The sequence below is a fragment of the Paucibacter sp. JuS9 genome, from assembly GCF_044043925.2.
Classification (GTDB): Bacteria; Pseudomonadota; Gammaproteobacteria; order Burkholderiales; family Burkholderiaceae_C; genus JAUASW01.
The window spans coordinates 3,000,480-3,056,851 of record NZ_CP194172.1; the positions used below are offsets into that span (position 1 = coordinate 3,000,480).

The window sequence follows — 56,372 nt, forward strand, 5'->3', positions numbered from 1 at the left end:
CAGCAGCTTGAGCAGCAGTTCGTTCAGGTAGTAGCCGCTGAACAGCGCAGCGCCCGCTGGCAAGGTATTGCCACCAGCCCATTCGGCGGTGCGCAGCGTCAGCACCTCAGGCGCGCCCTCTTCCGTCGTCTTGCCTGGTTTGGACAGTCCAACCAGGATGCGCTGAAACGGCAGGAGCACCGCGCGCAATTGCGAGTACGGGCGCTTGGCACCCTTGGCTACAACCGCAAGCCGCCCCTGCTCACGCGTGAACAGGTCCAGGATCAGGCTGGACTCGCTCCAGTCGTAGTGGTGCAGGACGAAGGCCTGCTGGACGCTCGGTACGCGGGCACCTCGCGCCATGCTCACTCGTATCCGTAGCTGCGCAGATGCTCTTCGGTATCGGCCCAGCCCGAGCGCACCTTGACCCACAGCTCCAGGAACACGCGGCCATCCATCAGATGCTCCAGCTCCTGGCGTGACTCGGAACCGATGCGCTTGAGCAGCTCGCCGCCCTGCCCGATCACCATGCCCTTGTGGGCATCGCGCTCGACCACGATGGAAGCCGAGATGCGGCGCAGCTCGCCTTCGTCTTCCCACTTGTCAATGACGACGGTCGAGGTGTAGGGCAGTTCATCGCCGGTCAGGCGGAACAGCTTCTCGCGGATGATTTCGCTGGCCAGGAACTTCTCGCTGCGGTCGGTCAGCGCATCTTCGTCATAGAACCAGCCCTGCTCGGGCAGATACGGCTTCAGGATCTTGAACAGGCGCGCCACGTCGGCCGCCTTCTTGGCAGAGATGGGGATGAACTCTGAAAAGGAGCGGCGCTCCTGCATGCTCTTGAGCCAGGGCGCCAGCTCGGCGCGGCGGTGCACGGCATCGAGCTTGTTGGCGATCAGCACCACCGGCTTGTCTTCAGGCAGCAGCGACAGCACCTTGGCATCATCCAGCCCGAAGCGGCCGGCCTCGACCACGAAGAGCACCAGGTCCACGTCACCGAGCACGCCGTGCACGGTGCGGTTCAGGTTGCGGTTCAGCGCGGCGTTGTGCTTGGTCTGGAAGCCAGGCGTGTCGACGAAGACGAACTGCGCCTCTTCGACCGTGCGCACGCCAGTGATGCGGTGCCGCGTGGTCTGGGCCTTGGCCGAGGTGATGCTGACCTTCTGGCCCACCAGGGCGTTCAGGAGCGTCGACTTGCCAACATTGGGCCGGCCGACGATGGCGATAAGTCCGCAGCGCTGCGGCAATTCGTTGGAGCCCTCGGCAGTGGAAGACGACGGCGGGTTGGATTCGGTCATGGTGTGACGGCCGCGAGGCCGCTCGTTCAATCAGACGCTCAAGCCTTTTCAGGACTTGTCGCGGGCGATCAGGTCATCAAGCATACGCCGGGCGGCGTCTTGCTCGGCGGCGCGGCGCGATCGGCCCTCGCCACTGGAGGCCAGGGACAGCGCCGGCACGGCGCATTCGACCCGGAAAGTCTGGGCATGCGCCTGGCCACGGGTTTCGATGATCGTGTAGGTCGGCACGGACATCCTGCGGGCCTGCAACCACTCCTGCAGCGCCGTCTTGGCGTCCTTGCCCCAGTGTTCGCTGGCGCTGGCCGAGCCCTGGATCTGCTCGCCAAGAATGCGCTTCACCAGCTCACGCGCAGCCTCATAGCCGCCATCGATGAAGCTGGCGCCAATCACCGCTTCCATCGCGTCAGCGAGGATCGACGGCCGCTGCGCTCCGCCGCCCCGGGCTTCGCCCTCGGACATGCGCAGCACCTGCGGGAAGCCCAGGCCCAGGGCCAGCTTGTAGAGGCTGTCCTCGCGCACCAGATGGGCGCGGATACGAGTGAGGTCGCCCTCATCCGAGCCGGCAAAGCGCTCGAACAGCAGGCTCGACACCGCCAGGCTCAGCACTGCGTCGCCCAGGAACTCCAAGCGCTCGTTGTGGTCGGCGCCAAAGCTGCGGTGCGTCAAGGCCCGCTGCAGCAGGCCGGCATCAGAAAAACGATGGCCGAGGCGCTTCTGCAGCGCATCCAGCGAGGCAGCACTCATGGAAATGGCTTCAGCGGGAACGACCTTCGTACTTGATCAGCAGGAAGGCCGGACCGAACAGATCGATTTCGCGGTTGTAGGCGAAGCTGATGCGGACCTTTTCGTTTTCCTTGCTGATCTCGAGGTCGGCGCCGGTGACGCTGACGATCGAATACTCGACCGAGCGGATGCGGTCGAACTCGGCGCGCGCCGCCGGCACAGTGGCCGGATTGCCAGCCGCGATCTTGTCGACCGCTTTCTGGATCGTGTAGAACTCCATGATCGTCGGCACCACCTTGGCCGTGACCACGGCCCCGCAGGCCAGGAATACACCCCAGAACAGCAGTCCGATGAGGCTGATGCCTCGCTGATGACGACCGGTATGACGCTGCAGCATCGAGCGGGTTCCTTTCAAATGCATGGGCTTGGCGGGCGCCTTCAGTGGAAGGCGCCGATGCGCTTGAGATTACCGAAATTCATCCAGACGAAGAAGGCCTTGCCGACGATGTTCTCGTCCGGCACAAAACCCCAGAAGCGCGAGTCTTCCGAGTTGTCGCGGTTGTCGCCCATCATGAAATAGTGGCCGGCCGGCACCTTGCAGGTGACGCCTTGCATGCTGTAGCTGCAATTTTCCCGGAAGGCATAGGCGCTGCGCGCCGACGGCGGCAGCATGCGAGTCGGGTCGACCAGGATTTCATGATCCACCGCGCCCAGCTTCTCGGCGAAGTGCGGCCGGTATTGCATCGCATCGTCATCGTAGAAGTCGCCCTTGGGTTGGACTTCTGCCGGCTTGCCGTTGATGTAGAGCTTCTGGTTCAGGTACGCCACCTCATCGCCCGGCACACCCACCACACGCTTGATGTAGTCGACGCTCGGGTTGGGCGGGTAGCGGAACACCATCACGTCGCCGCGCTGGACCTCGTGATTGGAGATGACTTTCTTGTTCAGCACCGGCAGGCGGATGCCATAGTGAAACTTGTTCACCAGGATCAGGTCGCCGACGCGCAATGTCGGCACCATGGAGCCTGACGGAATCTTGAAGGGCTCGACCAGGAAGGAGCGCAGCAGGAACACGACGAGGATCACCGGGAACAAGCCGGCGGTCCAGTCCAGCCACCAGGGCTGGCGCAGGATTTCCTGGCGAGCAGACTCGACATCGCCATCGACCCGCTTGATCCCCTGGGCCGCCAGGGCTTCACGGCGCTGGGCGTCGCTGGCCAGCAGCTGCTGGGCCGCGCGCTCGCGCGTGGGCTTGAAGTAGAAGCGCTCTGCCAGCCAGTACAGGCCCGTGACCGAGGTCAGGAGGAACAGCAGGAGGGCGAAATTGGCGGTCCATTGACCTGCCAGCCAGCCGCCCACATAGGCGATGAGTACGACGTAGAGAAGTCCGGTCAGGGCTGTCATTGGTATTGATCAGTCGTCCACTTGGAGGATGGCCAGGAAAGCTTCTTGCGGCACCTCGACGGTGCCGATCTGCTTCATTCGCTTCTTGCCGGCCTTTTGCTTTTCGAGCAGCTTGCGCTTGCGCGTGATGTCGCCGCCGTAGCATTTTGCCAGCACGTTCTTGCGCATCGCCTTGATGTTCTCGCGGGCGATGATGTTGGCGCCGATGGCAGCCTGGATCGCCACGTCATACATCTGGCGCGGGATCTGTTCGCGCATCTTGGCGGCCACGGCACGCCCGCGGTACTGGCTCTGCGCCCGGTGCACGATGATGGACAGCGCATCGACCCGGTCACCGTTGATCAGGATATCGACCTTGACGACGTCCGAGGCGCGGTACTCCTTGAACTCGTAGTCCATCGAGGCATAGCCGCGCGAAACACTCTTAAGCTTGTCAAAGAAGTCCAGCACGATCTCGGCCAGCGGCATTTCGTAGGTCAGCATGACCTGGCGGCCGTGGTAAGCCATATTGATCTGCTGGCCGCGCTTCTGGTTGGCCAGCGTCATCACCGGGCCGACATAGTCTTGCGGCATGTAGAGATGCACGGTGACGATGGGCTCGCGGATTTCCTGGATCTGGCCGACCTCGGGCATCTTGCTCGGGTTCTCGACCTCGATCACGGTGCCGTCACCGATCACCACTTCGTACACGACGCTGGGCGCGGTGGTGATCAGGTCCTGGTCGAACTCGCGCTCCAGCCGCTCCTGCACGATTTCCATGTGCAAGAGGCCCAGGAAGCCGCAGCGGAAACCGAAGCCCAGCGCCTGCGACACCTCGGGCTCGTAGCGCAGCGAGGAGTCGTTCAGCTTGAGCTTCTCAAGCGCGTCACGCAGCGAGTCGTACTCGCTGGCCTCGGTCGGGTACAGGCCGGCAAAGACCTGCGGCTGGATTTCCTTGAAGCCGGGCAACGCCACTTCGGCGGGGCCGAGGTTGTTCGGCAGCTTCTTTTCCAGCGTGATGGTGTCGCCGACCTTGGCGGCCTGCAGCTCCTTGATGCCGGCGATGATGAAGCCCACCTCGCCAGCATTCAGCGCATCGCGGCTTTCCGACTTGGGCGAGAACACACCCAGGTTGTCGGCCGGATAGATGGCGCCGGAGGCCATCATGCGGATGCGCTCGCCCTTCTTGAGCGTGCCGTCGACCACGCGCACCAGCATCACCACGCCCACATAGGCGTCGTACCAGGAGTCGATGATCATGGCTCGCAGCGGTGCCTCGACCTCGCCCTTTGGAGGCGGCATCCTCGCGATCACGGCTTCCAGGATCTCGTCGATGCCCATGCCGGTCTTGGCGCTGCAGGGGATGGCGTCGTCGGCGTCGATGCCGATCACGTCTTCGATCTCGGCCTTGGCGTTGTCCGGATCGGCGTTGGGCAGATCCATCTTGTTCAAGACCGGCACGACCTCGACGCCGAGGTCCAGGGCGGTGTAGCAGTTGGCAACAGTCTGCGCCTCGACGCCTTGCGAGGCGTCCACCACCAGCAGCGCGCCCTCGCAGGCCGACAGCGAGCGGCTGACTTCATACGAGAAGTCCACATGTCCCGGCGTGTCGATCAGGTTGAGGTTGTAGGTCTTGCCGTCGCGGGCCTTGTACTGGAGCGCCGCGGTCTGCGCCTTGATCGTGATGCCGCGCTCGCGCTCGATATCCATCGAGTCCAGCACCTGCGCCTCCATCTCGCGGTCCGACAGGCCACCGCAACGCTGAATGATCCGGTCTGCCAGCGTGCTCTTGCCGTGGTCGATGTGGGCGATGATGGAGAAATTGCGGATGTGATTCATGCTGGATGCGCGCGTCGCTTCGCCGGGCTACAACGGCTTCAGCCGTTGCGTTGGAGGCTCATATCGCGAGGCGATGTGAAGGCCCTGAAAGGGCCGTGCCGGAAACAAAAAAAAGGCACGTCGAAACGGTGACGCGCCTTCCAACAAAACTAATGGCAACTGCTTGTTGGGCCTTCATTGTAGCCAAAAGGCCTGAACTGGAAACCGCGCCAAGGCCCGATTTCCCGCCGTTGCAGGCCGCCAACAGCAAAATTATCCACAGATTATTCACAAGCTGGTGCACAGGTCACCAATTGCGCAGGAACGTTCGCCGATTGCGACGAGAAGCCGCCATTGGAGGCTTCATTGGGTTCAATTCTAGCTGATCAAGCTAGGAATCAAGTTTGCGGGCTGGAGATGTGAGCGCCTGCAAACTTGGATCGGGATCCATTCGATCTCACGACGTGGAAAGACCCATCGCCCTGCTGGGTTGTAGGACGACGGGCCTGAACGGATCAGGGCTTGCCCGGCTTGACCAGGACGATGGTCACGGCATCGGCACGGCGCACCATCATGCTGATCACCTTGGCCTTGTCCGCCTTGGCAAGCTGGGCCTGGAACTGTTTGACGGTGCTCACCTCGACGTTGTCGACCGAGAGGATCAGGTCGCCAGCACGCAGACCGGCACGCGCGGCCGGGCCTTCGGCCGATTCCACGCGCACACCCGAGCGCAGCTTCAACTCTCGCTTCTGGCTCTCGCCGATTTCGCCGACGCTGAGTCCCAGGGCGTTGGCGCTGCTGACCGCTTCTGGTGCAGCATCGCGCTTGGCGGCCTCTTCGTCGTCCACTTCGCCGAGCACCACATGCACGTCCTTGTAGGCGCCACGGCGGAACAATTGCACCGTGACCTTGCTGCCTGGCTTGGTGGCCGCGGCAATGCGGCGCAGGTCAATGGCGCGCTCGATGCTCTTGCCATCGAACTTGGTAATCACGTCGCCGCCTTCGATGCCGGCCTTTTCAGCCGCGCTGCCAGCTTCGACATTGCGCACCAGCGCACCGTGCGCCTTGCTGCCCAGGCCGATCGCCTCGGCCTGCTCTTTCGTCAGGTCGTCAGGCAGCAGGCCCATGCGGCCGCGCTTGACCTTGCCACCGTTGCGAAGCTGATCGGCCACGCGCACCGCCTCGTCGATCGGGATCGAGAAGGAGATACCCATGAAGCCGCCGGATTGGCTGTAGATCTGAGAGTTGATGCCGACCACCTCCCCGCGCATGTTCAGGAGCGGGCCGCCCGAGTTGCCGGGGTTGATGGCCACGTCGGTCTGGATCAGCGGCAGCAGGTCGCCGGTGTCGCGCGACTTGGCGCTGACGATGCCGGCCGTCACCGTGTTCTCGAAGCCGAAGGGCGAGCCGATGGCCAGCACCCATTCGCCGACCTTGAGCCGGCCGACGTCGCCGATCTTCACGGTCGGCAGGCCGGTGGCATCGATCTTCAGCACGGCCACGTCGCTGCGACGATCGGCGCCGACGATCCTGGCCTTGAACTCGCGCTTGTCGGTCAGCGTGACCAGCACTTCGTCTGCGCCATCGACCACGTGGGCATTGGTCATCACAACGCCATCGGCGCTGAGGATGAAGCCCGAACCCACGCCGCGGCGCTGCGGCGCTTCCTCTTCACCACCACGCGGATTGCCACGGCGCTGATTGGGTGCCGGCATGCCGAAGCGACGCTGCAGCTCTTGCAGCAGGTCATTCATCTCGGCCGAATTGGCGGCCGGGCGGACCTTCTCGGTGGTGCGGATATTGACCACCGCCGGGCCCGTGTTCTCGACCAGCTCGGTGAAGTCGGGCAGGCTGCCGCGCTGGGCGTGACTCGTGATGGGCAAGGCCGTCAGCACGACGGTCAGGGTCGCGGCGGACAGCGCCATCGCCAGCGTCCAGGGCTTGGCGACGGTACGGAGGTGGGAGCGTGTCTTCAACATTCGAGATAGTTCCTGGGTCTTTCGTCACGGGGCAAGGCAGGCACGCGCGAAGCCTACTGCTTCGGCCGCTCCGCATACAAGGTGGCGCGCAGCAAACTCCATTGGCCAGCATGCTGCTTGCGGCTCAGCGCCAGATAGCGTGGCGCGACTACAGAGCACCAGTCGGGACTGCCCAGGCGCAAGAGCAACCACGCGTCGAAATCCAGAGCCGGGGCCACACGAACAGCGATCTCATCGTCCGACTGCGCCAGCAACTGCCAGGCCTGGCCGTCCCAGCGCAGGCGGCGCTCGTGCGGCGCTGACCATCGCCACCACAAGATCGCCATCAGCGGCACCAAAGGTGCAGCCCACCAGACGATCATGCCCCAGTGCAGCGCCAGGGCCAAAAGAAAAGCGGCCGCACCCAGCCCGGCGAGGCCCGCATTGAGCAGGCTCCACGCAGGGTCGCGACCGACCGTAAGGAGGAATGGAGGCGGATGGCGCAGCGAGGGCTGCATCGCCGTCAGGGCATCAGACCCGCTTGAAGATCAGCGTGCCGTTGGTGCCACCGAAACCGAAGTTGTTCTTGGCGGCGTACTCGATCTTCATCGGCCGCGCCTCGTTGGCGCAGTAGTCCAGGTCGCACTCGGGATCCTGGTTGAAGATGTTGATCGTCGGCGGAGCGATCTGGTTGTGCACCGCCAGCGCGGTGAACACCGACTCGATGCCGCCAGCGCCGCCCAGCAGGTGGCCGGTCATGGACTTGGTCGAGCTGACCACCATCTTCTTGGCGTGATCACCAAAGGCGAGCTTGATCGCGTTGGTCTCGTTCACGTCGCCCAGCGGCGTGGAGGTGCCATGCGCGTTCATGTACTGGATCTGGTCGGCATTGAGGCCAGCATTGCGCAGCGCAGCCTTCATGGAGCGCTTGGGGCCATCCACGTTGGGCGCAGTCATGTGATACGCATCGGCACCCATGCCGAAGCCCACCAGCTCGCAATAGATCTTGGCCCCGCGCTTCTTGGCGTGCTCGTACTCTTCAAGCACCAGCACACCGCTGCCCTCGCCCAGCACGAAGCCGTCGCGGTCCTTGTCCCAGGGACGGGACGCGGTCTTGGGGTCGTCGTTTCGGGTCGACAGAGCACGGGCGGCTGCAAAGCCACCCACGCCCAGCGGCGAGACGGTCGCCTCGGCACCGCCGGCAATCATCACGTCGGCGTCGCCGTATTCGATCAGCCGGCCGGCTTCGCCGATGGCGTGCAGGCCGGTGGTGCAGGCCGTCACGATCGCCAGATTCGGGCCTTGAAAGCCGTAGCGGATCGAGACATGGCCGGAAATCATGTTGATGATCGAGGCCGGCACGAAGAACGGCGAGACACGGCGCGGGCCGCGGTTTACCAGTTCGGTATGTGTTTCCTCGATCATCGGCAGGCCACCGATGCCGGAGCCCACCAGCACGCCGATGCGCTCGGCCTGCTCTTCCGTCAACTGATCATTCGTGGGCAGACCTGCGTCTTGCACCGCCTGAATGGACGCCGCCAATCCGTAATGGATGAAGGAGTCCATCGTCCGAGCTTCCTTGCTGGACATATAGGCAGCCACGTCGAAACCCTTGACCTCGCCTGCGAACTGGCAGGCGAAGTTGCTGGGATCGAAACGGGTGATGCGGTCAATGCCGGACTGGCCCGCCAGGATGTTGGCCCAGCCCTCGGCCACCGTGATACCCACGGGGCTGATAAGACCAAGTCCGGTAACGACAACGCGACGACGGCTCATGCGATACGGAAATAGTTGACAGTCGGCTGCGCTACCGCGCGAAGCGGTCTCGCGCGCAGCCACTCGGCGCTCATCAGGCCTTCTGGGCCTTTTGAGCGTAGTCGATCGCCAGCTGGACAGTGGTGATCTTCTCGGCTTCTTCGTCGGGGATCTCGATGCCGAACTCGTCTTCGAGTGCCATCACCAGTTCGACGGTGTCCAGGGAATCTGCGCCCAGATCTGCCACGAAGGCCTTCTCATTGGTCACATCGGCCTCAGGCACGCCGAGTTGCTCGGCAATGATTTTCTTGACGCGTGCTTCGATATCGCTCATGACTCCTCCAGGAGGGGTTTGCAAAGGAACAGCCCGGGATTCTAAGGCCTCTAGAGACATGCCCCTAGTTCAAGGGAAACGCGTGGCTCCAAGACCTTCACCGGCCGGGCAAAAACCGGCGGGCCTGCGCGGATGCGCCGACCTCAATTCATGAACATGCCTCCATTGACATGCAATTCGGTACCAGTGATGTAGGCCGCAGCCGGCGAAGCCAGGAAGGCGACTGCATCAGCAATTTCCTTAGGCTCGCCCAGGCGACCGACCGGGATCTGCGACAGCAGCGCGGCTTTCTGGGCCTCGGGCAGCACCTCGGTCATGTCAGTGGCAATGAAGCCAGGGGCGACGCAATTGACCGTGATGCCGCGGCTGCCCAGTTCGCGGGCCAGCGAACGGGTCATGCCGGCCACGCCAGCCTTGGCTGCTGCGTAGTTGGCCTGGCCGGCGTTGCCGGACGCGCCCACCACCGAAGTGATGCTGATGATGCGGCCATAACGCTGCTTCATCATCGTGCGCATCACAGCACGGCTCATGCGGAACACGGCCTTCAGATTGGTGTCCGTCACGGCGTCCCAATCGTCGTCCTTCATGCGCATGGCCAGGGTGTCTCGGGTAATGCCTGCGTTGTTGACCAGCACCTGCAGGCCGCCATGAGCCTTGACGATCTCGTCGATGGCGGCCTCGACGGCCGGGCCGTCGTTGACGTTCAGGGCGATGCCCCTGCCGCCGTGTGCAGCCAGCGCTTCGTTGATGGAAGCAGCGCCAGACTCGGTTGTGGCCGTGCCGACGACGATGTAGCCACGCTCAGCCAGCGTCATCGCGATGGCGCGGCCGATGCCTCGGCTGGCGCCCGTGACCAGCGCAACTTGTTTGGTATCTGTCATGTCTTGTTCAACCCAGCAGGTTCTTGGCCTCGACCAGCGAGGCGGGGTCCAGCACCGTGGTGCTGACGATCTCGGCGTCGATGCGCTTGGCCATGCCGGCCAGCACCTTGCCGGGGCCGCATTCGATGATGTGAGTCAGACCACGGGCCTTCAAGGCCTGGATCACTTCAACCCAACGCACCGGGCCGAAGGCTTGACGGTAGAGGGCGTCGCGCAAATCTTCAGCGCCGGCCGTGACGGCGACGTCGATGTTGTTGATGACCGGAAAGGCCTGCGCACCAAAGTTCGCAGCAGCCAGCTTCTCGCGCAGCCGCTCGGCGGCCGGCTTCATCAGGCTGGAATGGAAAGGAGCTGACACCGGCAGCGGCAGCGCGCGCTTGGCGCCCGCGGCCTTCAGCATCTCGGCGGCCTTCTCGACGCCGGCCTTGCTGCCGGCGATCACGGTCTGCTTGGGGTCATTGAAATTGACAGCCTCGACGACCTCACCGCTGGCGGCAGCGGCCTGCAGGCAAGTCTCGCGCACCACGGCACCGTCCAGGCCCAGGATTGCGTACATCGCACCCACACCCACCGGCACCGCCTCCTGCATCGCTTGAGCGCGGAAGCGCACCAGCGGCAGCGCGTCAGCCAGGCTCAGCGCGCCAGAAGCGACAAGCGCCGTGTACTCGCCGAGCGAGTGGCCAGCAGCAGCAGCGGGCACGAGGCCGGTTTCGGCAATCCAGGCGCGGTAGCAGGCGACGCCGGCCGTCAACATCACCGGCTGGGTGTTGGTGGTCAGGTCCAGCTGCTCCTTGGGACCGGTCTTGATCAGGGCAGCAATGTCTTCGCCAAGTGCAGCGGAAGCCTCGGCCAGCGTGCGTGCCACTTCCGGATGGTCGCCCCAGGCGTCCAGCATGCCCACAGCCTGCGAACCCTGGCCAGGGAAGACGAATGCGAATGCAGCAGCGCTCATGTCAGTATCTTCTCGAATCTTTATTACACGTCCAGCAGGACGGCGCCCCAGGTGAAGCCACCGCCCACGCCTTCCAGCATGACGGTGTCACCTGATTTGACCTTGCCGCTGCGCACCGCCACATCCAGCGCCAGGGGGATCGAAGCGGCCGAGGTGTTGCCATGCTCATCCACCGTGACGATCAGCTTGTCCAGCGACATCTTCAGCTTCTTGGCCGTGCCCTGCATGATGCGGATATTGGCTTGATGCGGAATCAGCCAGTCGATGTCGGCTTCGCTGCGGCCAGCCTTCTCGAGCACTGATCGCGCGACCTTTTCCAGCACGCCCACGGCCAGCTTGAACACACCCTGTCCGTCCATCTTCAGGAACGGATGGCCAGTCACCACGCCACCGGCCACCTGGCCGGGCACGCAGAGCAAGCCGACATGGCTGCCATCGGCATGCAGTTCGGCGGCCAGGATGCCAGGCGTTTCGCTGGCACCCAGCACCACGGCGCCCGCGCCGTCGCCGAACAGCACGCAGGTCGTGCGGTCCTTGAAATCGAGGATCGTGGAGAACACTTCAGCGCCGACCACCAAGGCCTTGCGCGCCGCGCCGGTCTTGATCATCGAATCGGCGACTGTCAGCGCATAGACGAAGCCGGAGCAGACGGCCTGCACATCAAATGCAGCGCAGCCGGCAATGCCCAGCTTGGCCTGCAGGAGGCAGGCGGTGGAGGGAAAGACCATGTCCGGCGTCGAGGTGGCGACGATGATCAGGTCGATATCGGCCGGCACCAGCCCCGCTGCCTCAATGGCCGCCAGCGAAGCAGGCAAGGCCAGTTCGCTCGAAGTGACACCCGTGTCCGCGAAATGGCGGGCCCGGATGCCGGTGCGTTCAATGATCCACTCGTCCGAGGTCTCGATGCCATCGGCCGCCAGGCGCTGGGCCAGATCGGCGTTGGTGACGCGTTGGGGAGGCAGGTAGCTGCCCGTGCCGAGGACACGGGAGTAGCGGGGAAGCGGTGATGTCATGCGGGGTTGGCGACTGATTGGGCCGCCTTGTCTCCAGCGCTGTCAGCGGCGGCCGCCGGCTTGGGGCAGGCCTGCATCGTCTCGACCACGCGATCGTGAACCCGGTCCAAAAGCCGGTTGCGGGCCGCATCATAAGCCCTGTTCAAGGCCGTTTCGAAGGCGAAGGCATCGGCCGAGCCATGACTCTTGAACACCAGGCCGCGCAAGCCAAGCAGCGCTGCACCGCTGTAGCGGCGGTGATCCACGCGGGCCTTCAGGCGATTCAGCACCGGCAAGGCGATAACTGCCGCCAACTTGCCGTAAATGCCGCGCTTGAACTCTTCCTTGATGAAGCCCACCAGCATCGCAGCCAGACCTTCGGCCGTCTTCAATGCGACGTTGCCGACAAAGCCATCGCAGACCACGATGTCGGCCGTGCCCTTGAAAATGTCATTGCCTTCCACGTTGCCGTAGAAGTTCAGATGACCAGCCGCCGCCACGGTTCGCAGCATTTCGCCGGTCCGCTTGATCGTCTCGCTGCCCTTGATCTGCTCTTCGCCGATGTTCAGGAGGCCGACGCTCGGGTTGGCCTTGCCGTCCACCGCCTGCACCAGAGCCGAGCCCATGATGGCGAACTGCAAGAGATGCTCGGCTTCGCAATCCACATTGGCGCCCAGGTCCAGCATGGTCGTGAAGCCGCCATGCTGGTTCGGGATGACCGAGGCCAGCGCCGGACGGTCGATACCGTCCATGGTCTTGAGCACGTAGCGCGACACGGCCATCAGGGCGCCGGTGTTGCCAGCGGAGACGCAGGCTTGCGCAGCACTCGCGCCATCGGGCCCGGCCTTGAGCTGGCTGATGGCCACACGCATCGATGAATCGCGCTTGCGGCGCAGGGCCACCTCGACCGGGTCATCCATCTCGACCACTTCGCTGGCGGTCACGATCCGGCAGCGCGGCCAATGGGCTGCCTCGGTCAAGGCCTCGGGCTTGCCGACCAGCAGCAACTCGGCCTGCGGATGACGCGCCAGGAAGGCCTTGCAGGCCGGCAGCGTGATCGAAGGGCCGTGGTCGCCGCCCATGCAGTCGACCGACAGGCGCACCACGCCGCCTGCACTTGAATCCACCATTGAGTTCATCGAAATCTTGTCAGCGCGGTTGCTGGACCGCGAAACCGCGGACCTTACGCGAGCGTCAGATCCACGGCAAGCGGGCGCACCCGCATGGGAAGAGCCCCCAGAAACACAAAAACCCAGCCCTGCTGTTGGCTAGCAGGCCGGGTCTTGTTGTTCGCCAGTGAACCGCTTCATGAGCCTCGACACCTTGTCGGCGCGAGGCAGATGGAAGTCAGATCAGGCGGCGTCAGCCTTGGTCTTCAGGACCTTGCGGCCGCGATAGAAGCCATTGGGGCTGATGTGGTGACGCAGATGCACTTCGCCGGTGGTCGGCTCGATCGCGGTGCCCGGGTTCACCAGGGCATTGTGCGAGCGGTGCATGCCACGCTTGGAAGGCGACTTCTTGTTTTGCTGAACGGCCATGATTTTCTCCTGCGGCTATACGGTTAAGGCTTGTACTGTTGGCAACACGATTGGATTGGCAACTCAGAACTCTGCCTGCCACCGTCGCCTGGGCAACCCCGTGTCGATGAGCGCGCCACCAAGACGCGAGCAATCCAACCCGGGAAAGCCCGCGATTCTAGCACGGCTTCTGAACTTCCCAAAGCTCCCAGCGTGCAAAGCTATTGCGAGCCACTGCCCTTCTTCAAAGCCGCCAGGGCGGCAAAGGGATTGGGGCGCTTTTCCTCGAAGACTTCGTCATCCTCCGCGGGCACCGGCAAGGGCTGGGGGCAGGTCTCGTGGCGCGGGACCAAGGGCAGCGCCAGCAGCAGCTCGTCTTCGATCAGCTCGGCCAGGTCCAGATGGCGCTGCAGCGCCAGGACATCTTCCTCGCTGTCGACATCGAGCTCGGCGGCCTCGTTCTCGTCCTTGACGAAGCGGATACTGCGCTCCAGTGCCAAGGTCTCGCCTACGGCCTTCAGGCAGCGCTGGCAGGTCAATTGAACGCTGGCGCCGATCTTCAGATGCAACCAGGCTTGGGCTTGGCCCCGCACTTCGCGCGTCTCACCTTCGACGGACCAGGTGACAGCAGGCCATTGGCTGGCCGGCGATTCTGCAGCCGCCGCCTCGGCCAGGCGCTGCAGGCTGGTCGCAGGCCATTCGCCGTGCAAGCTGGCAGCATCGCGCGCGAACGCGGCGACGTCGAGCTTGCGGGGGTCAAAAACTCGTTCTTTCATGCCGCAAGTGTAAGAGCGCCGACCCCGATGGGAGAATCTCCCCATGCTTCAAAGCCCCCCCGCCCTGATTCTTGGCTCGACCTCACGCTACCGGCGCGAACTGCTCGAGCGCCTGCGCATGCCCTTCACCGTCCAGTCGCCCGAGGTCGATGAAACACCGCGGCCGGGAGAGGCTCCCGCAGCCCTCGCCGTGCGTCTCGCCTTGGCCAAGGCACAAGCCGTTGCCTCACAGCATCCGGACGCCGTCGTGATCGGCTCCGACCAAGTAGCCGATCTGGAAGGCAAACCCATAGGCAAGCCGGGTACCCATGAGCGTGCCGTCGAGCAGTTGCGAGCGATGCGTGGCAAGCAGATCGTTTTCCAGACCGCCGTGGCGGTGGTCTGCCTGAGCCGAGGCTTTGCAGCGCAGTCACTGGCCCCGGTCGTGGTTCGTTTTCGCGATCTGTCGGATGTGGAAATAGAAACCTATCTGCGCGCCGAAACGCCGTACGACTGCGCCGGCAGCGCCAAGTCCGAGGGCCTGGGGATCAGCCTCCTGAGTGCGATCGAGTCCGACGACCCAACCGCCCTGATCGGCCTGCCACTGATCCGCACCTGCGAGCTGCTGCGCCAGGCAGGCATCAACCCGCTGGGCCGGTCATGAAGGGGCGGCTGGTCCTGATGCCCAACACGCTGGACTTTGGCGTGCCAGGGGCCGAGATGCCTCTGCAGGACGTGCTGCCGCATCTGGCACTGCAGCAGGCGGCGGGCATCAAACACTGGGCAGCCGAGAACGCCAAGACCACGCGGGCCTTCCTGAAGCGGGTCGACGCGATCTGTCCACTGAATCTGCCGTTGCAGGAGCTGCAGATTGCCGAGCTGCCCCGCCCACCCAAGGGCGGCGGCAAGCCACCGGCCGGCGACGACAGCAGCGCTGCCTGGCGGGCGCTTCTGGCGCCAGCCCTGCAAGGTCATGATGTGGGTTTGATTTCCGAAGCCGGCTTGCCCGCCGTGGCCGACCCCGGCGCGCGCCTGGTGGCCCAGGCACATGCGACCGGCATCGAGGTCTTGCCGCTGAGCGGGCCGAGCTCGCTCTTGATGGCGCTGTCGGCCAGCGGACTCAACGGGCAGAGCTTTGCCTTCGTCGGCTACCTGCCGGTAGACGCTGCGGCGCGAACGGCGCGGATCCGCGAGCTGGAGCAGCTCTCGCAGCGGCAGGCGCAGACGCAATTGATGATCGAGACGCCCTATCGTAACGAGGCGCTCTTGCAGGCCTTGCTGGCCAGCCTGAAGCCTCAGACGCAGCTCTCGGTCAGCTGTGGGCTGACGCTGCGTGAGGGCTGGACCCGCAGCACGACCGTGGCGCAGTGGCGCCAGCATCCCAGAGCCTTGCCGGACAAGATCCCGGCCGTCTTCGCCTTGCTGGCCGGCTGACCTATCAGGCTGTTTCCGGGGCCGGCTCGACCAGTGCGGGCCGCTTGGCGCCAAACAACGCAGCCACCTTCTTCTTGGGCTTGATATTGCTGGACACGCCCTTGACCGCAGGCTGGGCCGCGTTCTTTTCCCAGGCCGGCGGTTCGTTGCTGCCGCTGGCTTCGTAGGGCTTGTCGAAGAAGGCGTCGCGCGGCGCCGAGGGCGCGCGGTAGCTGCTGCGCGGGGCGGAAGCCACCGGCGCCGGCGCTGCCGCTGCCGCGACGTATGCACCTTCTTCAGCATCGCGCCTCGGCGCGCGGCGCGGACGCTCGCTCTCGATCTCCAGCGGATCGAGATCGATCTTGCGCTTGATCAGCTTCTCGATGTCGGCCACCAGGCGGGTGTCGTCACGCGCCACCAGGGTCACGGCCAGGCCGGAAGCGCCGGCGCGGCCCGTACGGCCGATGCGGTGGACATAGTCTTCCGCATTGAAGGGCACGTCGAAATTGAAGACTGCCGGCAGGTCGGCGATGTCCAGGCCGCGGGCCGCAACATCGGTGGCCACCAGCAGGTCGACTTCACCGCGCTTGAAGGCTTCCAGCGCCTTCAGGCGTTCGTCTTGCGACTTGTCGCCATGCAGGGCCGCAGTGCGCAGGCCATCGCGCTCGAACGAGCGGGCCAGGCGGGCCGCGCCCAGCTTGGAATTGACGAACACGATCGCCTGCGTCAGCGAGCGCTCCTTGATGATCTGGCGCACGGCCTGGCGCTTGTCGTCGTCGCTGACGCTGTAGAAGCGCTGCTCCACCGTGGTGGCCGTGGCATTGGGCCGCGCCACCTCGACCAGGATCGGGTCTTGCAGATAGCTCTGCGCCAGACGCTTGATCTCAGGCGAGAAGGTGGCCGAGAACAGCAGGGTCTGGCGGGTCTTGGGAAGGTAGCTCAGGATGCGCTGCAGGTCCGGCAGGAAGCCGATGTCCAGCATGCGGTCGGCCTCGTCGAGCACCACGTACTCGACCTGGTTGAGCACGCAGTTCTTTGCCTCGATATGGTCCAGCAGGCGGCCCGGGGTGGCGATCAGCACCTCGACGCCGGCCTTGAGCTGCAGGGTCTGCGGCTTCATGTCGATACCGCCGAACACGCAGGCCGAGCGCAGATTGGTGTGCTTGGCGTAAGCCTTGACGTTGTTGGCCACCTGGTCGGCCAGCTCGCGTGTCGGGGCGATCACCAGGGCGCGCACCGGATGGCGGGCCGGCGAAGCGCTGGCGTTTTCATGCTTGAGCATGCGCTGCAGCAGCGGGATCGAGAAGGCAGCGGTCTTGCCGGTGCCGGTCTGGGCCGCACCCATCACGTCACGCCCCTCCAGCACGATGGGAATCGCCTTGGCCTGGATCGGCGTCATCATCAGGTAGCCGGAGTCGGCCACCGCGCGAAGCAGCTTGGGGTCCAGGGGCAGCGTGTCGAAGCGCGCGGGCGCGACTTCTGGGAGGGTCGTTTCGGTCATAGCCCGCGATTATCGCTGTCTTCGTCGATAAACGCGGGTTTTCACCGGCGCAGCCTGGATTTAGCGCCGCAACACCAGCCATCGCGGTGTGCGAAAACGCACGATGCGCCAGTACATGGTGATGTAGCCGAGCGCAAAAACGCCCAGGGCAATGCCCAGCGCCGCATCGTCATCCCACCAGATCACGGCCGGGATCGAAGAGGCCGAGCACACCACCCAGAGGTAGGGCGCCGTGAGCGAATTGCGCCGGGTCAGCTCGCGAGCGTCCTGGCTGCCGATGGCCCAACGCATCAGGCGGCGGTACACCAGGCTGTGCAGATGCACGCCATCGGGCATGCCGACGGGGCGCCCGCGCACGACCTTGCGCCGGTACATCGAGAACACCGTCTCGATCACGGGATAGGCGCACAGCAGCAAGGGGAACAGCGGCGAGACATCCGGGTTGCGGTTGATCAGGAGGATGCTCAGCTCAGCCAGCAGGAAGCCCAGGAAATAGGCGCCGCCATCGCCCAGGAACACGAGGCCGGCCGGATAGTTCCAGACAAAGAAACCCAGCGTTGCCGCGGCTGCCATCAGGGCGCAGCCGGCCACCAGCTGATCGCCCACCGTCAGGGCCACGGCAGCGACGCCGCTGAGCATGATGATGCTGCACATCGAGGCCAGGCCATTGAAGCCATCGATGATATTGATCGAATTGGCCACGCCAGCGACCACGAAGATGGCCAGCAGCGCCCCGCCCACCGAGGTGGCGGCAATCAGGTCCAGGCCCGGAATGGCGGTGTGATCGATACGCGCGCCCAGCAGGAATACGCCCAGCAGTGCTGCGGCCATCAAGGCCAGCATGCGCCAGAGCGGGCTGATGCGCTTGGTTGCATCCTCCAGCAGCCCGATCAGGAAAGCCGGCATGGCGCAGAGCAGCAAGCCGCCGACCAGTGCTCGACCATCGGCCAGCTTGTACAAGGCCAAGCCAGTGCCGGCCAGCACGCCCAGAAAGATGCCCAAACCGCCAATGCGAGGCACGGCGCGCGAATGAAATTTCTGCGGGCCGGAAAAATCGTGATCGGCGGAGAGCTTGGAGTGCAGCCGCGCTGAACGGACGATCAGCAGGGTGGCCACAAAGGCGACGGCAAAACTCAGGGCGAGGGTGGAGAGCATCTAGCAGCGGCTGATCAAGAAAGGGCGGCCAGGCCTCAGGCCTTGCCGCGCAGCGCCAGGCCGAGACTGCCGAGCTTGCTGCGCGAAGCCTCGGAGGCGGTCAGGCGCCAGCGCCAGCGCAGCAATACAAAACCCAGCAGCCCCAGGCCGCACAGCACACTGGTGACCAAGCCGACGATGGAACGGCGCGGCTTGATCTTCTTCTCCGGAACAACAGCCGCATCGACGACCTGGATCAGACCACCTTCCCGGCTCTCATCGACACGCGCGAGTTCGAACTGGCGCGAGAACAGCTCGAACAGGGTCTCCTGGTACTTGAACTCGCGGTACTTGCTGATGTAGTCGCTGCCCTCGCCGCTGGTGCTGGCCTCAGCACGTGCCAGTTGCTGCCTCAGGGCGCTCGTCACCGCCTGCTGCTGCTGCACCTCAGGTGCATTGGCAGTCAGACTGCTGAGCAAGGCTTGCAGCTTCACTTGCGCCGCGGTGGCCTCGGCCTGCAACCTGGCATAGCCTTCCGCTGCGGCCTTGGGCTCTGCTTTCAAGCTGCCCGCACTGAGCCCGCTGTCCTGCAGCGTGCGCTGCGCAGCCGCCAGCCTGTCACGCGTATCGGCGAGGTGTTTCTCGAAGAAGACCTTGCGCTGCTGCGCCTCGGTGATCGCAATCTCGGAGGTGATGCGGCGAAATTCTTCGACCATCGCGGCCGCCATTTCCGCAGCCCGCTTGGGCTCGTGATCATCGACCTCAATGGTGATGAGGCCATCACGCCGCCCGGCTGTCACGCGCAGCTTGGTCCAGAAGACCCTGCGCACATCCATCAGCAGCGGTTCTTCATAAACCGCCGAGAGCTGGAAGCGCTCGATCATGCGATCAGCCACGGTCCGGCTGAGCAGGATGGACACGTACTGGTCGAGCTGCGTTCTGACCCCGGCCGCGCCGCCCGCCAGGCCAGCCAGCGCCCCCAGCGAGGAGAGTGCCGAGGCCGCCGCCGACTGTTGCTGCTGTGGCGGCAACAACACCGTGCTCGCACTGAAGGTCGGGCGAACCAGATAGCTCAAACCGACCGCCAGCACGCCGGCCGCGAGGCCGCCAACGACGATCAGACGCGCATGACGGGCGACTTCAAGAAGCATGTCCAGCCCACCCATTTCGGCGGACTGCGGGGCGGCAGCCTTGGTTTGTTCGCTCATCATTTCAGGTTCTTGAGGGCCACGGCGCCGAGGCCGAACTGCGACAGGATGGAGGCCCAGTCCTTGGCCTCCTGTGTCCAGCTGACCTTGTTCATGTTCTCTGGCACAAAGATCGTGTCGCCCGGCAAGGCGGCCAGGGCCTCGACAGCCTGGGCACCGCTGAAGCTCCAGCCGCTGCGGGTATTGCGCGCGCTGACGACGCTGCCATTGGCGCGAATCACGAAGGTGCTGTCCGCGTCGGCATTGCGAGTCGGACCGCCGGCCAACGACAGGTACTGCTCCAGGTTGCGGCCATCGGCAAACAGATAGCTGCCGCCGTTGAACACGCTGCCATAGACATTGATCGACGTCGGACGCGATGGCACGAACAAGCGGTCCCGGTCCTCGACCGCGAGCAGCGGCAGGTCGCGGTCCTGCGGCCCGAACTGCAAGACGATGCGGCCGGTCGGCTTGACCGAACGCAGGCGCTCGATCAGCTGGAGCTGGTCGAGGCTTCGGCCAACGACAGCTCCGTCTGGCGGAACGACCTTTTCCTTGCGCGTGACGGCGGCACGGTTGAACTCGGTTTCGAGCTCACGCAGAGCCCGGTCGTAATTCTCCTGCTGCGAAATGCGCGTGCTCTCGCGGGTGAACTCGGCACCGAACACAAATGCCTCGGAGGTCAGGCCGCCGGCTGCGGCAATGGCATCCCGCAGGGTGCTGCCAGCGGGGAGCACATAGTCGCCCGGTCGCTGAACTTCGCCATCGACGCGCACACGCTTGCTCAAGCCAACACTGGGCCTGGCCAGGTCGGCAGCGCTTGAGATGCGCAGCACGTCGCCATGCTTGAGGACCAGGCCCTGATCCTTCTGAAGATCAACACTCTTGAGCGCCTGGCCAGCCTTGTCATCAAAGCTGTAAAGCGAAGCCACGGTGCGATTCGCGACGGCCGAGACGCCGCCCGCCATGCGCAGAACATCGTTGACTGTCTCACCGGCGCGCAGCTCGAAGACGGCCTGATTGTTGACACTGCCGATCACGCCCACCTGCGGACCGACGGCGCCGACATGGATCACGTCGCCACTGCGCAGCGGGCGGTCGGCACTGCGATCACCCTTGAGCAGGAAGTCGTAGAGGTCCAGCGAGCTCAGCGTGGCGCTGCCGCGTCGCAACTGGATGTTGCGGAAACTGCCCACGGCGGTGGGGCCGCCCGCCGCCATCACAGCCTGCAGCATCGACGACAGCGCGCTGACCGGATAGGCCCCCGGCTTCTGCACGAAGCCGGTCACGTAGACACGCACCGACTTGACCGCCCCCAAGGCCACCGACAGATCGAAGTTCTTGAACTGTTGGCCGACCCGCTGGGCCAGCACCTTGCGCAGCTCCGAAAAGCGCAGCCCGCTCACCGCCACGCTGCCGACGCGCGGAATGGCCACCATCCCGGTGCGATCCACCTGCAGGCGAAGATTGGCTTCCACGCTGCCCCAGAGGTTCAGCAGGATCTCGTCGCCAGCGCCGATCAGGTAGTCCTCGGGCACGAGGCTCGGACCATCATCGCCCTCATCGACCGGATTGCCCTGCGAAAGCTGACTCCCAAAATACCGCACCAACTGCATCGGTTCGCCGTCGCGGTCAAAACTGCTCTTGCTGTTGGTGGCGAGGCGGCTGACAAAGAGCTCAAACTCCGATGGCGCCGGCTCAGGGCGCTGGGCAGCTTCATCCTCGCGGGAGAGCGGGTCGCCGGCCTCGCGCGACTTGCGCTCGAAGTTGCTGTTCGACTTCTGCTTGCCATCGGCCTGCTTGCCATTGACGGCGCGCGGCAAAGGTTGGGTCAGTCGGATCGGGCCGCCCATCGCGCCCGCGCCAGTTTCAGCGCCAGTACCGGCCTGGCTCATGGCCAGCGGCGTCAAGGCCAGCAGGGCAAGACCGGACACCAAGGTTGCAATGAGTTTGCGCATAGGGCGATAGGAAAGGCTCCAGGCCTTGGTAGAGAGAGGCAAGGCCGTGAGCTCGCAGCCTCGTTCGGCGCGGATTCTAGTCCGCACCCCGCGCGTGCGGTTCATGCCGGCTTGCGCCATACCTTGCGGTTCACGAAGCCCGTGTAGCTGATGATGATGCGAAGCACCTTGTCAGACACATTGGCCGGTGAATAGTCGTGCACGAGACGCAGCAAGCGTTCATCACCGCGCGGCTGGCTCTCCAGGATCTTGAGCGCGTCCAGCACGAGCTCGGCATCGAAGCCGACCATCATCACCGCGCCCTCCTCCACACCTTCAGGCCGCTCATGCACCTCGCGCAGGTTCAAGGCCGGGAAGTTGAGGATGTTGGCCTCTTCGGTGATGGTGCCGCTGTCGGAAAGCACCGCGCGAGCGCCAGCCTGCAGCTTGACATAGTCCAGGAAGCCGAAAGGCTTCATGAACTGCACCCGGGGGTGCATGGTCTGCTGGGCAAGCAAGGATTCCAGCCGCTTGCGCGTGCGTGGATGCGTGGACACGATCACCGGCTCGTCGTAGCGCTCTGCCAGCTTGTTCAGCAGGTTCAGCAGGCGCTGCAGGTTCTCCGGCGCATCGACGTTCTCCTCCCGGTGCGAGCTGACGACGAAGTACTTGCCTTCGGTCAGGCCCTGGCGCTGCAGCACGCTTGAGGCCTCGATGCCGGGACGGTAATGCTCGAGCACCTCGCGCATCGGGCTGCCGGTGACGATCACCTGGTCCGGCGGCAGGCCTTCGCGCAGCAGGTAGTCGCGTGCGATCTGGCTGTAGCTGAGGTTGATGTCCGAGGTGTGGTCGACGATGCGGCGATTGATCTCTTCCGGCACGCGGAAGTCGAAACAGCGGTTGCCGGCTTCCATGTGGAAGATCGGCACCTTGCGGCGCTTGGCAGCAATGGCGGCCAGGCAGCTGTTGGTATCCCCGAGGATCAGGAGCGCGTCGGGCTTGGTCTGGTCCAGCACCTTGTCCACGTTCATGATCACCTGGGCGATGGTCTCGGCGGCCGTGGCGCCGGCCGCCTCCAGGAAGTGGTCTGGCTTGCGGATGCCGAGGTCGCTGAAGAAGACTTCGTTGAGCTCGTAGTCGTAGTTCTGGCCGGTGTGCACCAGTACATGCTCGCAATGCCGATCGAGCTGGGCGATCACGCGCGACAGCCGGATGATCTCCGGCCGCGTGCCCACCACGGTCATGACCTTAAGCATTGACAGCCTCCTTGATCAGGTCCAGCTGCATGAGCACCTGCTTGACCTCTTCGACCGTCAGCCGCTTGGTGTTGTGCGAGGTGTAGTCGTCGATGGTCGCGATCTCGGGCCGGCCCTCGACGAAGTACTTGGCGTAGTTCAGGTCGCGCGAATCGGCCGGGATGCGGTAGTAGCCGCCCAGGTCTTCCGAGCGCGCCATCTCTTCGCGCGAGACCAGCGACTCGTACAGCTTCTCGCCATGGCGAGTGCCGATGATGTTGATGTCGTTGCTCTTCTTGAGCAGCTGGCGCATCGCCTCAGCGAGGTCGCCCACCGTCGAGGCCGGCGCCTTCTGCACGAAGATGTCGCCGGGGCGCGCATGCTCGAAGGCGTAGAGCACCAGGTCGACCGACTCCTCGAGCGACATCAGGAAGCGGGTCATCGTCGGATCGGTGATGGTCAGCGACTTGCCGTCCTGCAACTGCTGCAGGAACAGCGGAATCACCGAACCGCGCGAGGCCATCACATTGCCATAGCGAGTGGCAGACAGCACCGTCTTCCTGGGGTCGCACAGGCGCGACTTGGCCACCATCACCTTTTCCATCATGGCCTTGGACATGCCCATGGCGTTGATCGGGTACACGGCCTTGTCGGTGGAGAGCACGACCACGCGGCTCACGCCCTGCGCAATGGCGGCGCGCATCACGTTCTCGGCGCCAACCACATTGGTCTTGACCGCTTCCATCGGATAGAACTCGCAGGACGGCACCTGCTTGAGCGCAGCGGCATGGAAGACATAGTCCACGCCGTTGAGCGCGTCATGCACGCTGTCGTAGTCGCGCACGTCGCCGATGTAGAACTTGACCTTGTCGCTCTTCAGGGCGATGCGCATGTCTTCCTGCTTCTTCTCGTCGCGGCTGAAGATGCGGATCTCGGCGAAGTCGGATTTCAGGAAGCGGGTCAGCACGGCATTGCCGAAGCTGCCGGTGCCGCCGGTGATCAGCAGGACTTTGTCTTTGAACATCTGGAACTCTCTGTCGTCAATCGTTGTGTCTTCAGCCGAACTCGCGCATGCGGCGCACCAGCTCGGGCCAGTCAGGGGGGGCATAGCCGGTGGCGGCGCGGAAGCGCCCGGAGTCCAGCGAGCGGTCGATCACCAGCTTGTCGTCCGGTGCAATCTCGTTGCTGCGCCCGTACTCGGCGGCCACCAGCGTGAGCAGCGTGTACTTGTCGATCGGCGCCGTTGAAACATGCCAGGTACCGCGCAGTGCAGGATGCGGCACCACATGCTCCTTCATCACCCGCGCCAGCTCGACCGTGGGCAGGCCCGAGAAGATGGCCTTGGTGAAGCCACGCACCGGCCCTTGCTGCGCCAGGAACCAGCCGACCAGGCCATGCGCACTGGCCAGTTCGTGGCCGATGATCGAGGTGCGCAAGGTGATTGCATTGTCGTAGTCGACTTCACCCATCAGCTTGCTGCGGCCGTAAAGATCGTAAGCGTCCGAAGCGTCGCTCTCCAGATAGCCGCCCTTCTTGCCGGAGAACACGCAGTCGGTGCTGACATGAATCAGCCGCGCGCCGGCCACCTGCGCCAGCCGTGCCAGGCGGTGCGGCAGCAGCGCGTTGATCGGAATCGCGGTAAGCGGGTCGTCCGCCTCGGCCAGTTGCTTGACCACGCCGATGCAGTTGATCACCAGGTCGGGCTGCACCTGGGCGAACAAGCGGGTGAGGCTGTCCAGGCTCTCGACATCGACGCCGGCCACGAACTGTGCCGCAGGCGCCTTGGCCTGCAGCGTCTTGATGACAGCGGCACCACGCACCGAACCAAACACTTCGAAAGCCGGGTCCTGCGCAAACAGGCGCAGCACCGCATTGCCCAACATGCCGCTGGCACCCAGCACCAGCAGGCGGCGTTTCTCTTGATTCATGCTCAGTCTTCTCTTCTCAAGGGCGCGCCGCGACGGCGCGCTCGAAATGTTTCACCAGTGCGCTGGCCAGGCGCTCCGGCTCGTAGTGTTCGGCGTAGTAACGCCTGCCCGCTTCGCCCAGGGCTTGCCGCTCTGCCGCCGGCATGGCTTGCAGGGCCTGGGCCGCGGCTGCCAGTGCAGCACTGTCCTGTGCCGGGCTGGCCAATCCGGCGCCGGCCTCGCGCACCACGCGTGCACCTTCGCCATCGAGACTGGCCAGAATCGGGCGGCCAGCCGCCAGATAGGCCTGTATTTTGCTCGGAACCGTCAAGCTCAAGGCCGGGCCGCCCAGCAGACTGACCAGCAAGGCATCCGCCTGCGCAAAGATCGAGGGCATCTTCTCGGGCGGAAATCGCCCGACCAGCATGACCTGGGACAGCCCTCGCCTCTGGACCTGCTCGGCCAGCCAGGCATCGCGCGCGCCGCTGCCGACCAGCCACCAGCGGATGCCGGCATCCGGCCCCAGGCGCTCGGCGGCATCCAGCACGCAGTCCAGCGCCTGGACGGTGCCGAGGTTGCCGGCAAACACGATATTGAACACAACGGGATCCAGGCCCAGCGGGCTTGGTGCCAGCGGGCCGGGCCTTGCTGCATCGCCCGGGTTCTCATGCACCGCCACAGGCACGCCACCGGCCATGGCACGGACCGGTGCCAGAAAGGCCTGTGACTGCACCAGCAACAGGTTGGTGCGCCGGTAGATCCAGCGCACCACCACAGCCACCGCAGCCAGCGCCCGCTTGTTCCTGATGAAACCGGTGATTTCGAGGCTGTCGGGCCAGAGGTCCTGCACCCAGGTAACCAGCGTCGCCCCCTTGATCCACTTCAAGATGACGGCCGGTATCGCTTGAAGGATGGGGCTGGTGCCGTAGACAAAGATCACGTCAAAGCGACGGCCACGCAGCGCCCACGGCCCCATCAGCGAGGCGCAGGCAATGAAGGACAGGTAGTTCAGCACCAGCGCACGCGCACCGCCGGCGCCGCGCGGCAGCAGAGGCACGCGCACGATCTCGAAGCCCTGGTGCCGCTCGCGCTGGATGCCGCCGACGCGGTAGCCATCGAACAGCCGGCCTTCCGGATAGTTGGGCTTGCCGGTCAGCACCGTCACTTCGCAACCCTGCTCGACCAGCGATTGCGCGATCTCGTTGATACGAAAGGACTCGGGCCAGAAATGCTGGCTCAGCAGCAAGACCTTCATGCCGCGTCGTCGTGGAGCGCGCGCAGGAAATCCGCGGCGCCAACCGGCTGCAGCGGCGCCTCGGCCAGCTGCAGGAAGCGGCGCACTGCGCGAGCCATCGATACCGCCGAGCCCGGGTCGAAGGTCTGCACCGGTTCGCAGACATCGCGCACGAAATCCAACTCGCCAGCCAGGATGGGCAGCCCGGCATTGCGCGCCTCGATCAGCGGCAGACCAAAGGATTCGCTCTTGGACGGGAACATCAGCGCTCTGGAAGAGCCATAAAGCTGCAGCACGTCCGCATGCGCCAGCGTGCCAAGGTTGCTGACCTGCAGGCCCAGCTCGACCGCCCGGCCAGCGATCCAGCTCGCCAGGCCGGCGTCGCGCGAAGAGAGGGTCAGGGCCAGCGTTGGGCGCAGGCCCTGCTCGGCCAGCAAGGCCCAGGCCTCGATCAGCGTGCGATGGTTCTTGTGCGCCTCGCCGTCAGCAACGTAGACGAAATCCCAGCGCGGCGCCGGCACCTGCTCGGCCGCCTCGGCCGGCAATGCAAAGGGCATCACATGGATCTTGACGGGCTCGGCGCCATACCAGGCCCGCAGCGCCCGCGCCATCGAGGGCGTTTGCACCCAGTAGCTGGCAACACGGCGCCGGAACAAGCGGCTGATCGCCTGCTCGAAGCGCAGCCGTTGGCGCGTCTTCCAGCTGAAGGCTGCCAGCGGCACCAGGCCCAGGTAATTGCGGTTTTGCTGAAACACCAGCACAGGCGCGGCATTGCGCATGAGCGGCGGCAGCCCATGGAAGCACAGCACCCGATCCTGAGCCCGACCAGCGCGGGCCAGTGAGACCTCGGCCCCCAGGCGCGAGCCGAAGCTGGCACGCACCCAGGTGATCTCGCTGCCCGCCGGAGGCACCAGGCGGCCACGTGCGCGCGCGTCCAGCCAGGCAACCAGCGGCCGCCCGGCTGGCCAGGCCGCCAGCAAGGCCTGCAGCAGCACAAAGCCGCCGCCGGTGTGGACATTGGGCGCGTACAGCAACAGGCGCCCGGCCGCGTCGCTCACTTCTTGGGACCTTGGTACACGTCCTTCTTGCCCAGGCCCTGAGGCACCAGCATGCGCACCGCCTGGCGCAGGCCGTTGTCGGCACGGGCCAGCAGGCGGCGCAACGGCTGCTCAGGGCGAGCACTGAATGAAGTGACGTTGAAATAGTCCTCGCCTGTCGGCGAGCGCGGCGAGAAGTAGTAATTCGAGACGCAGCAACGCACGCCGTCGGCCTGCACCGGACTGACCGAATGCCAGGAGGTGTGCGTCGTCTCCATCAGTGCCAGGCGGTTGAAGCGGCTGACGATGGTGGCGTTCCTGCGCACATCCCGGTCCCACAGCTCCAGGTTGCCGCCGTTCTCCAGCGTCCAGCCGGGCGTCACGTAGTACAGCAGGTTGAGCGTGCGGTAGTAGGTGCGTGTGGCCTCGTGGGAATTGTCGATATGCGGGCCCAGGTGGTGGCCACGCACCATCGCGCTCAGGCCGCCGGCATAGAGACTCGAGTCGGGGAGCTGCTGCTCAATGCCGGTGATGGCCTCGACTTCGGCCAGCACCCGAGGGTCCTGCACGGCGAACGTGATGTCAGCCATCAGGGGGTCGAACTTCTCGAACGCCTTCGAGGTGTACTTCTTCTCGCGGAAGCTGTCCATCAAGCGCATCGACTCGGGCTTGGGGAAGGCGGCATGAATGCGCTCAGCCAGCGCCTGAGGAAGCAGGTCGTCGATGACGCAGTAGCGCACGCCGACCTCGGCACGCGAGGCCTCGAAAGCCTGCCGCAGCGCAGCGCGATCACGCGCCAGGCGCTCGACGATCAATTGAACCAGCTCTTCTTTCATTCAAGGACCCGTAGCCGAATTGGAGGCGTATTGTCCCATCGCCATGCGGCACGTCTGCTCATTGCCGCAAATCCGCATGCCAGGCCGAATGCGCGCTCAGCGCACCAGCCACAAGGGGGAAATGGGCTCGTAGGGCAACGGCGGGGCGAAGAAGTTGGAGAGCGGGTAGCGCAGCAAGGTATTGAGCAGGGCCACGCTGAGCAACAAGCCCAGCACCGCATTGCGCGACCACCGGCCCGACCGCGTGCTCGCCATGGAGCCGGACAATGCCACCAGGATCACCAGCGCGAACTGCCAGGCGCGATCACCCACGGCAGCCATGGCTGAACCGAACAGCAGCAAGGACAGCGCGGGCATCGACGCAAGCAAGGCACGCAACCACAGCATGTGTACCGCCTCAGCCTCTGGCGAATGCTGCTCCCGCCGCATCAGCGCGTGCACCATGGCAATGGCCACGAACAGCAGGGAAATCAGCGAAATCAGGTTGAGGCCGGCCGCACCCGAAGCCTGCCCGGCATAGTCATCGAGCTTGGAACTGTCGATGTCGCTGCCCAAGGCGAGCGCCACCAGGCTCAGCGCAAAGGCAAGCGGTGCCAGGGCTGCACTCAGCCACCAGCGGCGCAGCCACTGCGTTGGAATGAGCGAAAACACGATGAAGGGCACGCAGAACAGAAGCACCTGCAGATGCTGCGAAACGCCCAGCACGAAAGCCAGCAAGCCGAGCAGGCGATGCCCTCGCAGCACAGCCAGCAAGCCCATCAGGGTGATGGACAAGGCCAGCCCGGCCCGCAGCGCGTTTGCCTCGAACAGCGTGATGGCATACAGCTGAATCAGCAGGATCCACCACCACCCCAGGCCCAGCCGGCGCATGGCAAAGGTGCGCAGCCCCACGGAGACGCCTGCCAGCAAGGCGTAAGTCGTCGCTGCATCGAACCAGTCCAGCAGCCCCTTGGCGAGCGCAACAAAACCCAGCTCGAAAGCGCCGCCACCCGGAATCAGCAGATAGGGGAAGGTCAAGGGCAGAAGCTCGAAGGCGGTCTGCCAGTCCGTGTCCTGCATGGCACGGAAGTAACTCATGTAGTTGGCGTAATCGTAGGAAAAGCTCTCTGCCGTGACCGGCAGCATGCGCAGAAGCACGAACAGGCCCGCCAGCAAGCCGCCCGCCAAAGCGTGATCGCGGCACTCGCCTCGGGGCTCGTTCATGCACCCGCCCCTTGCCGTGCCTTGTACTGGTAGTAGGCACGACGCAGCATGCCCACCAGCAGCTGGCGCCACACACCCAGTTCCATTGCCAGCGCGGGGCGCCTGCCCAGCGCCCGGAAGAACCAGCGCAGGGCCGTCAGCGGCCGGCCAGACTGGGCGTGATTCTTCGCGGCAATGGCCATGGCCCGCGCCAGCGAAGCCTGCCTGCCCTGCTGGCCTGGCTCAGCCTGCCAATAGCGCTCCATCACCTGCACGATTTCCTCGGCACGCGCCGGCTGCATGACCCGAAACGAGGCCGAGCCCTCATGGATCCGGTACTCCGCGAGTGGCTCCGCCACGCGAATGAAGGGCCCTTGCACCGAGGCGCGCAGCCAGAACTCGAAATCAGGCACCTGGCGCAAGGCGGCGTTCCAGCCACCTTGCGCATCAAAGACCGTGCGGCGGAAGAAGGCGCCGGGACCGGGCTGGCATACGAGGTCCACGCAGAGGCGGCGGCGGTCGAATTCTTCTGCCTGCACCGTGCGCAGGCGCTGGCCTTGCGCGTCGATCAGCCAGAAGTCGCAATAGGCGACGGCGGCGTCCGGCCGGGCCTGCAAGGCCGTGACCATGCGGCCGATGGCACCCGGCAGCAGGCAGTCGTCCGAACTGAGATAGGCAAGGATTTCACCTTGCGCCTGCGCCCAGCCCTTGTTCAGGGTCGCGGCCTGGCCGCTGTTGGTCTGGCTGATCACGGTCATGCGCCCCGGATGCGCCGCTTCGTAGCGACGCGCAACAGCCAAGGAGTCGTCGGTCGAGCCGTCGTCGATGACGATGTACTCGAGCGCCGCATAGTCCTGTGCCAGCACGCTCTCGATGGTCGCAGCCAGGTACTCCGCCTGATTGAAAACCGGGGTGATGAGGGTGACGGTGGGCAGGAGCATGGGCAGGTTCAAGGACGGCGGGATTGTATGCAGCGCTGCTCAGCCGGCCGAGGGCGCCACCACCTCACGGCGCGCGCGCCGGCACAGCCAGAACAGCGCCGCAGAATCGGTGACCATGCGCAGTAGCCAGGCCAGGGCCGCGCCCATGACACCCCAGTGCGTCGTGAAGACCCAGAGCGCCAGCAGAAACAAAGGCAGCTCGGCGCTGTGCAACAAGGCCGGCGCCCGGTACTGCCCGGCGCCATGCAACCAGGTCAGCGGCACATGGGCCAGGCAGTTGATCAGGATGCCGACAGCAAACACCTGCAGCAAAGGCGCGCTGTGGCTCGCCAGCTCGGCATTGATCCAGTGGCGCAAGAGGGGCTCCGCGAAGAAGGCCAGGCCGGCGCAGATCGGCAGCAGCACCAGGAAGAGAATGCGCACCGCGCGGTCATACAAGGCCCAGGCGCCCGCGTCCTGGCGCGCGGCCAGCGCGGCGAAGGCCGGGAACAGCACCGCCGTGAGCGCCCCGGGAATGATCCAGAGCTTGGTGACGATCTCCTGCGGCGTTGCGTAATAGGTCGTGGCCACCGCCGACACGGTGATGCCGATCACGAAACGGTCCACGTAGCCCATGAAGGGGCTGACCACATTGCTGAGCGTCAGCCAGCCGCCGGAAACCAGCAGGGGCCGCACCCAGTCAGGATCCCAACGCAGGCGCCCGCGCAACTGCGGCAGCGCACGCCAGACGAAGAAGCCATGGACGAGGCAGGCCACAACGCGTCCCAGCGCCAGCGCCACAGTGATGGCCAGCAAGTCTGGCCCGAGCCATTGCATCACCAGCCAGGGTCCGGCGAAGGTCCATGCCCCCATGGGCAATCGGATGTAGTTCAGCACCTCGAAGGCATGCCGTGCTTCAAGCATGCCGCGCAGCCCGGCCGTCACCACGATGAAGGGCATCGCCAGGCCCATGACTGCGCAGGCCGCAATGGCTTCGCGATAGTCGGGCACCTGCTTGAGCAGGCTGACACCCCAGGGCGCCAGCACCACCATCAGCAAGCCACCAACCGCCCCGAGCGCCGCCATCAGCAGCAGCGCCGTGGCGCTGAGGGTGCCGATGCGCCGGTCGTCCTTGCGGTCGAGCAGGATGGCCAGTTGCTGTGTCAGCGCTCGACCCAGGCCCAGGTCGAACAGCCCGAAGTAGCTGGTGACCGCCCAGACCAGGGTCAGGAGGCCGAACCGCGCCTCGCCCAGGCCATGGATCAGGGCCGGAATCGTGAACAGCGCCAGCAGCAGCGGCGCGCCCAGTCCGACGAGATTGAACAGCGTGTGGCGGGCGAGTTTCAAGGGTGGGGGCTGGGCTGTCTGACGGGGGCGGCGGATTGTACGAGGCTGGTAATATTCGCCGCGCCGGGCCTGCGCCCGCCTCCGTCCTGACCCCGCCGCATGCTGTCTTCCGTCCGCTTCGCCCTGTCTGTCCTGCTGGTCCTGCTGTTGTCGATGTCGCCGGCCTACGCCTACATCGACCCAAATGCCGGCGGCCTGCTGTTCCAGCTGCTGGCGCCCTTGTTTGCAGCCGTGCTGGGCGGTTGGCTGTTCCTGCGCCGCTGGATTTCCGACCTCGCCCGGCGCCTGTGGCGCCGCGTGCTGGGCCGGCCTGAGGAATGAGCCTCGGGCCCGCATCGGGACAGCCCTCCTCTTCTGGCAAGCCCGCGAAAACCGGTCAAGTCGGTCACCACAAACACGCCAGCGCTGCCTGGGTCATGGGGCTCAGCAGCTACGCCGCGCTGGGCCTGATCTGGCTGCCGCTGGTGCTGCTGCGCCAGGTTGACGCTTTCCTGGCCTTCAAGCGGCCGCTGGAGCTTGCAGGCGACCTGGCGCTCGCCTATGTGTTGCTGCTCGTTCCTGTGGCACTGCTGACCACTCTGGCGCTGATGCTGAAGTTCGTACTGCGACGCCTCGGCCTGCGTCGCGAACCAGCCAATGGCGCCGCCTGGTTCGTCGTCATGGGCCCCACGTTGTGGGTCTGCAGCTGGCAACTCGGCGGCAGCGCCTGGGCCTGGCTGAAAACCGTGACCGCGAGCTCGACCCTGACCATCGGCTCCCACGGCCGCGTCGCGGCCAGCGTGGCCTTGCTGCTGGTCCTGCTACTCCTGATCCGCCGCCAGGGCATGGCTGCCTTTTTCGGCGGCCTGGTCCATCGCCTGCGTGCCTTGCATCGCCCGGCATTGCTGATGCTGGCGCTGTCGGTCGGCTTGCTGCTGGTGCAACCGCCGCGCCTGCTGTCACGTCCCGCGCCCGCTGCCGTGGTTGCGGGCGGCGCCGACAAGCCCGACATCATCCTGATCACGATCGACACCCTGGCAGAAGCCGACGCCCAGGTCTGCGGCGATGGACCCACGCTGATGCCGCGACTGCGCGAGTTCGCCCAGCAGGCCACCTGCTTCTCGCGCCACTACGCCAGCAGCAACTTCACGACACCCAGCACGGCCACGATGGAAACCGGCAGCCTGCCATGGAACCACTGGGCGGTGCAGATCGTTGCCAAAGTGGCGTCGCCGCTGCAGCCGGTCTCGCTGGCAGCGCAGCTGCGCGCCGCCGGCTACGAGACCCATGCCGTCAGCACGAACCTGCTGGCCAGCCCGCGCCACCATGGCACCGACCGCAGCTACGACAGCGAAGTGATAGCGCCGTCAACGTCCTGGGGCGCCAAGCCGCGCGAGGTGCTGACCCTGTTCCCTGACACGACCCTGCCCTACTGGTTCTCGGCCATCGTGCCCTTCCTGGACACGCTGGACATTTACCGCCACGGCGAGCAGCACCCTTATGCGCCGGAGCAGGCCTATGCCGTGCTGCAGCAACGCATGGCCGAGCGGCACCAGCGGCCGCAATTTTTCTGGGTCCACACGCTGCCCCCGCACGACCCCTATCTGCCGCCGGCCAGCACCAAGCACAAGCTCTTGAACGGGCCGGAGCTGGCCCGCTGGAGCGAGTTCCAGGCGATGGGCCCCTATGCGGCAGACAAGCAGCCGCTGATGGACAAGTACCGGCTGCGCTACCGCGAGGCCATCATGGGTTCGGACGAAGCGCTGGGCCGCCTGCTCGATCAGTTGCGCGCCAGCGGCCGCCTGGACAAGGCCATCATCGTGATCAGCTCCGACCACGGCGAGTCTTTCGAGCGCGGCTTCCTCGGCCACGCGGGCGGCCTGATCCACAACGCGGTGCTGCAAGTGCCGCTCGTGGTGCGCCTGCCCGGTCAGCAGGCAGCACAACGCATCAGCACACCCGTCAGCCTCGCCGACATCGCGCCGACCATCGCCGACCTGGCCCATGCCCCGACCCTGCCGCAGGCCGACGGCCGATCATTGCGAGCAGCTCTGGAAACCGGCGCCATCGAACCGCGTCCGGTCTACGCGATGGCGATGGAGCGTCAGAGCCGCTTCGAGACCATCCGCGCCGGCCACTATGCGGTGATCGACGGCGACTACAAACTGGTCCTGCACCTGGCCGAGAAGCACAGCGAGCTGTTCGACCTGAGCCGCGATCCCCTGGAGCTGCAGGACTTGAGCAAGACCGAGCCACAGCGCGCCGCGACGATGCGCCAGATGCTGGAGGCACAGCTGCACCAGGCCGAGGCACACCGGCAATCGCTGTTTGACCGGCACTGAAACAGCCATGCGACTGCCGAGCCTGTCCATCACCCGCCCGCTGCTGGCCTGGCTGCGTGAAGACCGCCAGTGGCAGACCCTGGATTGGCGTGTCCGCGCAATGCTGGCCTGGAAGGCCGGTCTCGGCAGCCTGAATGCCAAGCTCAGCCGTGCACAACAAGCGTCAGCAACAAGCAGGCAGCCGCTCGCGCCGCTGCTGATCCTCGGCCCCTGGCGCAGTGGCACGACGGTGATGCATGAGCTGCTGAGTGCTGCGACCGGCTGGCCCACACCGCTGACCTGGCAATGCATGGACCCGACGGCCTTCCAGCTTGGCAGCGCACCACGCCGCGATGTCGTGACAGCGCGTCCGATGGACGGCTTGGCACTGGGCAGCCTGTCGCCACAGGAAGATGAATTCGCGCTGCTCGCGCTGGGCGTTCCATCGGCGTACCGGGCCTTCTGGATGCCGCATCGCCTGACGTCCCTGCTGCCAACGCTGGAGCAGCAGTATTGGCTCGACGAACCACAGTGGCTGGACACCTGGGAGGGCTTCCTGCGCGCGGTGCACCGCGGCGCGGCACCCGGCCATGGCTTGCTCCTGAAGTCACCCAATCACACCTTCCGACTCCAGGCGATTCTTGGCCGCCATCCACAGGCGCGCGTCGTCTGGATGCTGCGCGATCCCCAGGCGGTGTTCTTCTCCAACCGCAAGATGTGGCGGACGATGTTTGCCGAGCATGGCCTGACTCCAGCGGACGAGGCGGCCCTGGATCACTTCCTGGCACGAGCGCTGCAAGCCAGCGCCGAGGCCCTCGAGTGGGCCCTCGCCCACCTGAGCGCCGACCAGCTCGTGTGCTGCACGCAGGAGGCACTGCGCGATGCGCCGCTTGCCGAGGCACAGCGAGTGCTTGCTGCACTGCACCTGCCTGCCGACGAAGCAGCCTTGGAAGCCGCGATTGCAAGTACCCGCAGTGGCCGCGTCGAACATTACCCGCAAGCGCCTCCAGACTGCGCGCAAGCGGCGATTGCCAGGCTGCGTGAGATCCAGGCCGACGCAGCGGCCCGTTTTGCCGCCTAGCCAGCCAGGTCGTTCATGCCGGTGATGGCCAGCATCACTGCGACCATGACCACGCCGATGACCGCACCGATGATGAGGATGGCCGCCGGCTCGATCAAGGTCAGCAGGCGCTTCTGTGTCGTGCGGGCGGCATCGCTTTGGCTCTGGCCCAGCACCAGCAGCATGCGCGGCAGCTCGCCGCTGCGTTCACCCACCCGGATCAGGTTGAGCCGCGCGGGCGGGAACCAGGTCTGCGTCTCCAGGCCCGCCGCCAATGTCTGACCCTGCTTGAGAGACTGGGCGGTGCGCGCCAGACCCTGCTTCAGGCGTTCGAGCTTGAGCACCCGCGTCGACAGCTCTAGCGCTTCGACGATGGGCACGCGGTTGGCCAGCAGGGTGCCGAGCACGGTGGCCCAGCGACCGATCTCGCCCTGCAAGAGCCAGGGGCCGATGCCCGGCACACCCAGCATGGCCTGCAGCACGCGATTGCGCAGCTCGGGCCGGCTGGCTGCCATGCCGAACAGGGCAGCCAGGGCGCCGAAACCAAAGCCGAATGCGTCGAGATGGGCGCGCATGAAGACGCCGGCTTCGATGACCCAGCGCGACATCTCCGGTATGTTGCCCCGAGCGCTGCGCAGCATCGGCGCAAAGCGCGGCACGACGCCGATGAAGATCAACAGCACGGCCAGCACGCCGGTCACCACCAGCACGGTCGGATAGATCAGCGCGCTGCGCAGTTCCTCGGCCGACTTGCGATCCAGCTCCATCTGGTCTGCTGCCTCGCTCAGCGAACGTGCCAGTTGCCCGCTCGCCTCGCCGGCCTGGGCCAGCGCCAGCACATAGGGCGGCATGGCCAGTCGGGCATCCGCCAGCGCTTCGGACAGACGGCCACCGCCGCGCACATGGGTGTTCAGGCTCACCAGAGCCGGGCCGAGCGATTGCGCGGCATAGGCTTCCGCGAGGCTCGGCAGCGCATCCCCGAGGGTCACGCCGGCGCTGAGCAGCGTGGTCAGTTCCCGCAGCAGCAGCACCTTCTCTGCAACGCGCACGCGGGCGCCACGGCCACCGCCGCGAACCGGGCGCGGAGCGTCCAGACGCTCCAGGCGCACCGGCACCAGGCCCTGCGCTTCAAGCTTGCGCAGCGCCTCGACCTCGCTGGCGGCCTCGATGCGGCCCTGATGGGCCTGACCGTCGCGGTCGCGCGCGTGATAGTCGAAACGCATCAGTCGTCGAGGCTGGTGCCCGTGGCACGCAGCACTTCGTCAAGCGTCGTCGCGCCCGAGGCCACCTTGAGCACGCCTTCCTGGAAAAGGCTGCGGCGACCTGCCGCATCGGCAAGCGCCTCGATGCGGGCAATGGGCTCGTCCTCTGCAATCGCATGCTGGAGCTTGGGGCCGACGTCCATCATCTCGTAGATGCCGACCCGCCCCTTGAAGCCGGTCTGGTCGCAAGCGGCGCAGCCACAGGCCTTGCGCCAGCGCGGCAACTCGCCCGTCTCGCCATCTTCGCCGGCGTCTGCCAAGGCCAGGCGAATCGCGCTCTCGCTCAGCGCGGCGGGCGCATCGCCTGCAATGGCGCAGGATTCACAGAGTCGGCGCACCAGGCGCTGTGCCATCACGGCCCGCAGCGAGGCCGCGACCAGGAAGGGCTCCACGCCCATGTCCACCAGTCGCGTGATTGCCGAAGGCGCGTCATTGGTGTGCAGAGTGGCCAGAACCAGGTGACCGGTCAGTGCCGATTGGATGGCAATCTCGGCCGTCTCACGGTCGCGGATTTCGCCCACCATGATGACGTCGGGGTCGTGGCGCAGGAACGCCCGCAGCGCCCGAGCGAAGGTGTAGCCGATGTCGGACTGGGTCTGCACCTGGATGACGTTGGGCAGCCGGAACTCGACCGGGTCCTCGACCGTGACGATCTTCCTCGTCATGTCGTTGGTCGCTGCGAGCGCCGAATAAAGCGTCGTGCTCTTGCCCGAGCCGGTCGGGCCGGTGACCAGCACCAGGCCATTGGGAATGCCCAGCCAGCGCTTGAACAGCGTCAGCTGAGTCGGCCGCATGCCCAGCCTCTCCAGCGAGAGATCGGCCCGGCGCTTGGGCAGCAGGCGCATCACGATCGATTCGCCATAGACCGCCGGAATCGAGGACACCCGCACATCGATCTCCGCGCCTGCGGCACGGGTCGAGATTCGGCCGTCCTGCGGCAAGCGGCGCTCGGCGATGTCCATGCCGGCGATCAACTTGATGCGCGATGCCACGGCCGGGTAGCGGTCCATGGGCAGCGTCGAACGGCGGTGCAGCACGCCGTCGATGCGCAGCCTCACCTCGAACTCGCGCTCACCGGGCTCCAGGTGGATGTCCGATGCGCGCGCCTCCACCGCCTGGGCCACCAGGTTGTTGACCAGAGCGATGACCGGCGCATCTTCGGCCAGTTCACGCAGGGCGCGGGCATCCAGCGCCTGCAGCGAGGTTTCGCGCTGGTCCAGGCGCTGGCGCAGGCCATCGAAGTCGGCCTCGGGCAGCAGCGACCAGGACGCGCCCCTCAGCTGTTCATGCTCGGCAACCGCCTCACGCAATTCCGCCTGCAAGGGATCGGTGGCGGCCAGTTGCCAGGCCCCCGTTTCGTCCTGCCAGGCCAGCAGGCCTGAGCTGAGCAGCCGTGCTGCCGCGCCGCCCAGCGCCAGTTGCCCGGCGCGCAGCAGCGCATCATCGAGCTGGTTGGCGCGCACCAGGCCCAGCCCCAGTTGCTCGGCCAGTACCGGATACAAGGTCTCGCCGGTCAGCGCACCCATGCGCAGCAGCACGGCGCCGACACGGCCGCCATGGGCCGCCTGATAGGACAGCGCTGCCTCGAGATCCGCCTCGCGCAGCAGCCCGCGCTCGGTCAGCAGCTCGCCGATGCGTCGGGAGGTCGAACCGGCCTGCATCAACGTCGGGCGCCGTCGGTGGCCCGCTCGGCAGCTTCCGGCTTCGCACGGCCGGCCCAACCGCCCAGCGTCTTGCGGAAGGCCTCGGTGATGGCTTCGGCCTCATGCGAGTCGTTGGCGATATAGGGCGTGATCAGGATGATCAGTTCGCGCCGCTCCCCGGACTTGGACTGCTTGCTGAACAGATTGCCCAGCAACGGGATGTCCTTCAACCATGGCACGCCAGCACCACCCTGCTCGCCCTTCTCGGAAATCAGGCCGCCCAGAAGCACGGTGGCGCCGTTCCTCAAGGTGAGCTTGGTTTCGATGCGGCGGGTGCCGAAGGTGGGCGAACTGGACACGCCCGTCTCGGTCTTCGAGGCGTCGCTGACTTCTTGCGAGACATCCAGGTCGATCTGGTCGCCCGAATGGATGACCGGCTTGATCTTCAGGATCACGCCAGTGCTCCGGTACTGCACCGTCTGCAGAATTCCGCCGCCCGTATTACCCACGGCGGCCTGCTGCTGCGAAGTGATGATGGGCACTTCTGAACCGACCTGGATGGTCGCGGATTCGCCATTGCGTGCCATCAGGCGCGGGCTGGAAAGAATCGTCGCGCGGTTGTCGCTCGCCAGGGCGTTCACTGCGGCGCGCATCGCGCCGGCACCGTTGAAGACCTGGAAGCTCAAGCCGGCCGAGGTCGTGCTGGTCGTGCCGCCGATGCCGCCGCCGCCTCGCGAACTGACGGTATAGCTGCGATCACTTGTGATGCGGTTCGAAAGCCAGTCCACGCCGATGTCACGCGAGTCCGTCAACGACAGCTCAGCCACGGTGACTTCGATCAGCGCTGACTTGGCGGGACGGTCCAGCGACTCCAGCAAGCCGGTGAGCTGACCGTAGTCCTCCGGACGCGACTGGAAGATCAGCGTGTTGGTCGACTTGTCGACCACCACCGAGCTGAACTGCTGCGGGGCAGTGCCGGTAGCGGCAGCAGCGCCTGCCTGGCCTGCCGGCGCCGTGCTTGCAGTCGCACCGGCATTGCCAACGCGCGAACCGCCCAGCACCCGGTCCAGGGTCTGCGCCAGCAACTCGGCATCCTTGTGCTTCACCGCGTACTGGAAGAAATTCTTGCCCACGCCACGCTCGCCAGGACGATCCAGGTTGCGCGCCCAGTTGGCCACATGATTGGCCACCGTATCGCTGTTGGCGAACACGTAGATCGCGTTCAGGGCCGAAACCGGCAGCAGGATGACCGGGCTGCGGGAAGCACCCGGGACCACGGCCTGACCGATCGGGTGCACGGCATAGCCTTCGGCCGACAACACCTCATGAAGCCGGCGCGCCAATTCCTCGGCCGACCAGTACGCCGGTGTCAGGGCCAGGCTGGTGCGACCCTTCATTGCCGGCTGGTCGAGCGTGTCGATGGCCTCCAGCGCGGACTTGATGTTGTCGGGATTGCCGCTCAGCAACACGGCGTTGCGGCCTGCATCCTCGCTCACCTTGACGCGATCACCGAACATCGTCCGCAACCAATTGGTCACATCGGTCTGTCGGACCGAAGTCAGGGTCACCAAATGGAACACGGGGCGCAGCGGCGACGGCACGTCGGGCGTCGTGGCGCCGAAACGCAGGCTGGGCAGATCACCGAAGGTCGCGTTGTCAGGCACGATGCGCACCAGGCCGCCAGCCTCCACCACCGAGAGGCCGTAGCTCTTCAGCAGCACGCGCACGGCCTGCTCGAGCTGGGCCGCCGTCTGCCCGCCGCCGGAGCGGAAGGTCACCAGATCTTGTCGCGTGGCGACCGATGCATGGGGGCTGACCGGCTTCTTCAGGATCTCCGCGTAGACAACCTGAATGAAGGATGCGAGGTTCACCTGCTGCAGATTCACTGCGGCCAGAATCTCGCCGTCGGCCGGTATCGCGCCGGCAGGCTCCTCCCGCGCTGCCGGGCTTGTCACCGGCGCCTTTGGCGCGGGGGAGACACGCAGGGTGCGTTCATTGGCCTTGGCCGCTCCGTCCTCGACCGCCGGGGCTGCCGTGCCGTCGCCCACGTTCATCCGCTCCGGGATGCGGGGTTGAAGTGAGGTACAGCCGGCCAGGCCAAGCGCGATAGCAAGGGCTGACCCCATCAAGCGAGGATGGCGGGTTCCACCCGAACGGCGTTCACTCTGCACGGTATTCCACTCCCAGTCGGTAGTTCTTCTTGCCCAGCTGCACACAGATCTCGTTGTCATCAATGCGCGTGATCGTGTGCCCGCTCGGGAGCTTGTCGCCTATGCGCAGCACTTGCGCAGGCTTGCTCTGCGCCAGGAAATTCACCAGCACGCTGGGCTCCTTGCCACGCCGGAGCAGGCCGGCGACCCGCCAGCGCAGGTCTTCTGGTGGCGCGGCTGCCGCAGCCGCAGCCGCCGCGATCTGCGCCTCAGGCTCGAAAAGTGGCGACGTTACCATCGCAAGGCCCACGCCAGTCAGTTCCGGCCGACGCGGCAATTCGAGCGGGTTCCATTGCTCCTTGCGGGGCTTCACCAGCAGCTTGTCCACGCTCTCGGCCGGCACGAGCAGCGCGCCGACCATGGCGGCACCGAGCAGCTGCAATGCAAATTTGCTGCCTGGCTTCACGATTTCACCTCGCCACGCCGGGCCAGCGCACGCAGCTCGATCTCGGCCATGGGCACGGGATTGCCCGGCCGCATGACAAGACGCTCCACGACCAGCACGCGCTCGTTGCGCGCGCACTCGGCCAGAAAGGTCATCAAGGCGGCACGCTGCACTTCAACCGTCACCCGCGCTCGCAAGAGCACATAACCAGGAGGCAAGGTCGCCTCGATCTTGGGGTCCTCGACTCGGGCGAGAACGAACTCTCGTGTCTTCAGGCCGAGGCGGGCCGTCATATTGCGCAGCCAGTCCTGAACGGCTGCCTGATTGAGGCCCAGGTCGGGCTCGTTCCAGGCCAGTGCGAGCAGTGCAGCACTGAACTGCTCCACTTCCTTGACCCGCTCCGGCCAGCGCTTCTCCGTCGTCAGGGCCCGTTGGCGGGTCAGCTCGGCATCGAGCTCCTGCACGCGCGCCCGGCCCGCTTCGACACCCTCCAGCACCGTCAGCAGCACGGCGACCAGCGCAATGCCGAGAACGCTGTAGCCGCCGATGCGAACGCGCAGCGATGCGCGCCACTGTTCGCGCACCTGCTCCCACTGTTGCTTGAGTCCCGTGCTCATATGCTGCCTCCCTCCGGCGCGGAAGCAGCCTGCTGCGCCTTGGCTGGCGGGCGCAGGCCGTCCAGGCTGAGTTCGACATGCATCAGGCCTTGCGCATTCTCGGTCCGCGTCTCGGCGACACCAACGAACCAGCCGCCAGACTGCAGCATGCGCACGACGTCAGCGCGCTGCGTCTGCAGGCCCAGCTGCAGGCCCAGCTTCATCTTGCCGCCAGCCAACTCGAACTCCTTGATCTGTACGCCCGTCTTGCCCAGGGTCTGGTGCAGCTCCACGATCACCTCGATCGGTTGGGCTTCCGACAGCAGGTGCAGCCACTGCTGGGCCTGCGTCGCCTTGGCGAGCGCCATGTCGCGCGCATCAGCCAGGCCCGCCCCACTCTCGCGCAATTGCGCAATGGCTTGCTCGCGCTCATTCACCTGCTGCCAGACATCAAAGGCCTGGCGCCCGACGAAGCCGGCGCACAGGGCCAGGGACAGCGCCCCGATGGCGACAATGCGAGCCTCGGCACCCGCTGCCTGGGCCTCGCCCAGGCGCTGCATGGCAAGCCAGGGCTTGCCCAACCAGGGCAGACGAGCTGGTTCAGGCAGCGGTGCCGCGGCGCATGCGCTGGCGTGAAGGAAAAGTGCCCATTCCTCGGCGCTCGGCATGCTCGGCCACCAACGGCTGCTGCGCAGCAGGCCTTCGCGCCAGACCTGACCCTCGACACCTTCGATGCAGGCGATGAGGTGGACGCCGTCTTCATCGGGCTTGCGCAGCAGCGTCTCGGGGATCAGCTGCGTTCGTTCGGGGTCTAGTTCGGCCTGACGCAACAGCGCGCTGGCGGCTGCCGCGTCCCAGGCAAGGATCACGCCTTCATCGCCGACGACGCTGTACAGGCAGGAAGACTCGTCAAACGGCTGCCAGGACTGCGCCTGCATCTGCAAGGCCGCCATCCGTTCGCCGGCCGGCACGGAGGCCAGGCGAAACCACTTCAGCCGGCAACGGCTGCGCGCGAGGAGGACCGAATGCGAAGCAGGCTGGCCGGCAGGGACTGCCTGGACCGATTCATGGAGCAGTTGCGCCCAAGCGTCTGGATTGCTCGCCTGCGACCAAGGGAAGCGGGAAAGGCGGCGCAGCATTGGATTCATTGCGTGGACTGGGTCGGGGCGCGGTCTGCTGTTCGAGGAGTATCCACGGGCCGGCCAGGGCGGCCGGCGTGAGTCGCGCATTGTACTCGAGTGCCCTCGGAAGACCGGGGCTCCAGGTGGTGATACGCAGGTCGTTGCCCGCGAAGAAAAGGTAGTCGTCGCGGTCCATCTGCAAGCCGGTCAGGCTGGTGGCCGTGGTCCCGTCACGGAGCAGCTCACCCTTGCGAAAAGACTTCAGCAATTCGCGTTGTGCCTCCGCAGCGTTGACGAACACCGCATTCAAGACCGCCTCCGGCGCCGTGTTCGGGTTGAACAGGTGAAACGAGCTGATGCGGAACAAGCGCGCCAATCGCCTGGTACGCACGGGATCGTCGCGCCACAGAGGCAGCAATTCCAGCTCATCCACGGTGAGCAGCCAGTCATTGCGGGGCGGCGCCAGCTCGCGCTGCCGGTAGTCGTCCTTTTCGGCCCCGTTGAGCCGCTTCAGCGAGTCGGTATCGATGTAGTCGTCCAGCACATCGATCCATGCCTGAGCCTTCACCGGATCCAGCCCGTCCAGCACCAGCACCGACTGCAGGATGAAGCGGTCAGTGACATTGATGGAGAGCAGCCCTCGGTGGTCCTGCGCGGCGACCGTCGAACCATCTGGCAGGCGGTAGACCGTGCCATCGGCGCGTAACTGGGTGCCGGTCTCTCCTCGGCCAGCGGGCTGCACGGGCCGAGTCGCGTAGTAGTACAGCGTGGCCGCGCGAGCGCCAGCCGCGTTGGCCCGCGCCGTGGCGTACTCGTTGAAGCCCAACGCACCTCGGCGCAATGCATCCATGCGCTCGGCGAAACGAATCGCCACAAAGGCCATGATCGTCAGCGACACCATGACGATCAGCAGCGCGTAGCCTGATTCACGACGCGCCTTCATTGCCGCTCCCATTCGAGCAGCCGCTTGCGAGGTATTTCTGCATTGGGGATCGCGACCAGCAAGGGGCCGCCCGCCTCCGGACCGAGTTCCAGCAACACGGCCCTCGGCGGAAGCGGCAACAAGAGATCATTGGGCAGCGGCCATTGCTCATGCCACTGACCCTTCATGTCCAGGTACTTGATGGACCCCAGGGGCCCACGCCAGCTGAGCAGCGCAGGGGTCGCAGCCTGATCGTCTGCGCTCAATGCCGTAGCCAGGATCACCTCTCCGGTATTGCGACCTGGATCCCGGCGCAGCGAGAGATGGAGCACGCCGCCAATGCTCCCCTTCACATTCAGCGCCTCGCTGCTTGCAAAGCTGAAGCCGGTGGCGTCACCGTGAAACTGTGGCTTCGCATTCAGCTGCTCGGGCAGACTTGCTTCGATCAGGGAGCGCAGCCATTCACGGCGGATCATGTTCAGCTGGGAATCGGCGCCCGATGCCTGCAGGCGCTCTTCAACCCGGGCGACCTGCTGCATGCCCTGCCCCAGCACGGCTGCCAGCATCGCAACGATCACGAGCGTGACCAGCATCTCCAGCAAGGTGAAGCCGGTGGCCCGGCGCGTCCGCGCGTTCATTGGTCGCTCCGCACCGCCGGTGCATCGGCGCGCTCCTGCCAGCCTGCCACCAACTGCTGCCACTCGGCATTCACTTCGGAGCGACTCGCGCGTGCCTTGACGCGGTACAGCCCGAGGCGCCAGCGGGGCACAAAAGCGCCCGTGAAGCTGAATTCATCGCGCATGGGCTCGACCAACTGGCTCTCCCAGCTGATCTTCAGGTCGCCAAGCTGGCGCTCCCCCTTGGGTTCAAGCGCCGGGTTCAGCACGGCCAACCAGGCCTGGGTCTCCAGCTGGATCTGAGCACGCGCTTCCGCTTCCTTGATCTGGGTGGCGGTGACGATGTTCTGGTTGATCCAGGCAATCAGGACCAGGCCTGTGCTACCCAGGATGGCCAGCGCGACGATGGCCTCAAGAAGGCCGAAGCCACGAGAACAGGCGGCCGCTCATCGCTCGGTCAAGGCCTCAACCCGAACCCGACCACTGATCGGCTCCACATGCCAGCGCTCCAGGCTGGCGCCCTGGACCAGTTCAAGCACACCGCCGTCTGCCAAGCCGGTGGCTCCGTAGCGCAGCGGCTGGGGCAGTCGCAACTGCAGCGCCGCGGGACGCGGCGGCAGGTCTCGCTGCAAGAATTCAGCGTCCACTATCAAGGGGTCTCCAGCCTGGAAGGCGCGCACCGGCAGCAGTTCGACCTGCGCCCGGAGGTCATTGCGCCATCCACGCACTTGCGCCGCCTCCAGCCAGCCCACCACCCGCGGCGCCAGCAGGCCGCTGATGAGGCCGAGAATGGCCAGAACAACCAGGAGCTCCAGCAGCGTGAAGCCAGTGGCAGCGCGCGAAGTTCTCACTGCTGGGCGGGCAGGATCCCGATGTCCCGGTTCTCGCCTTCGCCGCCAGCCTTCTTGTCGGCACCCAGCGAATAGAGGGCAAAGGCCTGGCCGTTCTGACCCGGCACGGCGTACAGGTAGGGCGCGTTCCAGGGGTCGTTGGGCAGCACGTCATCCAGGTAGGGGCCACCCCAGCGGCTGGCCTGCACCGGGTCTGCCGGCGGCTTGGACAGCAGGGACAAGCCCTCCTCGGCGGTCGGGTAGCGCCCGATGTCGAGCCGCACGCTCTCCACCGCCCCGCGCAACATCTTGATCTGCGCCGTGGCTGTGGTGGTATTCGATTTGCCAAGGGCAGAGAACACCTTCGGGCCCACAAAGCCCGCCAGCAGGCCAATGATGGCCAGCACGATCAACATTTCCAGCAGGGTAAAGCCGCGGCTGCGGCGGGCAGATTGAATAGGGCGATCCATGGTCGGGAATGGCGGTGCCGAGAAATAAAGCGCGATTATTCCATGCAGGAATGGAGGAGACGTTCAGCACTGCGGCAAACCTTTGAATGCCAGCGCAAGTCGCCTGAACATGCATTTCGGAGAGCGGGTGCCGAACGCCCTACTCGCTCGCGATTGGTTGTCGAACAGGCAAAAAAAAGGCGCCCCGAAGGGCGCCTTTCGCTAAGCAGTGTGAACTGATTAGAACGTGCCGTTGGCGTACGTGCGCTCCAGCGGAACGGTCGTGGTGGCCGTGCCGTTCAGGTCGTACTTGAACAGGCCCTTGACGTTGCCGGCAGGAGCGTTGATCGTGAAGGTCACCGAACCACGGGTACCCGAGCTGAACGTGCAGACGTCCTTGGCTTGCAGGACAGTCAGGCCCTTGTACAGCGTGCCCTTGACGACGCGAGCAGCCGGGGTGGCCACGGTCACGGCGGTCGAGTTCGACACGTTGTTCAGTTGGTTCAGCGCAGCGGCCGACTCAACTTGGCACTCTGCCGAGTACGTAGCGTCCGTGCCCAGGTTCTGGAAGAAGAAGCGGGTGAAGACACCAGCGCCCGGGTCGGTCGAGAACCACGGCGACGACAGCTGGATTGCGTTAGCGCCCCAGGTCCACCACGAGTCGCTACCAGCAACAGCTTCGTCAGCACCGGTGATCACGTCAGCCAGACCTTGCACGCCGAACACGCGCGAGGTACCCAGCGAAGCGGTACGAGCGCTGGTGAACGTTGCCGTGATGGTCGTGTTGCCAGGAGCCGTGTTCAGGTTGGCCGGCAGCACGGTGAACACCACCGAAGTGTTGGCCGAGGTCGTCACGGCCGTCGGGTTCACGACGAAACCGCTCAGAGCGATACCGTTGTTGGCCATGCCGCCGTAGTTGCCGGCGATGGTCAGCTTCAGGTTGGTGGCATCGGTACCGAAGTTCCAGGCGGTCGTGCCGTCAGGCTTCTTCCAGGTGCCAGCGCCTTCCAGCGAGTTGTTGTGGATGATGAACGAAGCATCAGCCGTCGCATCGACGTCAGCGCCAGCGGTCACGAAGCCGAACAGGGGGCCCATTTCGTCATTGACGTCGGCCTTGGTGCCGGTGTCAGCAGCTGCGGTGATACGCAGAGCCTGGCCCGACTTGGCGGTGTCAACGGTCTGGTTGGCCGTGGTGTCGATACGGGCGGTTTCGCCCAGATCGAACAGAGCCATTTCGACACCGGCGGTTTCGCCAGCCGTTGCCAGCTTGTGCGAGGTGTACTTCAGGCCGGTCATCGTCAGCGTGATGCCGTTGACGCCCACGCCGTTGGCGTCGAACGTCGGTGTCGAGAAGGCCGTCGTCACGTCAACTTCGTATGCGCACTCATCTTCCGACGCACGCTTCAGGCTGGCGGTCGCAGCGCCAGTACCAGTGCCAGCAGCAGCAGCCACCGGAATGGCGGTCGTGCAGCTGGCGATGTCGAACTTGGCGCCGTTGGTGGGCTTCAGCAGGACCGTGAAGTCCTGAGCGGTCGTGCGAGCAACGCCCACGAAGTAAACCACCGCAGGAGCCGTGATGTCAGTCGTGCTGATCAGGCTTTCAACGGCGTACTTGGTCGTCGCGGCCGGCGCAGTGATCTGGCCGGAGTTGGCAGTAGCGAACGCAGCCGATCCGCAGACCGCGGTCATTGCCGCAGCAACCGCCTTGACAGGGAATTTCTTCATTGAGTGTTTCTCCACAAATTGTTGGAACATGAACGCATTGATTCGCGAATCAGCGCACGATCAGCGCTCACCCATTCTATGCAGCTGCACTTCTGAGCGTCAACAAAGTGCAAACCCGACAGCCCCTATCAGCGCCACCGACCCTTCACTTCGTCGCAAGCACTTGTTCCTTGCGCTATCCCCACTTTGCCTTGCTTTGCATTCACGCTCACGCTCCGCTCAGTAGGTTGGGCGCGAGCATAGCAGAGGCCTACACGCTAATTTGGCAAGACGCGAGCGATCTGTTGCAGAGTTTGAGCAAGCGTTGCGAAATTCGGACGAATTGCGGCGAGCCGGGCGCCGACCCAGCAGCCTGGCCTCCAGGCGCTCTCAGGAGAGCTGATCAGCCGCTCTGGCAGAATTCGCGCTCGCCCCATGGACCTGATCAAGTATGCACGCCACCACGTTGACGCCGCCCCCCGCCACCATCCAGCCAGCCGCGCCGCGCCACCCCCTCCTCGAGCTGCCCCCCTACGAAAAGGCCGTGTACCAGCGGCAATCCAATGAGGTCGCCGTCGGGCTGCTGATCAAGCTGATTGACGGGCTGGAGGCCTTGCGTGGTGGCGAGGGCCTGCTGGCTCGCACATCCCGCCCTTCCGTGGTGCGCAGCGCCTATACCCGCGTGGCCGCAGCCATCAGCGCCCACGTCCGGGCGCCTGACTTCCGGCTGAGTGCAGTGCAGTACCACAAGCTGTGCGCCAAGAAGTGGGTGCTGGAGGCGATCTTCGGCATCAGCGGATTCGAGGATCCGCACCATCTGCTGGAGGATCAGTCGCACACAGATGCTCAGGGGAAGCTGCACGTCAAGCCCTTCGTGGCGCTCTTCTATTCACTGGACGACATTCCGGAGTTCCTGTTCGAGACGGTGGTCGCCCTGCCAGGCAAGCACTTGCTGCCCCTGCTGCTGGGTTGGATCGGCGGCTCCCGCGTGCAAACGGCGCGCGGCGAGGCCCGCGCCCGGCGGCTGGTGGAAGTCGGCATGGGTTTCAGCAAGGAGGAACTGGCGCCCGAACTCCTGCTTCCCTTGGCCCACGCCTGGATGGTCTGCAGCTATTTCAGTTTTGAGAACAAGCACGACATCAAGAAGACCCTGAACGACATCTGGCGTGTCGTCGATACCGCCGAGGGCGTGAGGGCACGCAGCGTTGCCAGGCGCGTGGTCAAGAAGCCCCGACTCGTGGTGGCGGCAGAGCGGATGTCGGTCGGCCACGCCATGCACCGCAGCTATGAGAGCTGCCTGGTTCAGTTGAAAGAGCACTTCACCGTATGCCTGCTTGTCCGAGACGCCGACTACGACGCACGGACAGCCTACCTCTTCGATGAAGTCGTCGTCTTCGAAATGCTGTCTACGCTGGCGGAAATTGCAGCCAAGCTGATCCGCCTGCAGCCCGACGTCATCTATTACCCGAGCCTGGGCATGTCCGACTGGACGCAGGCCCTGGCCAATCTGCGCATGGCGCCGGTGCAGTTCATGACGCTGGGGCATCCGGCCACGTCGATGTCGGACACGGTCGACTATGTGCTGCTCCAGCGCTGCCATGAGGAAGCTGCCAACACCTTCAGCGAGAAGGTGCTGGTTCGTCGCGGCAGCGGCACGCACTCGCCCAACAGCAAGCTGACGGCCATCCCCACCCGGACACGCCCCGCTGACAACATCGTGCATGTGGCCGCCAACAGCAACCTGATGAAGTTGTCCGCCCGCTTCCTGGCAGTTTGCGTGCGCCTGCAGCAGGAAGCTGGACGCCCTCTGCATTTCCACTTCTTCACCAGTGCCGTGGGTGTGCGCCTGGATGACATGCGCAATCGCCTGACAGCCCTGTTGCAGAACGTGACCGTCTACGAATCGGCCGACTACCCGATCTTCATGCAGAACGTGGCCAACTGCGACATGGCCATGGCTGCTTTCCCCTTCGGCAATACCAACAGTGCAGTCGATACTGCCCTGCTGGGCATTCCGTCCGTGGCTTACCGCGCAGCTGAAGTGCTGAGCATGGGCGACCAGGACATCATGAAGGGAGTTGGCCTGCCCGACTGGCTGCTCACCAGCTCCGACGAGGAGTACTTCCAGGCCGCCTTGCGTCTGGTGCAGGACGACAAGGTCCGCACCGAAATCTCGGACTACCTGAAGCAATGCGATGTAGCCGGGCGCCTGTTCAGCCTGCCGCCCGATGAAGAGCCGAACGAGTTCGTCGACGCGGTCTGGTGGATGTATCAAGAGCACGAAAAGCTCCAGGCCTCGCAGCAGCGTATCTTCAAGGTCGGCGAAACCATCCTTGCCTGATTGACCGACCCAGCCCATGAGCAACAAGCCGATCTATGTCACCCAGCCCTTCCTGCCACCGCTGGAAGAGTTCTTGCCGCTGCTCAAGCAGATCTGGGACAGCAAGACGCTGACCAACGGCGGGCCGTTCCACCAGAAGCTGGAATCGGCGTTGTGCGAGTACCTGGGGGTGCCGCACATCTCCCTGTTCACCAATGCAACGATCGCGCTGGTGTCGGCGCTGCAGGCGCTGCGCGTGACCGGCGAGGTGATCACGACGCCCTACACCTTTGTCGCCACAGCGCATTCGCTGATGTGGAACGGCATCAAGCCGGTGTTCGTCGACGTGGACCCGCACAGCCTGAACCTCGACCCGGCCAAGATCGAAGCGGCCATCACGCCGCAGACCACGGCCATCATGCCGATCCACTGCTACGGCCGCCCTTGCGACGTGGCCGAGATCCAGCGGATCGCCGATACCTACAACCTGCGCGTGATCTATGACGCCGCCCATGCCTTCGGTGTCAGTCAGCAAGGCAACAGCGTGCTCAACCATGGCGACCTGTCGGTGCTGAGCTTCCACGCGACCAAGGTGTTCAACACCTTCGAAGGCGGCGCGATCATCTGCCCGGACGCCAAGACGAAGAAGCGCATCGACAACCTGAAGAACTTCGGCTTTGTCGACGAGACCACGGTCATCGCGCCCGGCATCAACGGCAAGATGAGCGAGTTCAACGCAGCGCTCGGCCTGCTGCAGCTCCAGCACGTCGACACGGCCATCGAGCGCCGCGGCGCACTGGACAGGCTCTACAGGGAAAAGCTGGCAGCAGTGCCCGGCATCCACTGCCTCGCGCATGACGAGCAGGCCACCGCCAACTACTCTTATTTCCCGATCCTGGTTCGGCCCGAGCACCGTTGCAGCCGTGACGCGCTGTACGACAAGCTCAAGACGCATGGCATCCATCCGCGGCGCTACTTCTATCCGCTGGTCTCGAGCTTCCCGATGTACCGCGGCCTGCCCTCGGCCCATCGCGACCTGCTGCCCGTTGCCACGACGGCGGCCGACCAGGTGCTGTGCCTGCCGATCTACCCGGACCTGGATCCGTCCGTCATCGATCGCATCGTCGCCATCATGCAGGCAGATTGAGTTGCCTCATGTGCGCGCAGAGGCCGAAATGCCCGAAATGCCCGAAATGGCCGGAGAGGCCGAAGAGGCCGGCATGAAACTGGCCATCATGCAGCCCTACTTCCTGCCTTACCTCGGGTATTGGCAGCTGATCGCGGCCGTCGATACCTTCGTGATCTACGACAACATCAAGTACACGAAGAAGGGCTGGATCAACCGCAACCGCATGCTGCGCGACGGCGAGGCGATCACTTTCTCGCTGCCACTGGCGGCAGGATCCGACAGCCTTCATGTCGTGGAACGCGAGCTGGCCGCCAGCATGGACCGTCGCAAGCTGCTCGCCCAGTTTCAAGGCGCCTATGCCAAGGCGCCGGGCTTCGAGGCAACGCTGCCCCTGCTGCAGCGAATCATCGAGCATCCGGAGCAGAACCTGTACCGCTATGTCCGCCATTCGGTTGACGAGGTCTGTGCGCACCTGGGCATAGGCACGCGCATCATCACCTCGTCTGACGTGGCCATCGACCATGAACTGCGGGCGCAGGAGAAGGTGATTTCCATTTGCGAAACCCTGGGGGCGAGTCACTATGTCAACCCCATCGGCGGCACCGAGCTCTATGACGCGGCGGCCTTCGCCGAACATGGGCTGCGCCTGAGCTTCCTGCGTGCGACGCCGTTTGAATACCCCCAGCTGGGAAAGCCCTTCGTGCCCTGGCTGTCGATCATCGACCTGCTGATGTTCAACCCGCTCGAGACCGTGCAGGGCTGGTTGCAGACGCAGCGCGAATTCATCTAAAAGAAGAACACTCCCATGTTGCACTGGAACAAGCTCGGCCGCCCCTTCGTGCCCCAGGAGGTCCCGGGCCGCGCCTGGCTCGCCGAGTTCGCGCAGGCGCCTGCCACGCTGATCCTCAAGGACCGCGTGCGTGTCTATTTCTCCTGCCGTCCGAAGCCCGACGAGCGCGGCCAGTACACCAGCTTCTCGGCCTATGTCGACCTGGACCGCAGCAATCTTCTGAAGGTGCTCGACTTCGCCGAGCGCCCCATCCTGGAGCTGGGCGGCACCGGCTGCTTCGACGAGTTCGGCACCTACCCGGTTTCGGTGCTCGCTGACGGCGACCGCCATGTGGCGTTCTACGCCGGCTGGACGCGCTGCGAATCCGTGCCCTTCAACGTTGCCATCGGCCGTGCCGTCAGCACGGATGGCGGCAAGTATTTCGAGAAGACCGGCCCGGGCCCCGTGCTGGCCTACACGCCGGACGAACCCTTCGTGCTGAGCGGCCCCAAGATCCGCCGCTTCAACGAACGCTGGGTGCTGTTCTATATCGCCGGCCGCAAATGGAAGATGGTCAACGGTCGCGCCGAGCCGGTCTACAAGATCCGCATGGCCAGCTCGGACGACGGGCTGAACTGGCAGCGCGAGAACCGCGACCTGATCGAGAGCCGCATCGAGGAGGACGAAGCCCAGGCCAGCCCGGACGTGATCTACGCAGGCGGCAAGTACCACATGTTCTTCTGCTACCGCTACAGCGCGGACTTCCGCGGCAAGGCCGGTGGCTATCGCATCGGCTACGCCCACAGCGAAGACCTCCTGCACTGGACGCGCGACGACAGCCACGCCGGCATCGATGTCTCCGCCGAGGGCTGGGACAGCGAGATGGTGGCCTACCCCCATGTGTTCGAGCTGGATGGCAAGACCTATATGGCCTACCTCGGCAACGGCGTCGGTCGCCACGGCTTCGGCCTGGCCGAGCTGGTCGGCCAGCTCTGAGCACCGCAGATTGAAAGAGACCAGACCATGAAGTGGCGCAAGCTCGGCCAGATCTTCAACCCCCGGGACCATCAGCTGATCAGCAACTGCCAGGAGTTCGCGCAGTCGCCCCAGGTGCTGGTGCTCGACGACGCGGTGCGTGTCTATTTCTCGACGCGTGAGCGCGACGCCAGCACCGGCAAGTTCCTCAGCCACATGGCCTATGCCGAGTTCAGCAAGGACTTCTCGCGGGTGCTGCGGGTCAACAGCGAGCCGGTGATTCCGCTCGGTGAGCTGGGCGCATTCGATGAACACGGCATCTTCCCCATGCAGGTGCTGCCGGTGGGCGACGAGGTCTGGGGCTACACCTGCGGCTGGAGCCGGCGCGTGTCGGTGTCAGTCGAGACGGCGATTGGCCTGGCCATCTCGCGCGACGGCGGCAAGACCTTCCAGCGCACCGGGCCCGGCCCCGTGCTGGGGCCCTCGCCGCAAGAACCTTTCCTGGTCGGCGACGGCTTCGTCCAGCAGGTCGATGGCCGGTTCCACATGTGGTACATCTTCGGCACCCACTGGACTCAATATGCCGCCGGCGAAGCGCCCGACCGGGTCTACAAGATCGGCCATGCGATCTCGGCGGATGGCGTCAACTGGGTCAAGAATGAAGAAGGCCGCCGCATCATCAGCGACCGGCTCGGCGAGGATGAATGCCAGGCCCTGCCCACGCTGATCAAGATCGGCGCGCGTTGGCACATGTTCTTCTGCTACCGCCATGCCTACGGTTTCCGCACCGACCCGTCGCGTGGCTACCGCATCGGCCACGCCTGGTCAGACGACCTGCAGCACTGGACCCGCGACGATGAAGAACCGGGCCTGGCCATGGAGCCTGGCCAGTGGGACAGCGACATGATGTGCTACCCCCATGTCTGCCAGGTCGAGGGCCGCGTCTACCTGCTCTACAACGGCAATCAATTCGGTCGCCAGGGCTTCGGCCTGGCCGTGCTGGAGCCATGACGACCGAACTTCGGCAGGCGATCGACACCGCGGACGCCAGCGCGCTGCGCCAGCACCTGGAACGCACCGACACCGACTTCATGCCGGTGCTGAGCAGCCGCGTCGACCTGCCTGCCTACGCCACCAAGTTGGCCAGCCAGGCCCGGCGCGTCGAGCTGTGGCAGGGCGAGCGCCTGGTCGGCCTGGTGGCGATCTATTGCAACGCACCGGCTGGCGCCGATGCCTTCATCACCAGTGTCAGCCTGGAGCGCGCCTGGCGCGGCCAGGGCTGGGCCGACCGGCTGATCGAAGCCGCCTGCACGCTCGCACGCGCCGCCGGCCTGGCCCGCGTGCGGCTCGAGCTGCACTGCGACAATCACCCCGCGCGGCGCCTCTACGAGCGCCACGGTTTCATTCCCGCCGAGCCTGTGCAGCAGATGCTGCCCATGCATCGCCCACTCTGAACCTGCACGAGACCATGGACAAGAAGACCCGCGACTACAACGCCGAGATCGTCGATTCCACCGGCCGCAAGTACGCCTATGGCTTCGATTTCGACGTCATGCACCCGTACATGATCCAGTCCTTTCAGCCCTTCTTCCGGCCCGGCAGCATGCTGGAGCTGGGCAGCTTCAAGGGCGACTTCACGCGGCGGCTGCAGGAGCATTTTGACGACGTCAGCTGCGTCGAGGCGTCTGACCAGGCCATGGCCGAAGCGAAAGAGCGGCTCGGCGACAAGGTGCAGTTCCACAACGCGCTGTTCGAGCAGGTGCAGTTGCCGCGCCGCTACGACAACATCGTGATGACCCATGTGCTGGAGCACCTGGACGACCCCGTCAGCGTACTTTCCCGCGTGAACAAGGAATGGCTGGCGCCGGGTGGCCGCTTCTTCCTGGCCTGCCCGAACGCGAATGCGCCTTCACGCCAGATCGCGGTCAAGATGGGCCTGATCAGCCACAACAGTGCAGTCACGCCGGCCGAGGCCGAGCACGGCCACCGCTGCACCTATGCGCTGGACACGCTCGAGCGCGATGCCAAGGCGGCCGGCCTGAAGGTCGTGCACCGTTCGGGCATCTTCTTCAAGGCACTGGCCAACTTCCAGTGGGATCGACTGCTGCAGACCGACATCATCTCGCCCGCCTATCTGGACGGCTGCTATGCATTGGGCCAGCAGTACCCGGACCTGTGCTCCACGATCTACCTGGTCTGCGAAGCCGGGCATTGAAGTCACGCGGCCGTGCATTTCCTCATCATCGGCGGCGGCTTCGTCGGCACGGCGCTGGCCTGTGAGCTGCTGAAACAGGCACCGGCCGGCAGCAGCATCACGCTGGCCAACAGTGGGGGGCCGCTGGGCAAGGGGCTCGCCTATGGCACGCAGTCGCCCTTGCACCTACTGAATGTGCCGGCCGCCCGCATGTCCTGGACCGACGAGCAGCCGGACGACTTCGTCAATTGGCTTGCTGGCCAGGGCAACACCTGCGACGGTGCCGCTTTCGTTCCGCGCCAGCGCTATGGCGACTATCTTGCCGTACGCCTGCGCGAGCACATTGCTGCGCGGCCCGACGTCCACTGGCAGCAGCTGCAAGACCGGATCGATTCGCTGACGCCCGAAGCCGGCCGCTGGATCGCCCAATGCGCCCACGGGCCTACATTGACCGCAGATCGCGTCCTGCTGGCCCTGGGCAACTTCGCCCCCGCCTGCCCTCATCCATCGCTGCAGGCCCTGCCGGCAGATCGCTACGTCGGCGACCCCTGGCAGCCGGACGCCCTTTCAGGTTTGCCTGCCGATGCACCGGTGGCCCTGATCGGGACCGGCCTGACCATGCTGGACCTGCTGATCTCGCTGCAGGCGATGGGGCACCACGGGCCGGTGCTGGCGATTTCGCGGCGCGGCCTGCTGCCGAAGCCGCATCGGGAAAACGAGCTGCCCCCGCCGCAATGGCAAGCGCCCGCTGGCTGGCTGGCGGCAGGCTCCCTGCGCAGCCAGCTGCGCGAAGTACGCCAGGCCATTGGTCGTGCACAGGCAAATGGCCAGGACTGGCGCGATGTCTGGGTCGCCTTGCGGCCCCGCACAACGGCCTTGTGGCACCGACTCGACGAGCGGGCCCGAGCCCAGTTCTTGCGCCATCTGCTGCCCTTCTGGGACGTGCACCGGCACCGGGCGGCACCCCAGGCACTGGCGGTGCTTCGTGCTGCTCAGGCGCAAGGCCGGGTGCAGGCAGCGGCGGGCAGACTGCTGGGGGCCCGCGTGGATGCCGATGGCCTGGTGGCCTTGCAATGGCGCGCTCGCGGTGGTCAGGACACGCAAGAGTTCAAGGCCGCGCGGGTGTTCAACTGCACGGGTCCTTCGACACGGCTGGCCGAGGGCCGCCGCGGACTGTTCGGCCATTTGTTGCACGACGGTCGCCTGCGCCCTTGCCCCCTGGGGCTGGGGCTGGAAGTTGGTGCCGGCTATGCGCTTGCTGATGCCGAAGGTCGAGAGCAGCCCGGGCTCTTCTATGTCGGGCCGATGCTGCGTTCGCAGCACTGGGAGGCCACCGCCGTCCCCGAGCTGCGTGCCCATGCCAAGGCGGCTGCGCGGGCTGCACTCGGCTGCTGACGCCATACTCCCGGCACAATCCGGTTTCAATCTTTCACCTCGGCTGCATCCATGGCTCTCTCACATTCGCTCATCCAAATGCTCTTCGACCTGCGCCGTCAGGGCGCCATCGGCACGGGAGAACCCTTGTCCATGATCGAGCTGGGTGAGCAGAACTGGTTCGGCGACATCCCTGCCGAGGACGTCGGCTTCATCATCGACAACGCGAATTTGCCCGATGAGCGCCGCCAGCAACTGCATGAAGAGCTGGCCGCGGTGCTTGAGCGCAAGGACCGCCAGAGAATGTGGGACCTGGCCAAGATCTTCTACAAGGTGGTGTTCAACTACTCGAGCTACAAGGCCATCGACCTGCACGGCACAACCGAAGCCCTGATGCTGGATCTCAACGAGCCGCTGAACCTGAACGAGCAGTTCGACCTGGTCACCAACATCGGCACCACCGAGCATGTGTTCAATCAGTACCAGGCCTTCAAGTCGATCCACGAGCTGGTGCGGCCTGGCGGCAAGATGCTGCACTCCCTGCCCAACCAGGGTTGCTACGACCACGGCTTCTTCAACTACCACCCGACCTTTTTCTACGACCTGTGTCTGGCCAACCGGTACGAGATCCTGTTGATGACCTACATCGACTGCAGCACCACGCCGCACAAGATCGTGGCCCTTGGCAACCAGGCCGACTATGTGCGCCTGGCCATCGACAAGAAGTTGAGCGGCTACTCCGGCCTGATGTGCATATTGCGAGCTCCTGCAGAGCCCGCGCCGTTCAAGATCCCGCAGCAGGGCTTCTATGACAACCGGCTGCCACCGGAGCTGCAGCAAGCCTGGAAAGACCTGCCGCGCTGAACGGCCAAGCAGCCGGCACTAGGCGAGCAACTTCGCCCGCCGTGCCTGCAGGCAAAGGCAGAGTTCTGCCAGGCTCTGCGCCACCGGCTGCTGTGCTGTCTCGAGCCGCAACGCAGGGTCAAGCGGCTCTTCATAGACCGAGTCGATCCCGGTGAACTGCGGCACCAGCCCGGCGCGCGCGCGCTTGTAAAGGCCTTTGGGGTCGCGGGCTTCGCAGGCCGACAGCGACGCGGCGACATGCACCTCGACAAAGCGCTCCGAGCCGACGATCTCGCGCGCCATGGAACGGTCGGCACGCGTGGGCGAAATCAGCGCGCAGATCACCGTTGTTCCGGCGCGATTCATCAAGCGCGCCACCTCGGCCACGCGGCGAATGTTCTCGCGGCGGTCCGCGTCCGAGAAGCCGAGATCCCGGCAGAGCCCGGTGCGCAGG

General features: G+C 65.2%; 56 protein-coding genes (2 of these 56 cut by a window edge). 14 read left to right on the forward strand and 42 right to left on the reverse strand.

The genetic code is table 11. The features are described from left to right. From recO to ABT392_RS13510, 16 genes are all read right to left on the reverse strand, one after another. Positions 1-342: the beginning of a DNA repair protein RecO gene (gene recO, locus ABT392_RS13435; RefSeq protein WP_334276342.1), read on the reverse strand. It extends 438 nt beyond the left edge of the window; only the first 342 of its 780 coding nucleotides appear in the window; it begins with the start codon at positions 340-342; the stop codon falls past the left edge of the window. 2 nt (positions 343-344) lie between these two features. Continuing rightward, positions 345-1,277 carry a GTPase Era gene (gene era / locus ABT392_RS13440; protein WP_395385549.1) on the reverse strand — a complete coding sequence of 311 codons (933 nt, stop codon included), beginning with the start codon at positions 1,275-1,277 and terminating at the stop codon, positions 345-347. Between the two features lie 48 nt (positions 1,278-1,325). Then, a complete protein-coding gene (gene rnc / locus ABT392_RS13445) occupies positions 1,326-2,021 on the reverse strand; it encodes a ribonuclease III (protein WP_395385548.1) in 696 nt (231 codons plus the stop codon). Positions 2,022-2,031: 10 nt separating this feature from the next. Next, on the reverse strand, positions 2,032-2,397 hold the full coding sequence (locus ABT392_RS13450) for a DUF4845 domain-containing protein (protein ID WP_334276345.1): 366 nt from the start codon (positions 2,395-2,397) through the stop codon (positions 2,032-2,034). 41 nt (positions 2,398-2,438) lie between these two features. Continuing rightward, the gene (lepB, locus tag ABT392_RS13455; protein ID WP_395385547.1) at positions 2,439-3,404 is read right to left on the reverse strand and encodes a signal peptidase I; all 966 of its coding nucleotides are present in this window, start codon (positions 3,402-3,404) and stop codon (positions 2,439-2,441) included. A gap of 9 nt (positions 3,405-3,413) precedes the next feature. Next, entirely contained in the window at positions 3,414-5,222 is a 1,809-nt protein-coding gene (gene lepA / locus ABT392_RS13460) for a translation elongation factor 4 (protein ID WP_395385546.1), read from the reverse strand. Between the two features lie 494 nt (positions 5,223-5,716). After that, complete coding sequence (locus ABT392_RS13465; protein ID WP_334276348.1) at positions 5,717-7,180, reverse strand: Do family serine endopeptidase; 1,464 nt, start codon at positions 7,178-7,180, stop codon at positions 5,717-5,719. 53 nt (positions 7,181-7,233) lie between these two features. Then, positions 7,234-7,677, reverse strand: a complete 444-nt coding sequence (locus tag ABT392_RS13470) for a hypothetical protein (RefSeq protein ID WP_464970793.1) — start codon at positions 7,675-7,677, stop codon at positions 7,234-7,236. Between the two features lie 13 nt (positions 7,678-7,690). After that, positions 7,691-8,935: a beta-ketoacyl-ACP synthase II gene (fabF, locus tag ABT392_RS13475; protein WP_334276350.1), complete on the reverse strand. Its 1,245-nt coding sequence runs from the start codon at positions 8,933-8,935 to the stop codon at positions 7,691-7,693. Between the two features lie 73 nt (positions 8,936-9,008). After that, positions 9,009-9,248, reverse strand: coding sequence for an acyl carrier protein (acpP, locus tag ABT392_RS13480; protein ID WP_282823812.1), 240 nt, complete (start codon positions 9,246-9,248; stop codon positions 9,009-9,011). Positions 9,249-9,391: 143 nt separating this feature from the next. Further along, positions 9,392-10,129 (reverse strand): 3-oxoacyl-ACP reductase FabG, encoded by a 738-nt coding sequence (fabG, locus tag ABT392_RS13485; protein WP_334276351.1) that lies wholly within the window; start codon positions 10,127-10,129, stop codon positions 9,392-9,394. A gap of 7 nt (positions 10,130-10,136) precedes the next feature. Continuing rightward, positions 10,137-11,081 (reverse strand): ACP S-malonyltransferase, encoded by a 945-nt coding sequence (gene fabD, locus ABT392_RS13490; RefSeq protein WP_334276353.1) that lies wholly within the window; start codon positions 11,079-11,081, stop codon positions 10,137-10,139. A 23-nt stretch (positions 11,082-11,104) separates the two neighbouring features. Further along, positions 11,105-12,094: a beta-ketoacyl-ACP synthase III gene (locus ABT392_RS13495; protein WP_334276354.1), complete on the reverse strand. Its 990-nt coding sequence runs from the start codon at positions 12,092-12,094 to the stop codon at positions 11,105-11,107. After that, positions 12,091-13,179, reverse strand: a complete 1,089-nt coding sequence (gene plsX / locus ABT392_RS13500) for a phosphate acyltransferase PlsX (protein ID WP_395386820.1) — start codon at positions 13,177-13,179, stop codon at positions 12,091-12,093. The genes ABT392_RS13495 and plsX overlap by 4 nt, the downstream gene beginning before the upstream one ends. A 246-nt stretch (positions 13,180-13,425) precedes the next feature. Continuing rightward, positions 13,426-13,611 (reverse strand): 50S ribosomal protein L32, encoded by a 186-nt coding sequence (rpmF, locus tag ABT392_RS13505; RefSeq protein WP_198100908.1) that lies wholly within the window; start codon positions 13,609-13,611, stop codon positions 13,426-13,428. Positions 13,612-13,811: 200 nt separating this feature from the next. After that, on the reverse strand, positions 13,812-14,366 hold the full coding sequence (locus ABT392_RS13510; protein ID WP_334276355.1) for a YceD family protein: 555 nt from the start codon (positions 14,364-14,366) through the stop codon (positions 13,812-13,814). Positions 14,367-14,409: 43 nt separating this feature from the next. Here ABT392_RS13510 and ABT392_RS13515 point away from each other — a divergent pair, with 43 nt between their 5' ends. Further along, positions 14,410-15,009 (forward strand): Maf family nucleotide pyrophosphatase, encoded by a 600-nt coding sequence (locus ABT392_RS13515; RefSeq protein WP_464970794.1) that lies wholly within the window; start codon positions 14,410-14,412, stop codon positions 15,007-15,009. Further along, positions 15,006-15,779 (forward strand): SAM-dependent methyltransferase, encoded by a 774-nt coding sequence (locus ABT392_RS13520; RefSeq protein ID WP_395385543.1) that lies wholly within the window; start codon positions 15,006-15,008, stop codon positions 15,777-15,779. The genes ABT392_RS13515 and ABT392_RS13520 overlap by 4 nt, the downstream gene beginning before the upstream one ends. Before the next feature lie 4 nt (positions 15,780-15,783). Here the strand turns inward: ABT392_RS13520 and ABT392_RS13525 are convergent, their stop codons facing one another. The 13 genes from ABT392_RS13525 to ABT392_RS13585 all read right to left on the reverse strand — a co-directional run bounded on the left by ABT392_RS13525 (position 15,784) and on the right by ABT392_RS13585 (position 31,215). Beyond that, entirely contained in the window at positions 15,784-17,259 is a 1,476-nt protein-coding gene (locus tag ABT392_RS13525) for a DEAD/DEAH box helicase (protein WP_395385542.1), read from the reverse strand. Between the two features lie 60 nt (positions 17,260-17,319). Then, the gene (locus ABT392_RS13530) at positions 17,320-18,414 is read right to left on the reverse strand and encodes an MraY family glycosyltransferase (RefSeq protein ID WP_395385541.1); all 1,095 of its coding nucleotides are present in this window, start codon (positions 18,412-18,414) and stop codon (positions 17,320-17,322) included. A gap of 35 nt (positions 18,415-18,449) precedes the next feature. Beyond that, positions 18,450-19,601 (reverse strand): Wzz/FepE/Etk N-terminal domain-containing protein, encoded by a 1,152-nt coding sequence (locus ABT392_RS13535; protein WP_334276360.1) that lies wholly within the window; start codon positions 19,599-19,601, stop codon positions 18,450-18,452. Beyond that, positions 19,601-21,538 (reverse strand): SLBB domain-containing protein, encoded by a 1,938-nt coding sequence (locus tag ABT392_RS13540; protein ID WP_395385540.1) that lies wholly within the window; start codon positions 21,536-21,538, stop codon positions 19,601-19,603. The genes ABT392_RS13535 and ABT392_RS13540 overlap by 1 nt, the downstream gene beginning before the upstream one ends. Before the next feature lie 101 nt (positions 21,539-21,639). Next, entirely contained in the window at positions 21,640-22,779 is a 1,140-nt protein-coding gene (gene wecB, locus ABT392_RS13545; protein WP_334276491.1) for a non-hydrolyzing UDP-N-acetylglucosamine 2-epimerase, read from the reverse strand. Next, complete coding sequence (locus tag ABT392_RS13550) at positions 22,766-23,776, reverse strand: SDR family NAD(P)-dependent oxidoreductase (RefSeq protein WP_395386819.1); 1,011 nt, start codon at positions 23,774-23,776, stop codon at positions 22,766-22,768. The genes wecB and ABT392_RS13550 overlap by 14 nt, the downstream gene beginning before the upstream one ends. 31 nt (positions 23,777-23,807) lie before the next feature. Next, positions 23,808-24,680, reverse strand: coding sequence for a dTDP-4-dehydrorhamnose reductase family protein (locus ABT392_RS13555; protein WP_464970795.1), 873 nt, complete (start codon positions 24,678-24,680; stop codon positions 23,808-23,810). Positions 24,681-24,696: 16 nt separating this feature from the next. Then, positions 24,697-25,914 carry a glycosyltransferase family 4 protein gene (locus ABT392_RS13560; RefSeq protein ID WP_395385539.1) on the reverse strand — a complete coding sequence of 406 codons (1,218 nt, stop codon included), beginning with the start codon at positions 25,912-25,914 and terminating at the stop codon, positions 24,697-24,699. Next, on the reverse strand, positions 25,911-26,951 hold the full coding sequence (locus ABT392_RS13565) for a glycosyltransferase (RefSeq protein ID WP_395385538.1): 1,041 nt from the start codon (positions 26,949-26,951) through the stop codon (positions 25,911-25,913). The genes ABT392_RS13560 and ABT392_RS13565 overlap by 4 nt, the downstream gene beginning before the upstream one ends. Beyond that, positions 26,948-27,766 (reverse strand): 2OG-Fe(II) oxygenase, encoded by an 819-nt coding sequence (locus ABT392_RS13570; protein ID WP_334276367.1) that lies wholly within the window; start codon positions 27,764-27,766, stop codon positions 26,948-26,950. Before ABT392_RS13570 ends, ABT392_RS13565 begins: the two co-directional genes overlap by 4 nt. Before the next feature lie 96 nt (positions 27,767-27,862). After that, positions 27,863-28,969: an EpsG family protein gene (locus ABT392_RS13575; RefSeq protein WP_395385537.1), complete on the reverse strand. Its 1,107-nt coding sequence runs from the start codon at positions 28,967-28,969 to the stop codon at positions 27,863-27,865. Next, positions 28,966-29,889, reverse strand: a complete 924-nt coding sequence (locus ABT392_RS13580) for a glycosyltransferase family 2 protein (RefSeq protein WP_395385536.1) — start codon at positions 29,887-29,889, stop codon at positions 28,966-28,968. The genes ABT392_RS13575 and ABT392_RS13580 overlap by 4 nt, the downstream gene beginning before the upstream one ends. 39 nt (positions 29,890-29,928) lie before the next feature. Then, positions 29,929-31,215 carry a flippase gene (locus tag ABT392_RS13585; RefSeq protein ID WP_395385535.1) on the reverse strand — a complete coding sequence of 429 codons (1,287 nt, stop codon included), beginning with the start codon at positions 31,213-31,215 and terminating at the stop codon, positions 29,929-29,931. 99 nt (positions 31,216-31,314) lie between these two features. On the opposite strand from ABT392_RS13585, the gene ABT392_RS13590 reads away from it, so the two are divergent. The 3 genes from ABT392_RS13590 to ABT392_RS13600 all read left to right on the forward strand — a co-directional run bounded on the left by ABT392_RS13590 (position 31,315) and on the right by ABT392_RS13600 (position 34,596). Beyond that, the gene (locus ABT392_RS13590; RefSeq protein ID WP_334276371.1) at positions 31,315-31,536 is read left to right on the forward strand and encodes a hypothetical protein; all 222 of its coding nucleotides are present in this window, start codon (positions 31,315-31,317) and stop codon (positions 31,534-31,536) included. 95 nt (positions 31,537-31,631) lie between these two features. Continuing rightward, the gene (locus ABT392_RS13595; protein WP_334276372.1) at positions 31,632-33,536 is read left to right on the forward strand and encodes a sulfatase family protein; all 1,905 of its coding nucleotides are present in this window, start codon (positions 31,632-31,634) and stop codon (positions 33,534-33,536) included. A gap of 7 nt (positions 33,537-33,543) precedes the next feature. Beyond that, positions 33,544-34,596, forward strand: a complete 1,053-nt coding sequence (locus ABT392_RS13600) for a sulfotransferase family protein (protein WP_395385534.1) — start codon at positions 33,544-33,546, stop codon at positions 34,594-34,596. Here the strand turns inward: ABT392_RS13600 and ABT392_RS13605 are convergent. The 12 genes from ABT392_RS13605 to ABT392_RS13660 all read right to left on the reverse strand — a co-directional run bounded on the left by ABT392_RS13605 (position 34,593) and on the right by ABT392_RS13660 (position 46,335). Beyond that, positions 34,593-35,798 carry a type II secretion system F family protein gene (locus ABT392_RS13605; RefSeq protein ID WP_395385533.1) on the reverse strand — a complete coding sequence of 402 codons (1,206 nt, stop codon included), beginning with the start codon at positions 35,796-35,798 and terminating at the stop codon, positions 34,593-34,595. The two genes, ABT392_RS13600 and ABT392_RS13605, sit on opposite strands and share 4 nt — an antisense overlap. Then, positions 35,798-37,498: a GspE/PulE family protein gene (locus ABT392_RS13610; protein ID WP_334276375.1), complete on the reverse strand. Its 1,701-nt coding sequence runs from the start codon at positions 37,496-37,498 to the stop codon at positions 35,798-35,800. The genes ABT392_RS13605 and ABT392_RS13610 overlap by 1 nt, the downstream gene beginning before the upstream one ends. Next, positions 37,498-39,534 carry a secretin N-terminal domain-containing protein gene (locus ABT392_RS13615; protein WP_334276376.1) on the reverse strand — a complete coding sequence of 679 codons (2,037 nt, stop codon included), beginning with the start codon at positions 39,532-39,534 and terminating at the stop codon, positions 37,498-37,500. Before ABT392_RS13615 ends, ABT392_RS13610 begins: the two co-directional genes overlap by 1 nt. Before the next feature lie 106 nt (positions 39,535-39,640). Further along, positions 39,641-40,096, reverse strand: coding sequence for a hypothetical protein (locus tag ABT392_RS13620; RefSeq protein ID WP_334276377.1), 456 nt, complete (start codon positions 40,094-40,096; stop codon positions 39,641-39,643). After that, positions 40,093-40,692 carry a hypothetical protein gene (locus ABT392_RS13625; RefSeq protein ID WP_334276378.1) on the reverse strand — a complete coding sequence of 200 codons (600 nt, stop codon included), beginning with the start codon at positions 40,690-40,692 and terminating at the stop codon, positions 40,093-40,095. The genes ABT392_RS13620 and ABT392_RS13625 overlap by 4 nt, the downstream gene beginning before the upstream one ends. Then, positions 40,689-41,819 carry a hypothetical protein gene (locus tag ABT392_RS13630; protein WP_395385532.1) on the reverse strand — a complete coding sequence of 377 codons (1,131 nt, stop codon included), beginning with the start codon at positions 41,817-41,819 and terminating at the stop codon, positions 40,689-40,691. The genes ABT392_RS13625 and ABT392_RS13630 overlap by 4 nt, the downstream gene beginning before the upstream one ends. Further along, positions 41,737-42,735 carry a hypothetical protein gene (locus ABT392_RS13635; protein WP_395385531.1) on the reverse strand — a complete coding sequence of 333 codons (999 nt, stop codon included), beginning with the start codon at positions 42,733-42,735 and terminating at the stop codon, positions 41,737-41,739. Before ABT392_RS13635 ends, ABT392_RS13630 begins: the two co-directional genes overlap by 83 nt. Beyond that, entirely contained in the window at positions 42,732-43,352 is a 621-nt protein-coding gene (locus tag ABT392_RS13640) for a PulJ/GspJ family protein (protein WP_395385530.1), read from the reverse strand. The genes ABT392_RS13635 and ABT392_RS13640 overlap by 4 nt, the downstream gene beginning before the upstream one ends. Beyond that, on the reverse strand, positions 43,349-43,606 hold the full coding sequence (locus ABT392_RS13645) for a hypothetical protein (RefSeq protein ID WP_464970796.1): 258 nt from the start codon (positions 43,604-43,606) through the stop codon (positions 43,349-43,351). The genes ABT392_RS13640 and ABT392_RS13645 overlap by 4 nt, the downstream gene beginning before the upstream one ends. Before the next feature lie 171 nt (positions 43,607-43,777). Continuing rightward, a complete protein-coding gene (locus ABT392_RS13650; protein ID WP_395385527.1) occupies positions 43,778-44,182 on the reverse strand; it encodes a type II secretion system protein in 405 nt (134 codons plus the stop codon). Further along, positions 44,179-44,631 (reverse strand): type II secretion system major pseudopilin GspG, encoded by a 453-nt coding sequence (gene gspG / locus ABT392_RS13655; protein ID WP_334276384.1) that lies wholly within the window; start codon positions 44,629-44,631, stop codon positions 44,179-44,181. The genes ABT392_RS13650 and gspG overlap by 4 nt, the downstream gene beginning before the upstream one ends. 219 nt (positions 44,632-44,850) lie before the next feature. Then, a complete protein-coding gene (locus ABT392_RS13660) occupies positions 44,851-46,335 on the reverse strand; it encodes a hypothetical protein (protein ID WP_395385526.1) in 1,485 nt (494 codons plus the stop codon). A 430-nt stretch (positions 46,336-46,765) separates the two neighbouring features. On the opposite strand from ABT392_RS13660, the gene ABT392_RS13665 reads away from it, so the two are divergent. The 9 genes from ABT392_RS13665 to ABT392_RS13705 all read left to right on the forward strand — a co-directional run bounded on the left by ABT392_RS13665 (position 46,766) and on the right by ABT392_RS13705 (position 55,939). After that, positions 46,766-48,655, forward strand: coding sequence for a tetratricopeptide repeat protein (locus ABT392_RS13665; protein ID WP_464970797.1), 1,890 nt, complete (start codon positions 46,766-46,768; stop codon positions 48,653-48,655). 16 nt (positions 48,656-48,671) lie between these two features. After that, positions 48,672-49,781: a DegT/DnrJ/EryC1/StrS family aminotransferase gene (locus ABT392_RS13670; protein ID WP_334276387.1), complete on the forward strand. Its 1,110-nt coding sequence runs from the start codon at positions 48,672-48,674 to the stop codon at positions 49,779-49,781. Positions 49,782-49,809: 28 nt separating this feature from the next. Beyond that, on the forward strand, positions 49,810-50,553 hold the full coding sequence (locus tag ABT392_RS13675) for a WbqC family protein (RefSeq protein WP_395385524.1): 744 nt from the start codon (positions 49,810-49,812) through the stop codon (positions 50,551-50,553). Positions 50,554-50,568: 15 nt separating this feature from the next. After that, positions 50,569-51,528, forward strand: a complete 960-nt coding sequence (locus ABT392_RS13680; RefSeq protein ID WP_334276389.1) for a glycoside hydrolase family protein — start codon at positions 50,569-50,571, stop codon at positions 51,526-51,528. A 27-nt stretch (positions 51,529-51,555) separates the two neighbouring features. Beyond that, entirely contained in the window at positions 51,556-52,518 is a 963-nt protein-coding gene (locus ABT392_RS13685; RefSeq protein ID WP_334276390.1) for a glycoside hydrolase family protein, read from the forward strand. After that, entirely contained in the window at positions 52,515-52,961 is a 447-nt protein-coding gene (locus tag ABT392_RS13690; protein WP_334276391.1) for a GNAT family N-acetyltransferase, read from the forward strand. The genes ABT392_RS13685 and ABT392_RS13690 overlap by 4 nt, the downstream gene beginning before the upstream one ends. Before the next feature lie 14 nt (positions 52,962-52,975). Further along, a complete protein-coding gene (locus ABT392_RS13695) occupies positions 52,976-53,722 on the forward strand; it encodes a class I SAM-dependent methyltransferase (RefSeq protein ID WP_395385523.1) in 747 nt (248 codons plus the stop codon). Between the two features lie 12 nt (positions 53,723-53,734). Further along, entirely contained in the window at positions 53,735-55,096 is a 1,362-nt protein-coding gene (locus ABT392_RS13700) for an FAD/NAD(P)-binding protein (protein ID WP_395385522.1), read from the forward strand. A gap of 78 nt (positions 55,097-55,174) precedes the next feature. Then, positions 55,175-55,939 carry a class I SAM-dependent methyltransferase gene (locus ABT392_RS13705; RefSeq protein ID WP_334276394.1) on the forward strand — a complete coding sequence of 255 codons (765 nt, stop codon included), beginning with the start codon at positions 55,175-55,177 and terminating at the stop codon, positions 55,937-55,939. Positions 55,940-55,957: 18 nt separating this feature from the next. On the opposite strand, the gene cysC is transcribed toward ABT392_RS13705, so the two are convergent. After that, positions 55,958-56,372 carry the 3' portion of an adenylyl-sulfate kinase gene (gene cysC / locus ABT392_RS13710; protein ID WP_334276395.1) on the reverse strand. 125 nt of this gene lie beyond the right edge of the window, so the window shows 415 of its 540 coding nt (coding positions 126-540); its start codon lies beyond the right edge, outside the window — the gene reads right to left on this strand; its stop codon occupies positions 55,958-55,960.

Bases quoted from the DNA above. Each gene is read 5' to 3' on its own strand.
- era (WP_395385549.1), bottom strand. From the start codon at position 1,277: ATGACCGAATCCAACCCGCCGTCGTCTTCCACTGCCGAGGGCTCCAAC.
- rnc (WP_395385548.1), bottom strand. From the start codon at position 2,021: ATGAGTGCTGCCTCGCTGGATGCGCTGCAGAAGCGCCTCGGCCATCGT.
- ABT392_RS13450 (WP_334276345.1), bottom strand. From the start codon at position 2,397: ATGCTGCAGCGTCATACCGGTCGTCATCAGCGAGGCATCAGCCTCATC.
- lepB (WP_395385547.1), bottom strand. From the start codon at position 3,404: ATGACAGCCCTGACCGGACTTCTCTACGTCGTACTCATCGCCTATGTG.
- lepA (WP_395385546.1), bottom strand. From the start codon at position 5,222: ATGAATCACATCCGCAATTTCTCCATCATCGCCCACATCGACCACGGC.
- ABT392_RS13465 (WP_334276348.1), bottom strand. From the start codon at position 7,180: ATGTTGAAGACACGCTCCCACCTCCGTACCGTCGCCAAGCCCTGGACG.
- ABT392_RS13470 (WP_464970793.1), bottom strand. From the start codon at position 7,677: ATGCAGCCCTCGCTGCGCCATCCGCCTCCATTCCTCCTTACGGTCGGT.
- fabF (WP_334276350.1), bottom strand. From the start codon at position 8,935: ATGAGCCGTCGTCGCGTTGTCGTTACCGGACTTGGTCTTATCAGCCCC.
- acpP (WP_282823812.1), bottom strand. From the start codon at position 9,248: ATGAGCGATATCGAAGCACGCGTCAAGAAAATCATTGCCGAGCAACTC.
- fabG (WP_334276351.1), bottom strand. From the start codon at position 10,129: ATGACAGATACCAAACAAGTTGCGCTGGTCACGGGCGCCAGCCGAGGC.
- fabD (WP_334276353.1), bottom strand. From the start codon at position 11,081: ATGAGCGCTGCTGCATTCGCATTCGTCTTCCCTGGCCAGGGTTCGCAG.
- ABT392_RS13495 (WP_334276354.1), bottom strand. From the start codon at position 12,094: ATGACATCACCGCTTCCCCGCTACTCCCGTGTCCTCGGCACGGGCAGC.
- rpmF (WP_198100908.1), bottom strand. From the start codon at position 13,611: ATGGCCGTTCAGCAAAACAAGAAGTCGCCTTCCAAGCGTGGCATGCAC.
- ABT392_RS13510 (WP_334276355.1), bottom strand. From the start codon at position 14,366: ATGAAAGAACGAGTTTTTGACCCCCGCAAGCTCGACGTCGCCGCGTTC.
- ABT392_RS13515 (WP_464970794.1), top strand. From the start codon at position 14,410: ATGCTTCAAAGCCCCCCCGCCCTGATTCTTGGCTCGACCTCACGCTAC.
- ABT392_RS13520 (WP_395385543.1), top strand. From the start codon at position 15,006: ATGAAGGGGCGGCTGGTCCTGATGCCCAACACGCTGGACTTTGGCGTG.
- ABT392_RS13525 (WP_395385542.1), bottom strand. From the start codon at position 17,259: ATGACCGAAACGACCCTCCCAGAAGTCGCGCCCGCGCGCTTCGACACG.
- ABT392_RS13530 (WP_395385541.1), bottom strand. From the start codon at position 18,414: ATGCTCTCCACCCTCGCCCTGAGTTTTGCCGTCGCCTTTGTGGCCACC.
- ABT392_RS13535 (WP_334276360.1), bottom strand. From the start codon at position 19,601: ATGAGCGAACAAACCAAGGCTGCCGCCCCGCAGTCCGCCGAAATGGGT.
- ABT392_RS13540 (WP_395385540.1), bottom strand. From the start codon at position 21,538: ATGCGCAAACTCATTGCAACCTTGGTGTCCGGTCTTGCCCTGCTGGCC.
- ABT392_RS13550 (WP_395386819.1), bottom strand. From the start codon at position 23,776: ATGTTCAAAGACAAAGTCCTGCTGATCACCGGCGGCACCGGCAGCTTC.
- ABT392_RS13555 (WP_464970795.1), bottom strand. From the start codon at position 24,680: ATGAATCAAGAGAAACGCCGCCTGCTGGTGCTGGGTGCCAGCGGCATG.
- ABT392_RS13560 (WP_395385539.1), bottom strand. From the start codon at position 25,914: ATGAAGGTCTTGCTGCTGAGCCAGCATTTCTGGCCCGAGTCCTTTCGT.
- ABT392_RS13570 (WP_334276367.1), bottom strand. From the start codon at position 27,766: ATGAAAGAAGAGCTGGTTCAATTGATCGTCGAGCGCCTGGCGCGTGAT.
- ABT392_RS13575 (WP_395385537.1), bottom strand. From the start codon at position 28,969: ATGAACGAGCCCCGAGGCGAGTGCCGCGATCACGCTTTGGCGGGCGGC.
- ABT392_RS13580 (WP_395385536.1), bottom strand. From the start codon at position 29,889: ATGCTCCTGCCCACCGTCACCCTCATCACCCCGGTTTTCAATCAGGCG.
- ABT392_RS13590 (WP_334276371.1), top strand. From the start codon at position 31,315: ATGCTGTCTTCCGTCCGCTTCGCCCTGTCTGTCCTGCTGGTCCTGCTG.
- ABT392_RS13595 (WP_334276372.1), top strand. From the start codon at position 31,632: ATGGGGCTCAGCAGCTACGCCGCGCTGGGCCTGATCTGGCTGCCGCTG.
- ABT392_RS13600 (WP_395385534.1), top strand. From the start codon at position 33,544: ATGCGACTGCCGAGCCTGTCCATCACCCGCCCGCTGCTGGCCTGGCTG.
- ABT392_RS13605 (WP_395385533.1), bottom strand. From the start codon at position 35,798: ATGCGTTTCGACTATCACGCGCGCGACCGCGACGGTCAGGCCCATCAG.
- ABT392_RS13610 (WP_334276375.1), bottom strand. From the start codon at position 37,498: ATGCAGGCCGGTTCGACCTCCCGACGCATCGGCGAGCTGCTGACCGAG.
- ABT392_RS13615 (WP_334276376.1), bottom strand. From the start codon at position 39,534: ATGAACGTGGGCGACGGCACGGCAGCCCCGGCGGTCGAGGACGGAGCG.
- ABT392_RS13625 (WP_334276378.1), bottom strand. From the start codon at position 40,692: ATGAGCACGGGACTCAAGCAACAGTGGGAGCAGGTGCGCGAACAGTGG.
- ABT392_RS13630 (WP_395385532.1), bottom strand. From the start codon at position 41,819: ATGAATCCAATGCTGCGCCGCCTTTCCCGCTTCCCTTGGTCGCAGGCG.
- ABT392_RS13635 (WP_395385531.1), bottom strand. From the start codon at position 42,735: ATGAAGGCGCGTCGTGAATCAGGCTACGCGCTGCTGATCGTCATGGTG.
- ABT392_RS13640 (WP_395385530.1), bottom strand. From the start codon at position 43,352: ATGAACGCGCGGACGCGCCGGGCCACCGGCTTCACCTTGCTGGAGATG.
- gspG (WP_334276384.1), bottom strand. From the start codon at position 44,631: ATGGATCGCCCTATTCAATCTGCCCGCCGCAGCCGCGGCTTTACCCTG.
- ABT392_RS13660 (WP_395385526.1), bottom strand. From the start codon at position 46,335: ATGAAGAAATTCCCTGTCAAGGCGGTTGCTGCGGCAATGACCGCGGTC.
- ABT392_RS13665 (WP_464970797.1), top strand. From the start codon at position 46,766: ATGCACGCCACCACGTTGACGCCGCCCCCCGCCACCATCCAGCCAGCC.
- ABT392_RS13670 (WP_334276387.1), top strand. From the start codon at position 48,672: ATGAGCAACAAGCCGATCTATGTCACCCAGCCCTTCCTGCCACCGCTG.
- ABT392_RS13675 (WP_395385524.1), top strand. From the start codon at position 49,810: ATGCCCGAAATGCCCGAAATGGCCGGAGAGGCCGAAGAGGCCGGCATG.
- ABT392_RS13680 (WP_334276389.1), top strand. From the start codon at position 50,569: ATGTTGCACTGGAACAAGCTCGGCCGCCCCTTCGTGCCCCAGGAGGTC.
- ABT392_RS13685 (WP_334276390.1), top strand. From the start codon at position 51,556: ATGAAGTGGCGCAAGCTCGGCCAGATCTTCAACCCCCGGGACCATCAG.
- ABT392_RS13690 (WP_334276391.1), top strand. From the start codon at position 52,515: ATGACGACCGAACTTCGGCAGGCGATCGACACCGCGGACGCCAGCGCG.
- ABT392_RS13695 (WP_395385523.1), top strand. From the start codon at position 52,976: ATGGACAAGAAGACCCGCGACTACAACGCCGAGATCGTCGATTCCACC.
- ABT392_RS13705 (WP_334276394.1), top strand. From the start codon at position 55,175: ATGCTCTTCGACCTGCGCCGTCAGGGCGCCATCGGCACGGGAGAACCC.